The following is a 53,780-nucleotide window of genomic DNA, read 5'->3' on the forward strand; positions in this document are numbered from 1 at the left end:
CATCAGCCTCTGCCCCCACCGCATCGGCCCGATCGTCCAAGCAGCACTCGTCCTCACCCACCACGAACACCACGGACGCTACTGAGAAAACCTCAATGTGGCGTTGGGTGCGTTGGACGCACCCAATGTGGCTTTGGGTGCGTTGGACGCACCCAATGTGGCGTTCGGGCAAGGCCGGGCAGTTAGCTGCGGCAGCGAGCTGTCAAGCTGCCCGATTGGCCCGATTGGCCCGGTTTCAGGTGCTCGCCCACGGCCGTGAATGTCGCATTGAGGGACATAGAGTCCCTCAATGAGCCATTCACGGCTGTTCCGTTGACCGCTTTGCGCGGCAGAGGAATCCTCAACTACCCGGCCTTGGGCGTTCGGTGCATCCAACGCACCCAAACGCCACATTGGGGCGCATGCCGGGCGGGTGTCCACAGTGGAGGATCAGGTCGGCAAGCCCGCGTTGAGCCGCGCCAGGATGCCGTGCGGGAACGGCGACGGCACCGTGCTCACCTCCGTCAGCCGGTCCAGCTGGGTGTCGCTCAACTCCAGGGCGAGCGCGCCGAGGGTGTCGGCCAGCTGCGCCGGCGAACGCGCGCCGATCAGCGGCGCCGGCGTCGACGGCCAGCGCGTCACCCAGTGCAGCGCCACCTGCGCCGGGGTCGCGCCCACCTCGGCCGCGATCTCGCGGACCGCGTCCAGCACCGCCCAGCGGGCTTCGGGCAGCGCGCGGAAGGCGGCCGCGTCCGGGCCCGCGAGCCGGCCGGTGCCGGCGCCGTCGCGGGTGTACTTGCCGGTGAGGAACCCGCCGCCGAGCGCGCCCCACGGCTGGATCGCGATGCCGAATTCCCGCGCCAGGGGCACGTATTCGGCTTCGATCGCGCGCTCGACCAGGGAGTACTCCAGCTGCAGCGCCGTCACCGGCGGGCCGCCGAGCATCGCGGCCTTCGTCGCGTACCACGCGGGGACGTCGCTCAGCCCGGCGGCGCGGATCTTCCCGGCGCGCACCAGGTCGCCGAACGCCGCCATCACCTCTTCGGCCGGGGTGAAGCCGTCCCAGATGTGCAGCCAGTACAGATCGACGTGGTCGACGCGCAGCCGCCGCAGCGACGCCTCCAGGGACGCGATCATGTTCTTGCGCCCGTTGCTGCGGCGGCGGGGGTCGGACCGCGGTTCACCGCCACTGAAGTCGGGCCCGGAGTACTTGGTGGCGAGGACGACGTCGTCGCGGTCGACGTCGCGGAGGAATTCGCCGACCAGTTCTTCGCTGCGGCCCGCGCTGTAGTTGTCCGCGGTGTCCACGAAGTTGCCGCCGCGGTCGACGTAGGCGCGGAAGATTTCGCGGGCGGCGCCGTCGTCGGCGCAGAAGGATCCGGTGCCGAAGGTCATCGCGCCCAGCGTCAGCGGCGAGACGCGCAGCCCGGAGCGGCCCAGCGGCCGGTAGTCGTCCAGTTCGGTCATGACCCCGATCGTGCAACCCGGAGCGCGGTCCGGGTCAAACCCGGCCATGGCCGACCGGTCAGGCCCGTGGCTCCAGACCGGTCAGCGTGACGCTCTCCGCCCACAGCCGCGCGGCGGCCGCGTCGTCGGTCAGGTTCGCCCAGCGGGGTTCGAGCCGTGGCCTGCCGCGCAGGCCGAACACCCGCGGCCCCCACAGCTGCCCGCCGGCCACGTCCGGGCCGAGCACCGCGCGGACGGCGGGGCGCGCGCCGGCGTCCTTGCCGTGCAGCACCGCGCGGGCCGGCAGGCCACGCAGCCACTGCCCGGCGGTGCGGGCGTGCACCCGCGGCCGTGACGGCGTCAGCGAGTCGAGCGCGCCGCCCGGGTGGGCGAGCACGCTCAGGCGTTTCGAGCCCGCCGCCCGCAGCCGCCGGTCGAGTTCGAGCGCGAACAGCATCTGGGCCAGCTTGGACCGCCCGTAGGCGCGCTTGGGGTGGTAGCCGCGCTCGCTCTGGAGGTCGGCGAAGTCGAGCTTCGCGGTCTTCGCGGCGAAGCTGCCGATGGTGACGATGCGCGCGTCCGCCGTCAGCACCGGAATCAGCCGGGCGACCAGCGCGAAGTGGCCGAGGTGGTTGGTGCCGAACATCAGCTCGTGGCCGCCGGCGGTCTCGCGTCGTGGCGGCGCGTCGAGCGCCACCCCGGCGTTGCAGACGACGGCGTCGAGCTCGCCGGTGTCCACCGCTTCGAGGGAGCCAAGGTCGGCGAGGTCCATCCGGACGTGCTTGACCTTGGCCCCGGCGACCTGCGACCGGATCGACGCCGCCGCGGCTTCCGCCTTGGCCGGATCGCGACCGCCGATCACCACCTCCGCGCCCGCCGAAGCCAGCTGCTCGACGGCGAAGTACCCGATCCCGGCGTTGCCGCCGGTCACCAGCACCCGCATCGTCCTCCCCTCCCCGTGCCAAGCTGTCCGGTGTGGACAACGCTACCGACGAACCGGCCCGGGCGGGTTACCGGCGGTCGGCCGGATCACCCCGCGGCGAGGCCCGGCGCCGGGAACTGCTGGCGAAGATCACCGACGACGTCGCCGAGAACGGCCTGGTGGACTTCTCGCTGCGGCGCGCCGCGCGGGCGGCCGGGACGACGCACAAGGTGCTGCTCTACCACTTCGAAGGCGCCGAAGACCTGCTCCGGCAGGTGGTCGTCGAACTGCGCGAGCGGCGGATCGGCAACGCGCTGGCGGCCGTCGCCGCGGAGCCGTCGACGCTGACCGCCCGGGTCCGCGCCGCCTGGCACAGCCTGCGCGACGAGGAGTCGCAGCTGCGGCGCGTCCTCGACCAGGCGATGGGCCTGGCGATGTACGACCCCGGCCGGTACGCGGCGCTCGGCCGCGGCGCGTCGCAGCAGTACCTGCCGGCGCTGATCTCGTTCTGCCCGGCGCACTGGCCGGAGCGGCGGAAGCTCGAGGTGGCCGAGATGGTCCTCGCGACCCTGCGCGGTTTCCTCGTGGACCTGCTGACCAGCCCGAACGACGACGGCGCGGCAGCCGGGTTCGAGGCGCTGCTCCGCGCGGTCGAGCGGGAGGAAGCCGCGCCCTGACGGCTCTCCTCGACAGTTTGCGAACCACGTGGTTCACTTCTGGCCGGGGGACGCCACTGGGAGGCCGGGATGCAGGTCGAGTTGTCCGCGGGAACCGTCGAATACACCGACACGGGCGGGCCGGGCCCGGTCGTCGTCTTCGTCCACGGGCTGCTGATGGACGGCTCGCTGTGGGACGGCCCAGTCGCGGACCTGGCCGCCGACCACCGGTGCGTGGTCCCGACCCTGCCACTGGGCGCACACCGGCACCCGATGCGGGACGACGCCGACCTGTCGCTGCCCGGAATCGCCCGGCTGCTCGCGGAGTTCCTCGACCGCCTGAACCTGCGGGAGGTCACGCTCGCCGGCGTCGACACGGGCGGCGCGCTGGTGCAGTTGCTCATGGCGGACGGCGCTTCGCGCGTGAGCCGCGTGGTGCTCGCTTCGTGCGACGCGTTCGACAACTTCCCGCCCGGGCTCACCGGCAAGACGCTGGTCTTCTCGGGGAAGCTCTCGCCGGGCCTGTTCGGGGTGTTCATGCAGCAGATGCGGCTGCGGCCGGTCCGGCGCCTGCCGATCGCGTTCGGCTGGCTGACGAAGCGCGGCGACGCGGCAACGCGCCGCTGGGTCCAGCCGGTGCTGAGCCAGGCCGCCATCCGCCGTGACACGGTCCGCGTCCTCCGGGCGGCGGCCGCCGCTTCGCCGGGGTTCCTGCTGGCGGTCGCCGAGCGGCTGACCGGCTTCGACCGCCCGGCCCTCGTCGTCTGGGCGCGCGAAGACCGCGTGATGCCACCGGAGCACGGCAGGCGGCTGGCCGCGTTGCTGCCCAAGGGAAAGCTCGTCGAGGTGGCCGACAGCTACACCCTGCTGCCGCTGGACCAGCCGGCGGAGTTCGCCAGGCTGGTCCGGGAGTTCACAGCGTGCTGAGGCCGTGAAGAATGCGCTTCATCAGGTCGAGGCTGGGCCGGTTGCCCGCGCCGATCTTCGCGGTGTGCACGGCGACGAGCCCGCGGTCGGCCAGATCGGACAGCAGGACCCGCGCGACGCCGAGCGGAATCCGCCGCCGCGCGGCCACTTCCGCGACGGACTGCGAAGTGCGGCACAGCACGCAGATCTCCGACTCCTCCTGCGAGCTCCCCCGCACCACGGCCCGCCCCCGCGGCGTGGTCGAAACCAAGGTCTCGACGGGCAGATCCCGCGTCGGCCGGGTACGGCCATGGGTGCGGAAGTACGGGCGGACCATCCCCGCACCGCCTTCTTCGAGCACGGACCCCCAGTGCACAGCCAGCTCCTAACGGCGATTAATCCCTGTAGGCGATTATTCGACACGGTGATCGACTCAGCCGCAATCGACCGAACAGAGCAACGCCGGAGATGCCGCAGGTCAGGCCGTTGCTTCGGGATGTGTTAAAGCTGTTAAGACACCGACCCCACCCCCTACCCGGCAGGGTTCCGGCAAGTCTTTGACGAGGGGTGGCCACGAGGGGCTTCTTGGCCTCGAATGACCAAGGCCGGGCAGTTAGCTGCGGCAGCGAGCTACCAAGCTGCCCGAATGACCCGATTAGCCCGGTTTCAGGTGTTCGCCGAGACCGAACGGTGTGTCGTGGGGTCGGCGACTGAATACATGACCCACGGTAGCCTACTGGATACTGTATACACTACTCGTCCAGTGCTCGACACCCGCGCGGCGGTTACCCCGCGGCGCTTGATCGCCCTATCGTTTTCCCATGACGCTGGAGATCATCGGCGGATCCGACTTCTCCGCACTCGCAACGGAAAACTGCCGCTGGACCCGCCGGTACGCCGACGGCGCGGTCACCTTCGGCTGCTCCGCGCGCACGCCGGAACGCGCCCCGCGGGTCTGGAGCGGCCACGGCCTCGGCCTGCCGGAGGCCGACCTGCCGCGGTTCGCGCGACAGCTCGCTCGAGTCATGAAGCACGAGGCCTACTGGCTCGCGCGGGCCGAGGGATCGGGCGACGCGCGGCTCTGGTCACTGGGCCGCTATGACGACGAAGACGACTTCGTCTACTTCGCCGGGCCGTGCGCCCACGGCGATCCGTGGCCGGGATACCGGCCGGCCCGGACGTTCACCATCGCGCTCCCCCACGTCCGCGGGCTGCGGATCCGCGTCGCCGCCTACCTGGCGGCCGTCAGCCCGGACGAATGACGTCGGCGGGAGCGGCACGTGCAGGGGCCGTCGCCGCCGTGGTGAGCGGGATACCGTCGACCGTGCACGCCCTGCTCACCGGCCGGGACGTCCTGGCCGCGACCCGCGCGGCGGGCACCCTGCTCCCCGGACGGCGCGACCGGCCCGGCGTCGCCGCCGGGCTGATCGCGCACGTCGCCGTGAGCGCCGTCTGGACCGCCGTGCTCGCCGCGGCCGCGCGCCGCCACCGGCTCGGTGCCGGCGGCGGCGCGGTGGCCGGGCTGGCGATCGCGGCGCTGGATCTCGGGATCGCGGCCCGCGGCCACCCCGCTGTGCGGGCCTTGCCGCGCGGGCCGCAGATCCTGGATCACCTGGTGTTCGGCGCCGTCACCGGCGCGCTTCTCGACCGTCCACAACGGACGGATCAGCGCACGACCTCGACGACGTCACCCGGGCGCAGCGTGTTGTAGAACTTCACCGCTGCCGCGTGCGAAAGGTGCACGCACCCGTGGGACTTGACCTTCAGGCTGCCCTGGTGGAACGCGACCCCGGTGGTGGTGAAGAACACCGAGTAGGGCATCGGCCCATTGTACTGCTTGCTGTAGTGGTCGATGTCCCTGTACTGCACGTGGAACTTCCCGAGCGGGGTCGGGTACTTCGGCAGTCCGACGGTGATGGGGACGCCCCCATAGGTGACGTGTCCCGCGCCGTCCGTCAGCCACGCGGTATTGGCACCGCGCTGGACGCAGGCCTTCGCTTCGGCGCTGCACGGCGTGGATGCCGCTTCGGCCGTTCCCGCGAACGCCACGGTCCCCGCCATCGCGGCGACCCCGCCCAGTAGTGCGATCATCCTCCGGTTCATCGTGTGCCTCCCGTTGTCGTTCGGCTACACGATGTAGGGTGCCCAGTCCCCCGATCTTCGAATCGCGAGTCGGTATCGCGAGTCAGTCCTGAAGCCGGGAAAGCCCGAGGAACTCGTTCTGCTCGCGGTCGTAGCGCCGGGTCAGGCCGGTGCCGTAGCGGTCCCACCAGTTCTGCGTGTGGCCGCCCTGGGTGGTCGTCGTCCCGCCGTAGATCTGCCGGTCGTACTCGACGCGGGCGTCGCGGAACTCCTGCTGGAACTGCTCCGGGGTCAGCCCCTGGATGTGCTGGATCGTCGCGTCGCCGAGCGTGCGGGAGCTCCGCACGATGTCCTCGCCCGCCATGTGGTTGAGGATCGCGCGGACCCCGCCGGCGCCGCGCATGTGGGCGCCGGACATGATCGCGGCCTGGGTGCCGGGATCGGTGAAGTTGAGCGCGCCCGCCGTGCGCGCGTTGGCCGTCATCAGGTCGGCGACGACCGCGCGTTCTTCGGGGCTGCCGATCCCGTACTGCTCGCGCGCGGCGATGATCCGGTCGTAGCCGTTGTGCATGTTCCGCCGGAAGCCGTAGGCCTCGGGCACCCCGCCCTGTTCGCCGGTCGCGCCTTCGGACCGCATGATCGACTCGACGACGCGGGGATCGAGCTGCCGTGGCGCCGCCGCGGCAGCCGCGCCGCCGCCCTGAGTGGCTTCGTGTCCGCCGCCGTAGGCCTGGGCGACGTCGGCGTCGGCGGCCCGGTAGCCGTCCGCGGCCGTCTGGACGTTCTGGTTCACGGCGCCGATCAGCCGGAAGAGCCGCTGCAGCGCCGTCCCGAGCTGTGAGTGCAACGCCGAGTTCGCGGCGGCGACCCCGCTGCCGATCCCGGCGAACGACAACGCGTCCAGCACCAGGCTTTCCAGGTCGCGGGTCGCCGACAGGAAGGACGCCCCGACGTCTTCGACCGCCTTGACGACCGTCCCCATTTCCGCCGTTTCGGCGTGGTAGGCCCCGGCACTCATGGTCTGCTCCCTCCGGACACCGGCTGTGCGCGTCGAGGATTCCCCACCGCGCCGCGCCGCCCCACGGCCGAATTACCCACTGCCGCACCGCTCCGGCGCTAAAGTCGTAAAGATGAGCAACCCCGGAGACGACCCGAACGTCGTGGACGGCGAGATCGTCGACGACACCCCCACCGCCGCCTTGGCGATCCCCGCCCTGCCGCTGCCGGAGCCGGACTACAGCGAAGGCGGCGCGCCCAGTTTCGGCTTCATTCGGGACAAGATCGAGAACCGGTACACGACGTCGCTCGGCTCGGCGGAGCTGGCCGGGCTCGGCACGGAGAACACGGCCGAAGCACTCGACAAGAAGATCGCCGACCGCGACCAGGCGGCCCGTGACCGGCTGGCCGAGATCCGCCGCTCGATGCGCGGCGAATAGCCCCGCTCGGCGAAGACGCCACGGCGTGGGTGCGCGCGGTCAGTTCGGCAACCACCGCACTTCGGTGGGCTGAGACGCGGCGATCGCGGTCAGCCGGTTCGGGAACACCGGCACCACCTCGGCGAGACCGGTCGACCACACCACCCGGTCGACCACGCCGCCGGGCCTCGCGATCAGGCATGCGGCAATGCCGCGATGCCGGCACCGCTTCACGGCCTGAAGCAGCGCCTGGGTTCCGCGCGCCGACAGGTACGTCAGCATGGTGAGGTCGACGACCAGCAGGTGCGGCGCCGGCAGTTCGCAGATGGCGGCTTCGAGCACCGTCGGCCCCCGCAGCACGGCGGTGAGGCCCCGCTCGCCACGGGCTTCGACGACCAGCACGCCCCTGGTTCGTCCCGAAACGGTTCCGTCCTGGTCGGGCATCGCGCCTCCTCGTGGCCGGCCCGGACCATCGTCCCATTCCCGGCCCGGCCGTGGACCGTGCGTGACGAGGAAGAAACCACTTGTGACACAAGGGGCCGTTTGCCCCGGCAGACGGCCCAGCCCGGCGCGGCCGTCCGGCTCAGCGTCCACTGTGGATAGTGAGCCGCGCCAGCCACTCCTGCAGCAACGTCGCCTCGGCCGCACTCAACTCCGCCGGCGCCGTCTTGCGCAGCAGGGCGCCCAGCGTCGTCGCCGTCGTCGCCACGGCGTCGTCCGGGTCCGCGCGCTCCTCGGCGAGGATGCCGGCCAGCACGCTCTCCCGGACGCGGGCCGAGAACCCGGGATCGGGATAGTGCGCCGGCCGGGTGATCAGCGACAGCGCGACCCCGGCGTTGGCCGCCATGACCATCTGCGCGGCGAGCGACGGCGCCAGCTTGAGCCGCCCCGCCGCCGCACAGCGCTCCAGCACCGCGAGCAGCAGGTCGTGCGCCTCGGCCGCCGCGCCGGGCGGCGTCGGCAGGCCCGCGTACATCACGCGGTAGTAGTTCGGGTGGTCGAGCGCGAACGCGACGTGGTTGTCCCAGCCCTCGCGCAGGTCGCGCACCGGGTCGCCGGACGGCTTCGCGGCTCGCTTTCCCGCCAGGTACGCCTCGAACCCGTGGTCGACGACGGCGGCGAGCAGCCCTTCCTTGTCGCCGAAGTGCCGGTACAGCGCCGGCGCGCCCACTCCGGCGGCCTCGCAGACCGCCCGCGTGGAGAAGTCGGCCTCGGCCGACCGCGAAAGCAGGTCGGCGGCCGCCTCCAGGATCCGCGTTCTCAGGTCCACGGTAGCGACGCTAGCAGGCGTTATCGTCGATATCAAGGAAACGGTAGCGCTGATCCATAGATCGTGTTAGCGTCGATTACGTCAACACGACAACATCGATACCGAAGGATGTCCGCCATGCCGTTCGCCAACTTCAAGGTCCCCGCCGGCACGCTCACCCCGAAGCAGAAGGAGCTGCTCGTCACCCGCACCACCGACCTCTACGCCGAGATCTACGGCGACCGCGCCCGCGGGAACACGATGGTGCTGGTCGAGGAGGTCGCCGACGGCGGCTGGGGCATCGGCGGCGACGTGCTCACGCTCGCGAAGCTGCGGGCCGGGTGACGTCAGGCTTCCGTAACCCCCGCCTGGAATCATCGGTGGTCCGCGGAAGTTGTACAGGCGGTAGCACCGCACGAGGAGAAGGAGTGACGCCGTGACCACGTCAACCGAAAGGGCCGTCCTGGCCGGCGGCTGCTTCTGGGGGATGCAGGAGCTGTTCCGCCGCCAGCCCGGGGTCGTTTCGACCCGGGTCGGGTACAGCGGTGGCGACGTGCCCAACGCGACCTACCGCAACCACGGCACGCACGCCGAGGCCATCGAGGTGATCTACGACCCCGCGCGGACCACCTTCCGCGATCTGCTGGAGTTCTTCTTCCAGGTGCACGACCCGACCACGAAGAACCGCCAGGGCAACGACATCGGCCTGAGCTACCGCTCGGCGATCTACTTCGAGAACGACGAGCAGAAGCGGGTCGCCGAGGACACGATCGCCGACGTCGACGCGTCCGGGCTGTGGCCAGGCAAGGTCGTCACCGAGCTCAGCCCGGTGGGCGACTTCTGGGAGGCCGAGCCGGAGCACCAGGACTACCTGCAGCGCATCCCGAACGGGTACACCTGCCACTTCGTGCGCCCGGGGTGGAAGCTCCCGAAGCGCGAGACGACCGCCTGACCCCAGTACCACCGAAGGGCCCCTTCGCCGATCCGCGGCGAAGGGGCCCTTCGTCGTTCGGACGCAGCGAAGATCGGCCGAACGGCGGTGATGCCGGTCCGGTCCTGAGTGGACGGTCCGCCTCCCGATCCCAATAGCGGTGAATATCCTTTTTGTAACGTATTGCTACTTACCGATAAGACCGTACGTTCGTCGCTTGTTCACGAGCCTTCGGCACCGGATGCTGATTTCCGCTAAGCCGCACCATTTTCCCCGTCGTCCCCGTTCTCGGCCCGGCCTGACACCGGGCCGGTTCGCCCTGCCCGGAGGAGCTCCTTCGATGCATCTGAGACGTCCTGTCGTCCTGGCCGCGAGCGGCGTGCTCGTCGCCGCGCTGTGCACGGCCAACACCGCCCAAGCCCAGCCCGCCACCCCGAACGCCGTCCAGGACGCCCAGACCATGGCCGTGAACGCGGCCGCCGGTCTCGTGGCGAGCAAGCCCGCCGCGCTGCACGCCGGCGCGGACGACGTCTTCGTGGCCCAGAAAGCGATTTCCGCCACGAACGGGCTGAAGTACATCCCGTACGAGCGCACCTACAAGGGCCTGCCCGTGGTGGGCGGCGACTTCGTGGTGGCGACCGACTCGACGGGCCAGGTGCTGGGCACCTCCGTCGCGCAGGACCAGACCATCGACCTCGCCTCCACGACCGCGAGCGTGTCGAAGGCCGCGGCCGAGGCGACCGCGCGGCAGCAGCTGTCCACCGTGGACAGCGTGGGCGCCGCCCAGCAGGTCGTCTTCGCGCTCGGCACGCCGAAACTGGCGTGGAAGAGCACCGTCCTCGGCCGCGACGCCGAAGGGCCGAGCAAGCTCGACGTCATCGTCGACGCCGCCACCGGCAAGGTGCTCCACACCCAGGAGCACGTCGTGCACGGCACCGGCAACAGCGGGTGGAACGGCCCGGTGACCCTCGACACCACGCAGTCCGGCAGCACGTACTCGCTGAAGGACCCGACCCTCACGAACGTCAGCTGCCAGGACGCGGCCAACAACACCACGTTCAGCGGCCCTGACGACGCCTGGGGCACCGGCAACGCCACCAGCCGCGAGACCGGCTGCGTCGACGCCTTGTTCGCCGCGCAGACCGAGAAGAAGATGCTCACGCAGTGGCTGGGCCGCAACGGCTTCGACGGCAGCGGCGGCGGCTGGCCGATCCGCGTCGGCCTGAACGACCAGAACGCCTACTACGACGGCAGCCAGGTCCAGATCGGCAAGAACACCAACGGCCAGTGGATCAGCTCGCTCGACGTCGTCGCGCACGAACTCGGCCACGGCATCGACGACCACACCCCGGGCGGCATCTCGGGCAGCGGCACGCAGGAGTTCGTCGCGGACGTGTTCGGCGCCTCCACCGAATGGTTCGCGAACGAGTCGTCGCCGTACGACACGCCGGACTTCCTCGTCGGCGAGACGATCAACCTCGTCGGCAGCGGCCCGATCCGCAACATGTACAACCCGTCGGCGCTGGGTGACAAGAACTGCTACGACAGCTCGATCCCGAACACCGAGGTGCACGCCGCGGCCGGGCCGGGCAACCACTGGTTCTACCTGCTGGCCGAGGGCACGAACCCGACCAACGGGCAGCCGACCAGCGCCACGTGCAACAGCTCCACGGTCACCGGGCTGGGCGTGCAGAGCGCGATGAAGATCTTCTACAACGCGATGCTGCTCAAGACCTCGGGCGCCTCGTACCTGAAGTACCGCACCTGGACGCTGACCGCGGCGAAGAACCTGTTCCCGGGCAGCTGCGCCGAGTTCAACACCGTCAAGGCGGCCTGGGACGCGATCAGCGTGCCGGCGCAGTCGGCCGACCCGACCTGCTCGGCGACCGGCACGGTCACCGTGTCCAACCCGGGCAACCAGTCGACCACCACCGGCGGCTCGGTGAACCTGACGCTCTCGGCCAGCGGCGGCACCGCGCCGTACGCCTGGTCCGCCACCGGCCTGCCGGCCGGCCTGTCGATCAACGCCTCCACCGGCACGATCTCGGGCACCGCGACCACCGCGGGCACCTCGAACGTCACGGTGACGGCGAAGGACGCGGCGAACAAGACCGGGACGGCGTCGTTCACGTGGACCGTCGGCACCACCACGGGCTGCTCCGGCCAGAAGCTGGCCAACGCCGGCTTCGAATCGGGCAGCACCGGCTGGACCGCGAGCAGCGGCGTCATCGGGCAGAACGGCTCCGACCAGCCGGCGCACGGCGGCACCTACAACGCCTGGCTCGACGGCTACGGCTCGGCGCACACCGACTCGCTCGCGCAGTCGGTGAGCATCCCGGCGGGCTGCCACGCCACGCTGACGTTCTACCTGCACATCGACACGGCGGAGACGTCCACCTCGACCGCCTACGACAAGCTGACCGTGACCAACGGCAGCACCACGCTGGCCAGCTACTCCAACCTGAACAAGGCCTCCGGGTACGTCCTCAAGACGGTCGACGTCTCGTCGGCCGCCGGCGGCACCCTCTCGCTGAAGTTCACCGGCGTGGAGGACAGCTCCCTGCAGACGTCGTTCGTCATCGACGACGCCGCCGTCACGCTGAGCTGACGCTGAACCGCTGAACCGCTGAACCGCTGAGGCGGGGAGGCCGGGAAACCGGCTTCCCCGCTTCGGCGCGTTCAGGAGCAGAATCGGCGTATGGATGCCCAAGAGCTGCGCGCGGTCCAGACGCCGTTGAAGGAGCAGTACCGGGAACGGCCGGAGAGCGCGCTCGTCACCCTGCACGCCGACGCCGCGCTCGACGGCCTCGGCATCTCCTGCAAGGTCGAGACCGGCCGCGCGATCGTCGAGGCCGGGCTGCACCCGGCGACCGGAGGCGACGGCACCCTCGCCTGTTCAGGTGACATGTTGCTCGAGGCACTCGTCGCGTGCGCCGGGGTGACGCTGCGGGCGGTCGCGACGTCGCTCGGGCTGACCGTGCGCGGCGGGCGTGTCCGCGCCGAAGGCGACCTCGACTTCCGCGGCACCCTCGCCGTGGCGAAAGACGCGCCGGTGGGCTTCCGCGCGATCCGGCTGTCGTTCGCCTTGGACACCGACGCCGGCGAAGAAGAGCTCGCCACGCTGAAGAAGCTGACCGAGCGCTACTGCGTGGTCTTCCAGTCGCTGCGGACGCCGCCGGAGTTCGCCGTCACGCTTTCGGCGAATTGAGGGGACCCAGGGAGAAACCCGCAGGACAAACCGGACAGTGTGGTCTAGCTTGACGGCTGCCACAGAAGGAGCCGTCATGCCATCACCGGAGCCGGACAACGCCGTCCAGGTACGCGGGCTCGTCAAGACCTACGGTTCGACCCGGGCGCTCGACGGCGTCGACCTCGACATCCCGGCCGGGCGGGTGCTCGGCCTGCTCGGCCCGAACGGCGCGGGGAAGACCACCACCGTCCGCATCCTGACCACGCTGCTGCGGCCCGACTCGGGCGAGGTGCGCGTGGCCGGGTACGACGTGCTGGCCGAGCCGGACCAGGTGCGGCGCCGGATCGGGCTGTCCGGCCAGTACGCGGCCGTCGACGAGAACCTCACCGGCTTCGAGAACCTCTACATGGTCGGGCGGCTCTACGGCAGGCCGAAGGCGGCCGCCCGCTCGCGCGCCCGCGAGCTGCTCGCGCGGTTCCGGCTCGAGGAGGCCGCCGACCGGCCGGCGAAGGGGTACTCCGGCGGGATGCGCCGCCGCCTCGACCTGGCCGGCGCGCTGGTCGCCGAGCCGACCGTCGTCGTGCTGGACGAGCCCACCACCGGCCTCGACCCGGGCGGGCGGCTCGACACCTGGGAGGTCATCAAGGAGCTCGTCGCCGACGGCACGACCGTGCTGCTGACCACGCAGTACCTCGAAGAGGCCGACCAGCTGGCCGACTCCATCGTGGTGATCGACCACGGCCGGGTGATCGCGCACGGCACCGCCGACGAGCTCAAGGCCCAGATCGGCGGCGAACGCCTGGAGCTGGTCGTCGCCTCGGCCGCGGACCTGCCGGCCACCCTGGCCGTCCTGCGCGAGGTGGGCACCGGCGAACCGAGCGGCGACGACCACACGCGGCACGCGGAAATCCTGGTCGACACCGGCCCCAAGGCGCTCATCGAGGCCCTCCGCCGGCTCGACTCCCGCGGCATCACCGTCCAGGACGTCGCCCTGCACCGGCCGACACTCGACGACGTCTTCCTGTCCCTGACCGGCCACGGCGCCGAGTCCACCGAGTCCGCCGGGGAGGCGAAATGAACGCGTTCGCGAAGGGCATCTCGGACGGCGGCGTCATCACGTGGCGCAACCTGACGAACGTCCGCCGCAACCCGGACTGGCTGATGGCCGCGACGCTGCAGCCGATCATGTTCGTGCTGCTGTTCGCCTACGTCTTCGGCAACGCGATCGGCGGCGCGGCGGGCGGCGCGGCCTACCGCGAGTTCCTCATCGCCGGGATCTTCGCCCAGACGGTGGCGTTCAACTCGGCGTTCACCGTCATCGGCTTCGCCAACGACCTGCAGAAGGGCATCATCGACCGGTTCCGCTCGCTGCCGATGTCCCGGATCGCGGTGATCCTCGGCCGCACGACGTCGGACCTCGTGGTCAGCGTGGTCGCGCTGATCGTGATGTCGCTGTGCGGGCTGCTCGTCGGCTGGCGGATCCGCGGCAGCTTCTGGGACGCGCTGCTCGGCTACCTGGTGATACTGATGTTCGCCTGGGCGCTGACGTGGGTCGGCGCGCTGATCGGCCTCGCGGCGCGCAGCGTCGAGGTCGCGCAGAGCGCCGGGCTGATCTGGATGTTCCCGCTGAGCTTCATCTCGTCGGCGTTCGTCCCCACCGACACGCTGCCGGCGTTCCTCAAGGCGATCGCGGACTGGAACCCGTTCACGGCGGTGATCAACGCGACCAGGGACCTGTTCGGCAACCGGTTCGGCGTCCCGCCGTCGGGCTGGCCGGCGGAGCACGCGGCGCTGTACTCGATCCTGTGCTGCGTGGCGATCATCGCGATCTTCGCCCCGCTGGCCACGGCCCGCTACCGCCGGGTGGCGAGCAAGTAGCCGGCCGCGGTTCAAGTCCGTAGCGCGTCAGTCCTCTTCGGACAGTTCCACGATCGGGATCACCCGCTTGGCCTGCTTGGCCTTCGCGCGGTGGTCGGCGAAGAACGGGTACTCCTTCTCCAGCTCGGTCCACGTCCGCACATAGTCCGCGCCCAGCAGCGGCAGCGCCTCGGCCTCGAACTTCCGGTCGTCCACCTCCACCGTGACCCTCGGGTCGTCCACCAGGTTCAGGTACCAGTCCGGATGCCGCGCCGCCCCGACGTTCGAGGCCACCACCAGCAGCCGGGAGCCGTCACGGTGGACCATCATCGGGACCGTGCGGGGCTCCCCCGTGTGCCGGCCCGTCGTGGTGAGCAGCACCAGCCGCTCCCGGTGCATGCCGTCGACCTCGCCGCCCGCGCGGAACTGCCGGATCACGCGCCGGTTCGTCTCCTGGATGTCCATGGTCACCGGTCGTAGTAGCGGGTCGGCGGCGGCTCCTGCCGCGGGTTCGGCCACTGCTTGGTCGGCGGCGGTGCGGTGCTCTGGGTGCGGCGCCGGTGCAGCGTCCGGGCGCTGGCCGCCATGCTGTTCACCACCGCGGCGATGGCCAGGCCGATCACCAGGTTGATCACGGCCGTCGCGACCTTCGCGCTCGGCGCCACTGCCAGGGTCAGCGGCAGCACCACGGCGATCAGCGTGATCAGCACCATGATCCAGCCGAAGAACTGCGACGGCGCCGGGGTCGCGACGCTCAGCAGGTGCATCAGCCCGGTGGCGAGCAGGGCCACCGCGGCGGCGACCAGCGCGTACGTCGTGGTGCTCGCGTTGCCCCAGACGCCTTCGCCTTTTGGGGCGAGCACTTCGACCTCGAAGATCCCGCGGGCGATCAGCAGCCCGACCACCGCGAGCAGGGCCGCGACCACCGCCGTCGCCACGCCGCCCGCCCACAGCCGGCGCGCGTCGATCCCCGGGCGGACGTCCTGGGGCTGGTTCCCGTAGAAGTCGGACATCAGAGCCTTCCCTGGGTCGGCTGGGCCTCTCGTCCCGATTGTCCCCCGTTTCGGCCCGGCCCGCGATTTGCGCTGGAGTGCACTCCAGCTCGTAGGGTCGGAAAAATGATCACCGCACAGCACAAGATCGGCTCGGGTTTCGGCGCCACCACCACGGCCGCCGAAGCCATCGACGGCCTCGACCTCACCGGCAAGCTCGCCGTCGTCACCGGCGGGTACTCCGGGATCGGCCTCGAAACCACCCGCGCGCTCACCGGCGCCGGCGCCCACGTCGTCGTCCCGGCCCGTCGCCGCGCGACCGCCGAAGAAGCCCTCGCCGGCCTCGCGAACGTCGAGGTCGACGAGCTCGACCTCGGTGACCTCGACAGCGTCCGCGCCTTCAGCGAGCGTTTCCTGGCGACCGGCCGGCGGATCGACCTCCTCATCGCCAACGCGGGCATCATGGCCTGCCCCGAGACCCGCGTCGGCCCGGGCTGGGAAGCCCAGTTCGCGACCAACCACCTCGGCCACTTCGCGCTGGTCAACCGGCTGTGGCCGGCGATCGCCGACGGTGCGCGCGTGGTCTCGCTGTCCTCGCGGGGGCACCACTACTCGCCCATTCGGTGGGACGACGTCCAGTTCACCCGCGGGTACGAGAAGTGGGCGGCCTACGGGCAGGCCAAGACCGCCAACGTGCTCTTCGCGGTCCAGCTCGACGAGCTGGGCGCCGGGAAGGGCGTCCACGCGTTCGCGCTGCACCCCGGCGGCATCATGACGCCGCTGCAGCGCCACCTGCCGAAGGCGGAAATGATCGAACGCGGCTGGATCGACGAAGCCGGCAACATCCTGATGCAGTTCAAGACCCCGGAACAGGGCGCGGCGACCACGGTCTGGGCCGCGACCTCGCCGCGGCTGGCCGGGCTCGGCGGGCTGTACCTCGAGGACTGCGACGTCGCCGAGCCGGCGCCGGAGGACGTCGAAGGTCTCGCCGCTTCCGGGGTCCGCGGGTACGCCGTCGACCGCGAGCAGGCCGCGCGCCTGTGGGCGCTGTCGGCGCAGCTCACCGGTGTGGACGCGTTCGCGAAGCACTGAGCATGGCGGAAAGTGTCACGATCGCGGCACTTCTCGCGATACCCTCGGCGTGATCTTCGGAAGTTTGCCGGTCATCGGATCCGGGTACATCGGGCCCGTGGTCGACGAAGCAGGCAGAACGGAGTGCCCGCCGATGAGCGACGCGGACGACGACGTCACGTGCGCTCGTTTCGCTCTCGGCGAGTTCGCGGTCGCCCCGCGCCAGGCCCTCGACGACGAGCGGCCGCCCGCGCTGCTGGCCGGCCGCTACGAGGTCGGCAAGCTGATCGGCAGCGGCGGCACGGCCCGCGTCTACCGGGCCTACGACGTGCGGCTCGCGCGCGACGTCGCCGTCAAGATCTACGACCGGGACGCGGTGGCACTCGACCAGCGCCGCCGGCTGCGCGAGATGAGCATCCAGGGCAGCATCACCCACCCCGGTGTGGTGACACTGCTGGACAGCGGCACCGAAAACGGCCGGACCTACCTGGTGATGCAGCTCGTCGAGGGCGAAAACCTGGCGGAGCGGCTGCTTTCCGGGCCGATGCCGGTGGCCGAGGTGACCGCGCTGGCCGACGGGCTGGCCGAGGCGCTGGCCCACGTGCACTCGCGGCGGATCGTCCACCGGGACCTGAAGCCCGCCAACGTGTTCCTGTCCGCGGACGGCCCGCTGATCGGCGACTTCGGCATCGCGCACGCCCTCGACACGACGCACATCACCGGCACCGGCCTGGTCCCGGGCACCGCCGCCTACCTGGCGCCCGAGCAGGTCGGCGGCGAGCCCGCCGGACCGCCCGCGGACGTCTACGCGCTCGGGCTGATGCTCCTGGAGTCCCTGACCGGGCAACGGGAGTACCCGGGCACGATGGTCGAAGCGGCGATGGCGCGGCTGACCCGGCCGCCCCGGATTCCGGACGACCTGCCCGCGCCACTGGCGCACCTCCTCCGCCGGATGACGCAGCGCGAGCCCGCCGATCGGCCCACCGCGGCGGAGGTGCTGCGGCTGCTCCACGACCCGGCGCCGACGCTGCCCGCGGCATCCCCTGAGCACCATCCGCGGCGGCGTCGCGATCCGGTGGCCGCCGCTAGCCCGGCGCACCGCCGGATCGCCGTCGCTGCCGGGCTGACCGCCGCCGCGGTCGCCGCCGCGTCCGCGATGCTGCTGGCCGGGCAGGAAACCGGGACCAGCACCCCGGCGCAACCCCCGCCGGCGAACTCCCCGGCGGCCACTTCCGCGCCTTCGCCGTCCGCGCCCGGCGCCGCGTCCGGGAGCCCGGCCCCGCGGCCGCACACCACCGGATCCGCTTCGCCGCGACCCGCGGCCGTGACGCAAGAAAGCGCGGTCTCCCCCACTCGGCCGACGAAGCTCGTCAAACCCGAGAAGCCGGAGAAGACGAACACCAAGGGCAAAGGCAAGGGCCCCGGCAACGACTGAGCCGAACGGACCTGGTACCGGAAAGCTATTTCCGGCGATCAGGACCGCGTTTCGCAATCATTTCCCGAATTCAGCCTCGAACCAATAACGACCGTGTCCGGTTGAGTGTTCACGCCGCCCTCGCGCGGCCCGTTCTTCGCACACCGCGCGGGCGGTACGCCAAGCCTGGTACCGGATGGACACGCGTCCCGTCCGGACCGCCGCCGCGCCGGCACTGCTCGTCGCGAGCGTCGCGAAACCGCGGACCGCGGCCAGGAAGATCGACACCATCTTCGCCGAAGAACTTTCCGGAACCGCCACGCGGGAAACCGTTCCCGAAAACGTCGCCGCAGCCGAGATCTCTTGACGAAGATTTATTCTCGGCCGCTACAAAAATGCTCCTCGGCAAAGGGATGACGGCCCTGGTGACCATCGCCGCGGCAGGCGTACAACAGTCCGGCACGGCTGCTGCCGCGTGACCGCCAGAGAAGGGGAGTCATCATGGCCGATCCCGGTACCCCCGCACCACCGGTCGAGCTCGACCGGGTCCGCACCGAACTCGCCGCCCAAGGTCATCCCTGGGTAATGGGCGAGAACTCCATGACCATCCTGGAAGAAGACCAGCGCCGGCACCGCCTGGGAGTGCCGTTGCCGCCGGAAAGCGAACGGCGTGAGCTGGAGTCGCAGGCGAAGTCCCTCGCCGCCGGCGAAGCCGCCCGCACCACCGCCGTTTCGGGAGCCGGCGCGGCCGCGCAGTTCGACAGCCGCAACGCGGGCGGCGCCAACTACGTCACCCCGGTGAAGGACCAGGGCGACTGCGGCTCCTGCGTCGCCTTCGGCACGGTGGCCACGATGGAGACGGTCGCCGCGTTCACCCGCGGCCAGCCGGGTCTGCGGCTCGACCTGTCCGAGGCGCACCTGTTCTACACCCACGGCGCGAACGACAACGCGACCTGCGACACCGGCTGGATGCCCGACCGGGCCCTGAAGGCCTGCCACGACGTCGGCATCACCTACGAGGACTACTTCCCGTACAGCGCGCGCAACCGCTCCGGCGCCAAGCTGAACGCCGACTGGCCGAACCGGCTCGCGACCACGCCGTCGTACACCGCGCTGACCGGCAACCCGGCGGCGATGAAGGAGCAGCTCGCGGCGCGCGGCGCGCTCATCGCGTGCTTCCTGGTGTACCAGGACTTCTTCTCGTACAAGTCCGGCGTCTACCGGCACGTCACCGGCGCGCTCGCCGGCGGGCACTGCGTGACGCTGGTGGGCTACGACGACAGCCAGGGCTGCTGGATCGCGAAGAACAGCTGGAACACCAGCTGGGGTGACGCGGGCTTCTTCCGGATCGCCTACGGCGAATGCGGCATCGAGACCTGGCAGGTCGAGCAGATCGGCGCGGTCAACCTGCGCTCGTGGACCGGCTCGACGTCCGTGCTGGGCCTGTGGAGCAACGACCAGGACCGCAACACCTGGGCCTACCTGAAGGACCTGGGCTGGCTGCACCTCGCCGCGGACGACGAAGTGATCAACAAGGCGATGCTCACCGAGCTGGTCGCCGCGAAGCAGGGTGGCCGTCCGGTCAACGCGTTCAACAACAACGGCACGATCATCGAGACCTACGTCTTCTAGGAGCCCCGAGATGGCCGCAACGACCAGCCCGTCCCACGCGCCCGCGGCGGTGGCTCCCTCCACCAGCCCGGACAACGCGCCCCAGCCCCTCACCCCCGACCAGCTGAGCACCACGACGACCGCCGTCACGGTGGAGCCGGGCGCCGAACCGGTGCTGAGCCCGCCGGGGGCGCCGCAGACCGCCGCGGCCGCCACCGCCGCGGCCTGGCAGTCGAACAAGAAGGTCCTCGCCCTCTGGACGAACAACGCCGACCGCAACGGCTACGCCTACGTCGACGGCATCGGCTGGAAACGGCTCGCGACGAACAGCGACAGCGTGCACGAGGCGCTGCTGGCGCTGGCTTCGTCGGGCCGGCTGGCCGGATCGGTCACGTATCCGGAGGCCGCCGACGGCCTGATCCACGAGATCTACCTCTGGTGAGCTCGTGCGGGTGATCACGCTCGAAGCCGACGGCGCGGCGGCGGACGTCGCGCCCGGCGAGCGGCTGGAGCTGCGGTTGCCCGAGAACGCGGGCACGGGCTACCAGTGGGTGCTGGACGGTCCGGACCCGCCGCTGCGGGTGGTCGAGGAGACCCTCCACCCGGCGGCGGACCGGGCCGGCGGCACCGGCGAGCACCGGTTCGTCCTGCACGCGGACCAGCCGGGCGAGACGACGCTGGTGGCGCGGCACACGCGAGCTTGGGCGCCGGAGAGCGAACTGCGCCGGTTCCGGCTCACGGTGCGGGTCCGCTAGTGCGGTCACCGGACACGTCGGGCGGTGACCGGACACGTTGGCCGAGGGCCCGCGGGCCGCGGGCGTCCGGTCGGCGTCATGCGCCCCAATGTGGCGTTCGGTGCATCCAACGCACCCAAAGTGGCGTTCGGTGCATCCAACGCACCCAACGCCACATTGGGGCGTTTGAGACTCGGCTCTAACCCGCGTCCTGCCAGGGCTCGAAGCTGCGCAGGAGCAGCCTGACCTGCGCCGGGTCCCGGATCTCGGCTTCGACGCCCCCCGGCATGGCGATGATCAGGTGGGTGTCGCGGGCCGCGCAGCCGGCCGCCGTCGCGGCCAGGACCGCGACACCGCCGCCGTCGACCGCCGTGGTCATCGTGAGGTCCACGACCACGCGGCGGGCCCCGGCGGCGAAGGCGTCTTCGATCGCGCGGTGGTAAGTGGGCGCCAGCCCGCCGTCGAAGACGCCGTCGACGGAGAGGATGACCTCGTCTTCCAGGAGCACGCTGCGAAGGGTCATCCTGACCTCCTGCCGACCGGGTTTTTCCGACCGGGTCCGGGTTTCGTCATCAAAGGTTACGTCAGGTACCCCGGCGGACGCAGGCTGAGCGGGCCGCGACCGCACATCGGAAGTATCACGGCGGAGCCGCACATCCGGCCGAACAAGATCAGCTCCGGAGATCCAGCCACATGATGCGGAGCCCGACGTCCCCGAGCTCGGGGTGGCGGAACGCGCCCGGAGCCGTTCCGAGCGTCACGAACCCGAGACTTTCGTAGAGCCGGATCGCCGCTTCGTTCACGTCGACGACGGCGTTGAACTGGATCGCCGCGAAGCCGCTGCGCCGGGCCCAGGCGATCAGGTCGGTGGCGAGGGCGCGTCCCACGCCCGCGCCCCGCGCCGCCCGCGCGACCATCAGGCTGCCCGACGCGACGTGGCTGCCGGGCCCCGGCCGGTTGGCGTACATGTTCGCGGTCCCCGTGACCCGGTCGCCGTCGAGCGCGACGACCACCCGGCCCGGCGGGGCCGGCAGCCAGCTCCGCCGGGCTTCGGGCTCGGTCATGGCCGGGTCGTAGGCGAACGTCCGCTGCTCGGTGACGACGTCGTGGATGATCGGCCAGATCTGTGACCAGTCGTCTTCGCGGGCGTCGCGGATCACGGGTTTCCCACCCGCGTCACCGCCGCGCGGACTTCGGGGACGACGGTCTCGATGTCCTCACGCAGCACGAAAGCGGCGCCCGAGGACGGCACTTTCCAGCGTCTGTCCGAAAAGGACGAGGTCGATCTTGAGGACGCCGCCGCAGCCGGCACGAGATGCCCGCGGCGATCCGCCCGGGCGCCGCGGATCCGGTCGATGAGCTGCTCGTCCATGGTGCCTGAGCGTAGCGGCGGAGCGCGGGGGCGACGACCGGATTACGAGCGGCCGCCGAGCCCTGACCGGCCATTGTGGACAGTACCAAAGGAGGTTGACACCGGACGGCCGTTAACCCACTCTTCCTGTTGTCCGCCGGAGGTTTCCTGGTGTTCACGAGCCGGACCACAGCAGGGCACGAACCGGCCCGCTGCCGTGGGCATCATGAGGCGCCCCACCCACTCAGTGCTGGAGGACCCATGATCCGCAAGCGGATCTTCGCCGCGTTCGCCGCCGCCACTCTGGTCACGGCCGGTGTCGTCACCGCGGCCGTCGTCACCGGAACGGACGAACCCGCGGCTGTCCGGCCCACCGCGTCGACCGTGCCGGCGTTCGACCACATCGTCCTGGTGATGTTCGAAAACAAGAAGTACTCGTCGATCAACGGCAGTTCCAGCGCGCCCTACTTCAACACGCTCGCCGCCCAGAGCGCGAAGTTCACGAACTCCTTCGCGATCACGCACCCGAGCCAGCCCAACTACGTCGCCCTCTTCTCGGGTACGACGCAGGGCGTGGTCGGCGACATCTGCCCGGCCAACCTCGGCGCCAAGGCCAATCTCGCCCAGCAGCTGATCGGCGCGGGCAAGACGTTCAAGGGCTACTCCGAAGCGATGCCGTCGGACGGCTACACCGGCTGCTCCAGTGGCACCTACCGGCGCAAGCACAACAGCTGGGTGGACTTCTCGAACGTCCCGGCCGCGAGCAACGTCCGGTACTCGAGCTTCCCCACGGACTTCACCCAGCTGCCGACCGTCGCCTTCGTGACGCCGGACATGTGCAACGACATGCACGACTGCGGCGTCGGCACCGGCGACACCTGGCTGAAGAACAACCTCGACGCCTACGCCCAGTGGGCGAAGACGCACAACAGCCTGCTGATCGTCACCTTCGACGAGGACAGCGGCACGTCGGTCAACCAGATCTTCACGACGTTCACCGGCGCGAACGTCAAGGTCGGCAGCTACAGCGAGTCGATCAACCACTACACGGTGCTGCGCACGATCGAGGCGTCCTACGGCCTGCCGGGCATCGGCGGCGCCGCGAGCAAGTCGCCGATCCTCGACGTCTGGCAGTAGCCGCGTGTACCTGTCCACCATCGGTCGCCGGGAGCATCCTGGGGCCGTGTCCCGGCGCAAGTTCCCGGCGGTCGGCGCGAACGTCTTCGCGCTCGGCGCCGTCAGCATGGTCACCGACGTCTCCTCGGAGATGGTCACCGCGATCCTGCCGGTCTACCTGGTGCTCGGGTTGCACCTCAGCCCGGCCGTGTACGGCCTGGTCGACGGCCTCTACACCGGCGCGACGGCGCTGCTGCGGATCGTCGGCGGCTACGTCGCCGACCGGGTCCGGCGGCGCAAGGTCGTCGCGGGCGCCGGCTACGCGCTGTCCGCGGTGGCGAAGCTCGGCCTGCTCGCGGCCGGGGCGTCGGCGGGCGCGATCGCCGTGACGTTCGTGGTGCTCTCCCCGCGGAGGGCCGCGTGAAAGCGCGCGTCCTGATCGCCGTCGCCGGGGTGCTCGTGCTGGCCGGGACGGCCGTCGCGTACGTCGGGTTCGCCAGTGCGCGCGGGCACGACGTCACCCCGGCCGGCGCGGTGAGCCTGGCCCCCGGCCCGCGGCTGCTGTTCCGCAGCACGGCCGACGCCGACCGCGGGCACGTCGCCACGGTGGCGGCGACCGATCCCGGCGGGCCGCGGACGGTGTCGCCGCTGTCCTGCACCCGGGTGTACGCCGCCGGTGGCACCGGGCTCTGCCTGCGTCCGGACGGCGACCTGACCACCTACCAGCTGGCCGTGCTCGACGCGGGACTGGCGGTCAAGCGGGAGATCCCGCTGGTCGGGCTGCCGAACCGGGCACGGGTCTCGGCGAGCGGCCGGATGCTCGCGTGGACGGTGTTCGTCACGGGCGATTCCTACAACGGCGGCATGTTCTCGACCCGCGCCGGGATCCTCGACACGGTGAGCGGCGACCTCGCCGGAACGCTGGAGGACTACGCGGTGACCTTGGACGGGAAGCCGTACCAGGCGGCCGACCTCAACTTCTGGGGCGTCACGTTCACCGGCGACGACCGCCACTTCTACGCGACGATGTCGACGGTCGGGCACCGCTACCTGGTCGCGGGCGACTTCACCGCGCACACGGTCCGCGCGCTGCGGGAGAACGTCGAGTGCCCGTCGCTGTCCCCGGACGGGACGCGGGTGGCGTTCAAGTCCGCGGTGGACGGCGACCCGACCCACGGCTGGCGGCTGTCGGTGCTGGACCTGGCGGGCGCGAAGGTGACGCCGCTGGCTGAGACCCGCAGCGTCGACGACCAGCCGGCCTGGCTCGACGACCACACGATCGGCTACGGGGTGCCCCGCGGGCCAGGCCACGCGGACGTCTGGTCGGTCCCGGCCGACGGCTCGGGCGCGCCCCGCCTGCTGATCCCGGAGGCGGAGTCCCCCGCGGCGCTGGGGTCGTGAGGCTAGTCCAGCTTGCGGAGGCCGTCGAGGATGCGCCGCAGCAGCTCCCCGTCCGGGGCCGCGAACGCCAGCTGGGGCACCAGGACGCGGCCGGCCGGCGGGCGACGCGGTGGGACGGTGCGGGGCACCCGCCACGGCAGCTGGTCCGGCGCGGACTCGCGGCCGGGCTGTTCCGGGATCGGCTGGGTCGGCAGCGTGCTCATCCGCGCCTCGGCCGGCCCGCGTGCCGACTGTTCGAAGCGGAGGCGGGCTTGGATGCCGGCCACCGTCCAGTCCGCCTCCGGCTCCGGTTCGGGGGGAGCCGGTGCGTGGCGCGGTCGTCGTTCGAGCGTGATGGCCCAGGCCGCGGCGGCGAGGGCCGGGAGCAGCAGCCCCGCGACGATGGCGAGGCCGGGCAGGTCCGCGGCCATCAGGTGGCCCCGGCGGCGGGTAGCAGCATGGCGTTCACTTCCGGACTCGCGGTTGTTCCGAAGCATGGCCGACACCTGGATCTTCGACGTGAACGAATGTTCGCGGACCCCGGACTCATGATGAACGACGAGGCAACGCTGCCACAAGCGGCCGAACGCGGTGGCCGCCCGGCGGTGGAACTGCAGGTCAGAACCAGATTCGGGGTAGGAGGAAAGTGCCCCTCACCAGGTAGTACGGGCGCCGGCCCCGGCCGGTTCAAATTTTCTTTGTACGTCTTGTGTGCACCGCCGCGGCAAACTGCGGGAATGCGCATTTCGACCTGGCTCGTGGCCGCCGCGCTGGTGCTCGGCGGCCTCGCCCCCACTCCACTGGCCATCGCCGCGGACGGCAACCCGCTCGAGAAGACGACCGGCTTCTACGTCGACCCGGACTCCAACCCGGCGAAGTGGGTCCGCGACCACCCGAACGACAGCCTGGCGGGCCCGATCAGGACGTCGATCGCGACCAAGCCCGGCGCTCGCTGGTTCGGCAACTGGAGCGGCGACATCCGCGCGGCGGTCGACAAATACACTTACGCCGCCGACGTCGCCGACAAGCTGCCGGTCCTGGTCGCCTACAACATCCCCGGCCGCGACTGCGGCGGCGAGTCGACCGGCGGCGCGGGCGGCCCGCAGGCCTACCGCGACTGGATCTCCGCGTTCGCCGACGGTATCGGCGGCAAGCCGGCGATCGTGATCATCGAGCCGGACGCGCTCGCCCAGCTCGACTGCCTGCCCGGGGACGCCCGCCAGGTCCGGACCGACCTGCTGAAGTTCGCCGCGACGCAGTTCGCGCAGAAGGCGCCCAACACCTGGGCGTACATGGACGGCGGCAACGCCACCTGGATCCCGGCGGCGACGATGGCTTCGCGGCTGAAGTCGGTCGGCGTGCAGTCGATCCACGGGTTCGTCCTCAACGTCTCCAACTTCTACACGACGGCCGAGTCGACGACTTACGGCAAGGCGGTCGACGCGGCACTGGGCTACGCGGCGCCGTTCGTGGTCGACAGCAGCCGCAACGGCAACGGCCACGGCACGGACTCCGAGTGGTGCAACCCGCCGAAGCGCAAGCTCGGCGCGCCGTCCCAGCTCGACGGCGGTCCGGAGATGCGGCTGTGGATCAAGGTCCCCGGCGACTCCGACGGCAGCTGCGGCTACGGCGCCGGCGTCCCGGCGGGCACGTTCAGCCCGGTCCTGGCCAACCACCTCATCAAGGGCGACTGACCCCGGCAAGTCCGTGAATGTCGCATTGAGGGACTTCAAGTCTCTCAATGCGACATTCACGGCTTCAGCCCAGCGAGCAGGTGGTGGCCAGGTCGGCCGGGGTCGCGCCGGCGGGCCGGGCGATCGTCGTCGAGGCCGGGGGACGCACCCCGCGCAGCCAGCCCGCGAGCGCGTCGAACGCCGTCCGGAAGCAGGGGCCCAGCGGACGCAGCCGGTCCGGGTACTGGTCGACCAGCCCGTCGACGTGGTTGCCGCCCTCGACCCGGTAGTACCGGTGCAGCGCGCCCCGGCCCGCGGAAGTGATCATCCCGTCGTAGACGTCGGAGTCGCGGGTGATCGGCAACAGCGTGTCGAGCGTGCCGTGCAGCGTCAGCAGCGGCTTGCCGATCCGCCCGGTCAGCGAGATCCGCTCCACCGCCCGAGCCACCGACGCCGGCCGGGACGCATACGCGTAGTCGGTGTCACAGGACGGCGTTCCACTGGCACAGAACGGAACTCCCGCCGCAAGGGCACCGTCGAACGACGGGTCGACCTCCTCGCGGTAGATCCGCTGGGTCAGGTCCCAGTACACGCGGTAGTGGTAGTCCCACAGGAACTCCGACCCCGGCGCGAAGCCCGCGTCCAAAATGGACTGGTGCGCCGCTTCCGAACCAGCCGCATACGCCGGATAAGCGCGCAGCGCCGGCGGCAGGAACGTGAGCAAGTTCGGCCCGTCGGCACGCCACAGCGTCCCCTCCCAGTCGACGCCCCCGTCGTAGAGCCACGGCCGGTTCTCCAGCTGCCACCGCACCAGGTACCCGCCGTTGGACAGCCCGGCGGCCAGGGTCCGCGCCGGCGGACGGCCGTAGTGGCGCGCCACCGACGAACGAGCCGCCAGCGTCAGCTGGGTGACGCGGGAGTTCCACTCCGCCAGTGCGTCCCCGGGCCGGACGCCGTCGGTGAAGAACGCCGCGCCGGTGTTGCCCTTGTCGGTCGCGGCGAACGCGTAGCCCTCCGCCAGTGCCTGGTCGCCGATCGCGCGGTCGTTCGCGTACTGCCGCCGGACGCCGGGCGAGCCGGCGACGACGAGGCCGCCGTTCCACCGGTCCGGCAGGCGCAGCACGAACTGGGCGTCGTGGTTCCAGCCGTGGTTGGTGTTCGCCGTCGACGTGTCCGGGAAGTACCCGTCGACCTGCACGCCGGGGACGCCGCTCGGCGTGGGCAGGCCGGCTGAGTTCAATCCGGCCCAGTCGGCCTGGACGGTGTGGCCCGAGGCGAGGGTGCCGGTCGTCGTCAGGTCGTCGAGGCACACGGCGACGGACATCTCCGCGCCGGGCACGTCCACCTGGCAGCGCCCGGCCGAAGCCGACGCCGACGGCGCCGGCACCGCCGCGAGCGCACCCGCCACAACCAAAGCCAGCCAGCTTCGCACGGTCCACCTCCGAGTTGGGTTCGGGACAGAACTCAAGCGCGTGCGGCACGCGAGAGCCACCTCGCCGGCCACCATGAATCGCCACGGCGATGTGGTGGACGGCCACATGGTCAGCGCGCGGCGGCGGTTTTAGCGTCGCTGGGGACCCTCTCAACGACGAGAAGGAATTCACCATGCGCAAGCTCGCCTTCGCCGGACTCGCCGCGATCGCCGCCGCCGTGCTCACCACGACCGGACTGGCTTCGGCCACCGATCCGCCCGCGTCGTCCCTGGTCCAGATCTCCTCGTTCGGCGCCAATCCCGGCGCTCTCGCGATGTACACCTACACTCCCGCCGGGCTCGAGACCGGCCGTCCGGTGGTCGTCGCCCTGCACGGCTGCACGCAGAGCGCGGCCGACTACTACGCCCATTCCGGCTGGCCGGCGCTGGCCGACCGGTGGCGCTTCGAGGTCGTGTTCCCGCAGACGTCCACCGCGAACAACTCGCTCAAGTGCTTCAACTGGTTCCTCCCCGCCGACGACACCCGCGGCAACGGCGAGGCCGCGTCGATCAAGTCCATGGTGGACAAGGCGGTCGCCGACCACGGGTCGGACACCTCGCGGGTGTTCGTCACCGGTTTGTCGGCGGGCGGCGGGATGGCCGCCGACCTGCTGGCGGCGTACCCGGACGTCTTCGCCGGAGGCGGCATCAACGCCGGGCTGCCCGCGCAGTGCGCCACCAGCATCACCCAGACGTCGAGCTGCCAGCAGAACGACCAGCACCTGACCCCGGCGCAGTGGGCCTCCCGCGTCACGGCGCAGTACCCGGGCTACAGCGGGCCTTGGCCGCGCGTCGCGATCTGGCAGGGCACCGGCGACTACACGGTCTACCCGGTCAACGGCACCGAGCTGCGCGACCAGTGGACCGCGGTGCACGGCGTCTCCCAGACGCCGACGAGCACGCAGTCCCTGCCCGGCGGCACGACGTTGACGACCTACGCCGACAAGGTCCAGCTGTACTCGATCGCCGGGATGGGCCACGGCACCGCGGTCGACCCGGGCACCGGCGCGACGCAGTGCGGCAGCACCGGCGCCTACTTCCTCGCCGGGATCTGCTCCAGCTACTACACGGGCGTGTTCTTCGGGCTGGACAAGGGATCCGGGACCACGACGACGGCGACGCCGACCACGACCGCTCAGTCGGGAACCTGCGTCTCGGCGTCCAACTACGCCCACACGCAGGCGGGCCGCGCGCACGAGAGCGGCGGCCAGACCTACGCGAACGGTTCGAACCAGGCCATGGGGCTGTGGAACACGTTCACCACACACGCGCTGCGGGAGACGTCACCGGGCTACTGGATCCTCGCCGACGGCCAGTGCTAGCGGCGCCGGGTTGCCTTGCGGATCTCTTCCGAGGCTTCCCGGTACGCCGGCGCCGCGCGCGCGAAGTAGTCGAACAGCAGCTCCTGCTGCTCCGGTGAGTACTGCCCGATCACGGCGGCGATGCGGCCGCGGGCCGGGCCGACGATCCGCTCGACGCCGGCGAGCGCGTCGGGCACCGGTTCGACGAGCACCTTGCGCCGGTCGGCCGGGTCGGCCGCCCGGCGGACGTAGCCCGCGCGCTCGAGCCGGTCGATCAGCCTGGTCGTCGCGCCGGTGGTGAGGCCGGTGCGCGCCGACAGCTCGCCCGAGGTCAGCGGCCCTTCCAGATCGAGCAGGCTGAGCGCGTACCACTCCGTGGCGTGCAGGCCGGCGGCCTCCGCCCCGGCCAGGCCGTGCAGCCCCACCGCGTCCAGGTACCGCCGGAAGAGCACGTGCCGATCCTGGGGACTTGCCACCGTGTCGTCCTCCTGTCTAATATCTGCATGTGTGCAGATACTGCACATGAGAAGCCAAGTATAGCCGTCGAGGAGACCGACCATGATGACCACCGACCGGGCGACCGTCACCGCCGTTCTCGACTCTCTCGCCGACGCCTGGGGCCGAAGCGACGCCGACGCCTACGGCGCGCACTTCACGGAAGACGCCACTTACGTGACCTTCGTCGGTACGCGCTATCAGGGCCGCGACGACATCGCCGGCAGCCACCGCGTCCTGTTCGAGAAGTTCCTCAAGGGCAGCAAGCTCGCCCACGAGGTCCTGGACGTGCGCTTCCTGGGAGCCGGCGTCGCGGTCGTGACCAGCCGCGGCGACACCTACACCGGCGCGCACCCGAAGAAGCTGTCCAAGGTGCAGACCTACACGCTGGTCCGTGACGGTGGCCGCTGGCTCGTCGCCGCGTTCCACAACACCCAGCGCAAGCCGCTGATGGAGCGCGTCTCGTTCGCGTTCGCGCCGGACACGAAGCCGAAGAACGAGCAGTGAAGGCACTGGTGACAGGGGCGAGCGCGGGCATCGGCCGGGCGTTCGCCACGGCGCTGGCCGCGACGGGCTACTCCGTGACGGCCGTGGCCCGCCGCGAAGACCGGCTCGACGACCTCATGACGACACTCGGCCCCGGGCACGACCGGCTGACCGCGGACCTCGCCACCCCTGAGGGCCTGCGCGTCACCGCCGCCCGGCTGGCCGGCGAGCCCTACACGCTGTTGGTCAACAACGCCGGCGCGGCGGTGCACGGCGACTTCGCGGCGACCTCCCTCCAGGACGCCCTCGCCGTGGTCGACCTCAACTGCCGCGCGATCGTGACGCTGGCCCATGCCTTCCTCGCCCGGGCTCAGCCGGGTTCGGCGCTGGTCAACGTGTCGTCGACGCTGGGGTTCACGCCGAAGCCCGGGTTGGGTGTCTACAGCGCCACCAAGGCGTTCGTGACGTCGTTCTCCGAAACCCTGTGGCACGAACAGAAAGCCCGCGGGGTCCACGTGCTGGCGCTGTGCCCCGGCGTGACAGCGACGGAGTCGCAGCACGCGGAAGACGTCCCGTCGTGGCTGGTGCAGACGCCGGAGGAAGTCGCCGACCGCGCCCTCCGAGCAGTGAACGGCCGTCAGGGACCCATCGTCGTGTCCGGCCGGCGGAACGCCGTGCTCGCCACGATCACCGGGCTGCTGCCGCGGCGGACCGCGGTGTCCCTGCTCGGCGGGGGATGATCAGTCGTGGAGACGGTGCAGGCGCAGCGCCAGCTGGATCTCCAAAGCCCGGTCCGGCGTCTGCCAGTCCTCCCCCAGCAGCGACGCCACCCGCTCCAGCCGCTGCACCACCGTGTTCACGTGGACGTGCAGGACGTCCTTCGTGCGCGCCAGCTGCGAACCGTTCGCGAAGTACGCCCGCAGCGTCGCGACCAGCTCGGTGCCACGGCGCTCGTCGTAGTCGAGGACCGGGCCGAGCGTCTGCCGGACGAACGCGTCGAGGTCCGCGCGGTCGCCGAGCAGTTGGCCGAGGAAACCCAGCCCCGCCATCGCCGCGCCTTCGCCGGTCCGGCCGAGCGCGAGCAGCGCGCGGACGCAGCGCGCCGCTTCCGCGTGGGCGGCCGCGATCGCCGACGGCCCGCCCGCCGGGCCGGCGGCGCCCACCGTGACCGGGCGGCCGGTCGCCGCGCCGAGGTCGGCCGCGACACGGCGGGCCAGCTCGTCCGGGTCGCCCGCGCCGAGCAGCACGACCTCCTCCGCGTGCACCCCGACCAGCGTCGCGTGCCGGGCGGCGGCGCTCGCCAGGCGCCGCCGTGAGCCGCCGTCCGCGTGCGCGACCAGCACCGCGTGCGGCGCCGACAGGTCGATCCCCAGCCGCCGGCCGCGGGCCAGCAACGCGCGGGGGTTGCGGTCCGGGGCCGTGAGCAGGTCGGTCAGCAGCTCGCCGCGGACCTCGTCCTCCGCGCGCACCACCGACCGCCGCAGCATCAGCAGCAACGCCGTCACGACGCCGGCGCGTTCGAACAGCCGCCGGTCGGGGTCGGTCAGCCCGGCGCGCCCGGCCAGCACGAGGCTGCCGAGCAGCTCGGGACCGGCCTGCACCGCGCACACCCAGCTGTCCCTTGTGGACACCGCCCGCCCGGCGGCGCGGGCCGCGGCGAGCACGTCCGGGTCGAGGGCCGCGGGAACGGCCGAACTCGCCAGCAGCGTGCCATCGGCGTCGTAGACCGTGAGGTCGCCGTGCAGCACCCCGGCGACCGCGGCGGCGACGTCCGGCAGGTCGCCACCGCGCAGCACGAGATCGGTCAGCCGGTCGTGCGCGTCCTCGGCGCGTTCCATCGCCGCGTTCTGCGCCCGGATCGTCGCGTTGGCCTCGTTGAGCTCCGCGACGGCCCGGCGGGTCTGGTCGAGAAGGTTCGCGCTGTCCAAGGCGATCGCCGCGTGGTCGGCGAGCGACGACAGCAGCGCGACCTCGTCCGCGGAGAACTCCCGCGTGGCGCGGTCGGACGCGAAGAGCACCCCCAGCACCTTCGGCCCGATCGCCAGGGGGACGCCGAGGATCGCGGTCAGGCCTTCGTCGCGGACGCCGGAGTCGATGTGGCGGGTGTGCTTGAACCGGTCGTCGTTGAAGTAGTCCGACGTCGCGTACGGCCGCGCCGTCTGCGCCACCAGCCCGCCGAGGCCCTCCCCCATGCCCAGCACGATCTGCTGGAACTCCGCCGACACCGACCCGTCGCTGACCCGGACGTAGGTCTTGTTCTCGGCCTCGTTGTTGAGCGACAGGTAAGAGACGTCGACGCCCAGCAGCGCCCGCGCGCGCCGGACGATCGACCGCAGCACGGTGTCCGGATCGGACAGTGCGGCGAGCTCGCTCGCGGTGTCGAACAGCGCGCCGAGCTGGGCTTCACGCCGCCGGTGCTCGGCGAGGGTCTCGCGGATCCGCAGTGCCACCTCGCCCGCGCCGGCCAGGGTGGCCAGGTCGGCCGCGCCGAGGGTGCCCTCGGCGCGGGCGGCCACGACGACGTGCGCCAGCTGCTCGCTGCTCGCCCCGGAGGCGAGCAGATCGAGCAGCCGGCGCAGCGCCGTGACGTTCTCGGAAGGTGCGGTCACGGCCGTCATGCTAGGGCGAAACGGTCGCTGTCTCCGCCTCGACGCTGTCGTCGTGCAGCGACTCGCCGCGCGTCTCGCGGGCGGCGAGCAGCGCGACCACCGTGATCAGGCACATCGCCGCGACGTACAGCGACACCGGCACAGTGCTGCCCCAGGCGGAGAACAACGCCACGGCGATCAGCGGAGCGACGGCCCCGGCGGCGATCGAGGACAGCTGGCCGCCGACCGAAAGCCCGGTGTAGCGCACCCGGGTCGGGAACTGCTCGGCGAAGAACGCGGCCTGCGGGCCGTACATCGCGCCGTGCAGCACCAGCCCGACCGTCGTGGCCAGGACGATCACCGCCGACGACTTCGTGTCCAGCAGCGCGAAGAACGCGAAGCCCCACAAGGCCATCCCGATCGCGCCGAACAGGTAGACCGGGCGGCGGCCGACGCGGTCGGACAGCGCGCCCCAGATCGGGATCGTCACGAAGTGCACGGCCGAGCCGATGAGCACCGCGGTCAGGCCCAGGCCCTTCGGCAGGTGCAGCCCGGTCGTGACGTACACCAGGATGAACGCGGTGATCACGTAGTACGAGACGTTCTCGGCCATCCGGGCGCCGATCGTGATCAGCACCTGACGCCAGCTGTTGCGGAAGACGTCGATGACCGGCACGTGCTTCTCGGTGCGAGCCTCGGCCTGACGCTGGGCGGCCAGGAACACCGGCGACTCGGCGACGGCCAGCCGGATCCACAGCCCGATCAGCAGCAGCACGCCCGAGAGCAGGAACGGGACGCGCCAGCCCCAGGACATGAACGTCGCGTCGGACTGCGTCGCGGACAGGAACGCCAGCACCGCGGTGGCCAGGAGGTTGCCGCCGGGCGCGCCGCACTGCGGCCAGGACGCCCAGAACCCGCGACGGCGGTCGTCGCCGTGCTCGGAGACGATCAGGACGGCGCCACCCCACTCGCCGCCGAGCGCGAAGCCCTGCACCAGGCGAAGCAGGGTGAGCAGGATCGGCGCCGCGACGCCCGCCGTGGCGTACGTCGGCAGCACGCCCATCAGGCAGGTCGAGCCGCCCATCAGGACCAGGCTGACGACCAGGAGTTTCTTGCGGCCGAGCCGGTCGCCGAAGTGCCCGAACACGAGCCCGCCGATCGGCCGGGCGAGGAACCCGACGGCGTAGGTCAGGAACGCCAGCAGCGTGCCGGTGAGCGGGTTCGCCGTCGGGAAGAACAGCTTGTTGAACACCAGCGCGGCGGCCGAGGTGTAGAGGAAGAAGTCGTACCACTCGATGGTGGTGCCGATCAGGCTCGCACCGACGATCTTGGCGATCGCCGACCGGTTCGGTTGACTCGTCGGTTGACTCACTGCGGGCTCCACTTCGTCGTGGTGACGGGACTTAAGCGGCGGTCCAGCCGCCGTCGAGCGGGATGGAGGCGCCGGTGAGGTGGCCGGCGTGCTCGCCGCACAGCCACACCACCAGGGAAGCGACGTCGTCCGGTTCGATGAGCTTCTTGATCGCGGCGCGCCTGAGGAGCACCTCGGCGACGACGTCCTCGCGCGGGATGTCGTGCTCGGCGGCCTGGGCGTCGATCTGGCCGTCGACCAGGGGCGTGCGGACGTAACCGGGGCTCACGCAGTTGCTGGTGACGCCGTGTTCGGCGCCTTCGAGGGCGGCGACCTTGGAGAGGCCTTCGAGGCCGTGTTTGGCGGCGACGTACGCGGCCTTGTAGGCGGAGGCGCGCAGCCCGTGGACGCTCGACATGTTGACGATCCGCCCCCAGCCCCGGGCGTACATCGCCGGCAGGGTGTGGCGGATGAGGAGGAACGGCGCGGTGACCATCAGCGCCTGGATGTGGGCGAACATCCCGGGCGGGAAGTCCTGGATCGGCGCGACGTGCTGGATCCCGGCGTTGTTGACGAGGATGTCGACTTCGGTGGGGAGCTGGTCGACGGCCGACGGGTCGGTGAGGTCGGCCGCGTGCGCCCAGCCCCCGACCTCGGTGGCGGCGGCTTCGGCTTTGTCGTGGTCCAAGTCGACGACGTGCACCTTCGCCCCGGCCGCGGCGAGGGCGCGGACGCAGGCCAGGCCGATACCGCCGGCCCCGCCGGTGACGAGGGCGGTGCGCCCGTCCAGATCGCTGGTCATGGACGGGAACGGTAAGCGTGACGCCGGTCGCGGGCTATGTGCGCGCGGGCTACACCTCGGGAAGATCCTGTGGGGACGGCCGCCATAGGACGGCGAGGAAGGCATCCCACGATCGGGTGGAGATTTCGAGGGTCCCGCCGGCGCGGTCCTTGGTGTCGCGGATTTTTGCCACAGGTCCGAGCGCCACTTCGACGCAGTTGTCTTCGCCTGAATAGCGGGAAGTCCGCCACTCACCCATCGGAGCCTCCGAGTTCGGCGATCACCTCCCCGATGAACGCGCAACTGTCCTGCTCGCTCATGGCAAGCGCCGCCAAGGTTCCGGCGGCCGACCGGTAGTCGGCCACCTGATCGTCAGCGTAGAGGTAAGCGCTCGACCGGTATTGCTCGATGAACACGATCGGCGGCAGCTGCGGGAAGCCCAGGATCACGAACGGCCCGCACAGCCCCGGATGGAGAGTCGGGCCGTCGCGGAGGACCTGCAGCGAAACGTTGCTCCGCCCGGACAAGTCGCGCAGGAACCGGAGCTGCTCGACCATGACCGGCGGCTCGATGAACTCGGGGCGCAACGCCCCCTCACCGACGATCGCGCGGTAAGGGGTCGGCCGCGGTCCGGTCAGCAGCCTCCGCCGGGTCTGCCGAGCCTCGGCCAGCCTCTCGTTGTGCTCGCCGACCACACCGAAGGCGGCGAGCGCGACCCGGGCATAGGCGGGAGTCTGGAACAGGCCGGGAATCAGCACCGGCTCCCACCCGAACAACTCGCTCGCCTCGCGCTCGTACTGCACATAGGTACCGGGCTTCAGGGAGAAGCCGGGCATCACCTTCTCGAGCCAGCTCACCTCTGCAGCGGTGCGGGCGAGCTCCAGCAGCCGTTTCCGCTCCTCCGGCTCCACCACCAGAGCTCCCAGCAACAGAGCCACCTGCTCCACCTTGGGAATCCGCTTCCCGTACTCCCAGTTGGACAGCTCCTGCGGGTAGACCCCGATCAGCCTCGCCAGTTCCCGCACGCCGAGGTCCCGCGCCTTCCGGCAGTCGCGTAGCCCGAAGCCGAGCGCTCTCGCCCGTGGTGTCGCGAAGGGTGTCGCCATGAGCGCATTCTGTCACCGGGGTCCGACATTCCCGTCGTCCGCGCGTCGGCTGGTGTCGCGAATTCGCGTCAGGTTCGCTGCAGGTCATGGACCCGGACCACGCCCTGCTCTCCCGTCTCCGCGACATGGCCGAAACGCTCCCCGGCGACGTCTCCTGGCTCGCCGGCCCGCCCCTGCGCGCCGACGGCATGCGCGACCTCGGCGAGCGCCTCTCCTGCCTCGGCGCGGACCTGATCACCCGCGCGGGCGCGCTCGACGAGATCGCGGCCGCCCGCGTGCCCGCCCACGGCTGGCTCCCCGAATGCGGGCCGGATCCGCGCCACCGGCTCGTCCACTACGTCGGCCGCGGCGAGGTCCGGCTCGGCTTGATCTACTACGCGAGCTGCGGCGCGGGCTGCTTTCCCTTCTACGGCACCGACCCGGCGGGGAAGACCGTCCGGCACAAGCGGTGCGAGAAGTGCGTCAAGGAGGCCTACCGCCTCAAGAGCGTTCCTTCAGCACCGCGAGATAGTGCACGTTCGTCATGACCCCGAGGACGTTGCCGAACGGGTCGACGACCGACGCCGTCACGAAGCCCGGCCCGCGCTCGATGATCGGCTCGTACTCCTTCGCGCCCAGTTCGAGCAGGCGCGCGACCGTCGCTTCGAGGTTGTCGACGTGCCAGCGCACGATCTCGCCGCCCGGCTCGGTGTGCGTGAAGGGGGCGTACTTCCGGTCGATGATGCCGAGTTCGTGCTGGTAGTCGCCGATCCGGAACTCCGAGTACCCGGGGACGTTGAAGTACGGCTCGATCCCCAGGAACTCCGTGTACCAGGCCTTCGCCGCTTCGTGGTCCTCGGCGTAGTACGTGACGGTAGCCATTCCTCGCAGCATTCCCTGCTCCTCTCAAGCGGTCTGGAGCCATCATGCGCGGTGAAAGTGCTCACCGAGTGAGCACTTTGTTTGCCACACTTCTCCCATGCGCGCCGACCGCCTCGTGGCCACCCTCCTGCTGATGCAGACCCGCGGCCGCGTCACCGCGGGCGAGCTGGCCGAGGAGCTGGAAATCTCCGTCGCGACCGCCCGCCGTGACCTCGAAGCCCTGTCGGCCGCGGGAGTGCCCGTCTACCCGCAGCCCGGCCGCGGCGGCGGCTGGCAGCTCGTCGGCGGTGCCCGGACGGACCTGTCCGGGCTGAGCGCGCGCGAGGCGCGGGCGCTCTTCCTCCTGGCGGGCCCGGCCGCGGCCGCCGCGCCGGAGGTCAAGTCCGCGCTGCGGAAGCTCATGGGCGCGCTGCCGGGCACGTTCCGGGCCGACGCCGAGGCCGCGGCGGACGCCGTCGTCGTCGACCAGACGGGCTGGGGCGAGCGCGCGAAGGTCCGGCCGCCGATGGTGGAACTGCTGCGGGACGCGGTCATCGCCCGGCGGCAGGTCCGGCTGACCTACGCCGGCCGCGGGCGCGAGACGTCGGACCGGGTGGTGGACCCGTGGGGCCTGGTCGACAAGGACGACGTCTGGTACCTCGTCGCGGGCACGGCGAAGGGCCGCCGGACCTTCCGCGTCGACCGGATCGTCGCGGCCGCCGCGACCGAAGACGCCGCGGAACGTCCGTCGGACCTGGAGCTGGCCAAGGTGTGGGAGGAGGTCGTCGAGGAGGTCGAGAAGCGCCGATCGCCGCTCACCGCGGACGTGGTCCTCGAACGACGGCACCTCGGTGTGCTGCGGGACCGGTTCGGCCGGCACTGCGAACTCGTCGCCGAACTGCCCGGCGACCGTGTCCGGGTGCGGGTCGCCGCGCCCGCCCCGATCATGATCGCGCAGGAGCTGGCGGGCTGGGGCGCGCTCGTCGAAGTCGAAGGTCCGGAGTCCGTGAAAGCCGAGCTCGCGCGGCTCGGTTCCGAGCTGGTGACCCGGTATGCTCGGTGAACGCCGTTAATCTATCTACAATGGACACTATGAGGACCCACCAGGAGTGTCCGTTACCCACCGGTAGCTGGCCGTTCGGAGTATCCCTGATCACCCGTTTGCTGCTAATGTGACGCCTCCGTGACCTGAACGTGTGTTCGGTGACACTGCGGCGAGGGCAGACGATGCGTGACGATGTAACCGAGGCGAGTGCCGTGGTCGGGCACACGCCCGACCTGGTTTGGCAGATCGTCGGATCGCCGGAGTGGTACTCGCGCTTCGTGCCGGAGATCAGCTGGTGCGAGATCCAGGAACCCGCCTCGCGCGGCCGCGGGCCGAAAGGCCTGATCCGGATCGTGCCCGAGCGCGGGCCGATGCTGGAGACCCAGGTCCAGGCCGTGGTGTACCGGCCGGGCGAGCACGTCGTGTGGTGCGGCGTCCCCGACGAGGGCACGTGGGTTTCGCTGGAGCTGAGACCCCTCGCGGGCGGCCGGACCGAGCTGTTCGTCCGGATGATGCTGCCGCCGTCGCACCTCGATCTGGTGTCGTCGGTGAAGAAGGACCTCCGTACCGTGGCCCGGCGCCTCGACCTGCATCTGGCCGGGCAGGCCGATCCCGACGCCGACCGCGACGTCCACAAGGCCACCAAGCTGCGCACCACGAGCGTCCTGCTGCGCGCGGGCGTGCTCAGCGCCGCCCGGCCGGACCGGCTGGCCCGCCAGCTGAACTCCCTCGCGCAGTGGGGCGCCACCGTCGCGGGCGGCTACCAGGCTTCCGCGGCCCGCGTCCCCGACGAGCCCGCCCTGCACGACGAGCGCAGCCTCCGCACCTTCCGCCAGGTCCAGGAACGCACCGACCGGCTCGCCAACGCCCTGAGCGAACTCGGCGTGGCCGAACGCGACCGGATCGCGCTGATGTGCCGCAACCACGCCGCGATGGTCGAGTCGTTCGTCGCCGCCAGCAAGGTCGGCGCCGACGTCGTCCTGCTGAACACCGGCCTGTCCACGGCCTCGGTCCGGGACGTGATCGCCGAGCACCGGCCGTCCGCGGTGCTGGCCGACGACGAGTTCGCCCAGACCATCGCGAACGTCCCGGGCGACTTCGCCCGGATCAGCACGTGGCCGGACGCCGACGCCGGCTACCCGACTGTCGACGAACTGATCCACGCCGCGCCGGCCGACCCGCCGAAGCCGGTCGACCGGCCGGGCCGCCTCGTCGTGCTGACCTCCGGCACCACCGGGACGCCGAAGGGCGCGCGCCGTCCCACGCCGAAGGGCCTGGGCTCCGCGGCGGCGATCCTCGACCGCATCCCGCTGCGCGCCGGCGACCGGATCCTCGTCGCGGCGCCGCTGTTCCACACCTGGGGCCTGGCGGCGATGCAGATCGGCATGGCGCTGCGCGCGTCGCTCGCGCTGATCCGCAAGTTCGACGCCGAGGAGACGTTGCGGACGATCGCCGAGCAGAAGTGCGACGCGCTGTTCGCCGTGCCGATCATGCTGCAGCGGATCATGGACCTGCCCGAGCGGGTCCGCGCGCGGTACGACCTGTCGTCGCTGCGGATCGTGGCGAGCAGCGGCTCGGCGATGTCCGGGTCGTTCGTGACGTCGTTCATGGACACCTTCGGCGACGTCCTCTACAACTTCTACGGTTCGACCGAGGTCTCGTGGGCGAGCATCGCCGACCCGGGCGACCTGCGCGCCGCGCCGACCACGGCGGGCCGCTGCCCGTTCGGCACCCGCATCGCGATCCTCGACGAGGACCGCAAGCCGGTGCCACCGGGCGGCGAGGGCGAGATCTTCGTCGGCAACGACATGCTGTTCGACGGCTACACGAACGGCACGGACCCGGCGCGCGCGGCGGACCTGATGTCGACGGGCGACGTCGGCTACCTCGACGCGGCGGGCCGGCTGTTCGTCACCGGCCGCGCCGACGAGATGATCGTCTCCGGCGGCGAGAACGTGTTCCCCCGTCCGGTGGAGGAGGCCCTGGTGGCCCTGCCGGGCGTCCACGACGCGGCGGTGGTCGGGGTGGCGGACGCGGAGTGGGGCCAGCGCCTGGCGGCGTACGTCGTCCCGCGGCGCGGGGCTTCACTGCACGCGGAGGACATCCGGCAGTACATCCACCAGCGCCTGGCCCGGTTCGCGGTGCCGCGGGACGTGTACTTCGTCCCGGACCTACCCCGCAACGCGACGGGCAAGATCCTCAAGCGCCTCCTGCACGAGGACACCTGGCCGGCCACGACGGAGTACTGAGGGCAAGTCCGTGAATGTCGCATTGAGAGACTTGGAGTCCCTCAATGCGACATTCACGGACTTTCGCGAGGTTCAGCCGACCGGCTGCCGCAGCACCGTCCTGAGCTTCGCGGGTTCCACGCGCCGCGGGTCGCCGAGGTACACCTCGTGGTGCAGCCCGGTCGGCGCGAGCCCGTGCGCGGCAAGGAATTCGCCGTGCAGCCGGGCCAGCAGCGGCCCTTCGTCGTCGTACGAGCCGACGTGCAGCACCTGCGCGCAGCGGCCCTCGTGCAGCTTCTCGTACCTGACGGGCGCCTCGATCTTCTTCTTGCGCCGCACCGTTTCCCGGGCTTCCTCGACGGCGTCCTCACCGATCCACGCCGGCAAGGAAACCAGCATCGTCCACTGCCAGGAGTCCTTGGCGCGCACGGTGAACGCGGCGTAGTCCTCAGCCCACCACAGGCCTTCCAGCGGGCCCACGACGAAATCCTCGCCACGTCGCTTCGCCGCCATCTTGATCGTGTACGCGACGGAATAGAGCGCTTCCACAGCCCGCGCGTAACTCTCGGCGGTGTTCGGGTTTCCGCGACCGTCGATCGCGAGGAACTGCTGCTCGGGCACCTCGAGCAGAGCCCAGTCGGTGTTCTTCGGCGCGTAAAGCCGCTTCAGGTCCTTCTTGACGTCGTACGGCATCAAATCGTCCTTCCCGCCAGCCACTGGGCTTCGGCTTCGAGTTGCATGAGGGAGTAGTCGAAGATCGCCCGGACGAACGGCGGCGCGCCGGCCTGCGCCGCGGCGGCCCGGCGGACTTCGGCCAAGCGCTCTTCGACCGCTTCGGCGCGCCGGGCCAGCGCCGCGGCGAGCCGGTCAGGCGGGACGACGGGGCTGCTGGCCAGCCCGACCAGCACCGGCGGGTGCACCGGGCGCAGTTCCGCGATGGCCGCCTCCGCCGCGTCCGCGCACGCCTTCCGGCCCGCTTCGGTGGCCGTGAACGTCTTCTTGGCTTTGGGGTGCGCGCGTTCACCCTCGACTTCGGCGACCAGACCGCGGTCGCGGAGCTTGCCCAGCACGTAGTAGATCGAGCTGAAGCCGAGCGCGGTCCAGTCGCGCATGCCGCGTTCCGAAATGACTTCGTCCAGCTCGTAGCCGTGCCTCGGCCGCTCGACCACCAGGCCGAGCACCGTCAGCTCCGCGTCCGTCAGCACCTCCGTACTCTAGCACTAGAATACTCGCCCGCCGGAAAATGTCGGTGGGTGCTGGCATGCTGCATGCAGTAGCCGAAACGAGGGAGAACAGTGGGGGGACAGGTGGTGACGGCGGTGCCGTGGACCGCGGAACGCGTGGCCGGGCTCGCGCCGGATCCCGCTTCGAGCAAGGCGGGCCGCGCGCTCGCCGTGCCGGCGAAGTGGTCTGGCGCGGGTGCGTCCGACGACGCCGTGTGGGGCTTCTGCCAGGGCAGCGGCAAGAAGCCGTACCAGACGTGCGTCGAGTTCGCCGAGCCCGCGTTCCGGTGTTCCTGTCCCAGCCGGAAGTTCCCGTGCAAGCACGCGCTCGGCCTGCTGCTGCTGTGGGCGGCCGGGCGGATCGACGCGGCGGAGCCACCGGACTGGGTGCACGCCTGGCTGGCCGAACGCGCCGATCGTGCCCAGCGGGCGGAAAAACGCGCGGAGGCGGCCGGCCCGAAGGACGAGGAAGCCGCCGCGCGACGCGCCGGCGAACGCGCGGCCCGCGTCGAAGGCGGTGTCGCCGAGCTGAAGATCTGGCTCACCGACCGGATCGGCGCCGGGTTCGCGGGCTTCGACCGCAACGGCGGCGAAGAGCTGCGCACGGTCGCCGCGCGGATGGTCGACGCGCAGGCGTCCGGCCTCGCGGGCGGGCTGCGGCGGGCGGCCGGGATCGTCGGCCGCCGAGACTGGCCCGAAGCGCTGCTCGCCGAACTGTCGCTGCTGTACCTGCTCGCGGACGCGGCGAGCCGGCTGGCCGAACTGCCTCCTCCGTTGGCGGAGACCGTCCGCACCCGGCTCGGGTTCTCCGTGGAGACGGCGCGGGTGCTCGACCAGGGCGAACGCGTGGCGGACGAATGGCTGATCACCGGCGCGGCCGACGAGGAGAACGACCGGCTGCTGACCCGGCGCACCTGGCTGCGCGGCCGCCGGACGGGGCGGGACGCGCTGGTGCTGTCGTTCGCGCCGCCGGGCCGTCCCCTCGACGCGTCGCTGCCGGCCGGGCACCTGCTCACCGCGGAGCTGGCGTTCTACCCGGGCGCGGCGCCGTTGCGCGCCCTGGTCGCGGAGCGCGGCATCCCTTCCACCGCACCGTCGGCCGAGGGCGGCTCGATCTCGGACGCGCTGGCGGCGTACGCGCGGGCGATGGCCGCGGACCCGTGGCTGGAACGCTGGCCGGTCCTGCTTTCGGACGTCACCCCGGCCGAACACGTCGGCGGCTGGTGCCTGTCCGAAAAGGACGGTACGGCGCTGCCGCTGGTGCCGTACGCCTTCCCGTGGTCGCTGCTGGCGATGTCCGCGGGCCACCCGGTGACGGTCGCCGGCGAGTGGAGCCCGGCGGGCCTGCGGCCGCTGACCTGCTGGCACGAAGGCCGGGCGGTGCGGCTGTGAGTCTCGACGCGACAGTCACCAGTGCTGTAACCGCACCGGTTCACCGGGCTAGGGCCGCCGCATGGCCGACTCATGCGCCCCAATGTGGCATTGGGTGCGCTCAACGCACCGAACGCCACATTGGGTGCACCCAACGCACCCAACGCCACATTGGGGCGCATGAAGCCCACCCAGACCGGCGGGCTGTGCACCAGGAACCCCTGAACCCGAAACCGAACCGAGCACAGGACGTGCGACCGTGAAAGCCTGGGAAGACCTTGTCGGCACCGCCCTCCTCGGCACGCGCCGGCGCACCCTCGACACGTCGGCGCAGCCGCCGGCCGTCCAGGCACTCGCCGCGTCCCACACCGAGCCGGCGGACCAGCTCCTCACCGCCGCGGTCGTCCTGACCACCTACCGCCGAGCCGGGAAACGCCCGCTCGCCGACGTCAAACCCCTGCCGGTGGCCGCGCCCGACGAGCGGCCCTTCGTGCCGCCGCTCGCCCGGGAACGGCTGGCCCGGCTGCTGGCCGCGAGCCATCCGGACCTGCTGCTGGAGTGGCTCGGGATCGTCGCCGGCACCGACTACCGGATCCCGCCGGAAACCCTGCCGCTGCTGGCCGAGGCGGCCCGCACCAAGGCCGCCCTGCGCGGCCCGCTCGTCGCGGTCGCCGGTCCGGTCGGGGCGTGGCTCGGGCAGCGGAACCCGGACTGGGCCTTCCTCTCCGCGCCCGCCGAAGCAGACGGGGCACAAGACGTCTGGCAGTACGGCAGCCTCGCTCAGCGCCGCCGCTGGCTCGCCACCCGGCTGGCCGAAGCCCCGGACACCGCCCGGGAAGCCCTCACCACGTCGTGGAAGAGCGAACCCGCCGACGTCCGGGCGGACTTCCTCGGCGTGCTCGCCGGGCACGTCCGCGCCGAGGACGAAGGCTTCCTCGAAGCCGCGCTGACCGACCGCGCGGCCGCCGTCCGGGAACGGGCCGCCGACCTGCTCGGCCGGCTGCCGGGCACGCGCTACGGGCAGGGGATGGCCGAACGGCTGCGACCCCTGGTCCGGCGCCGGGGCCGGGTGCTGGAGGTTTCCCTGCCGCAGGGCGGCCGCGACGAAGGCACCGTCCGGCTGCGGACGCTCGTCGCGGCCGCTCCCCTGTCCTTCTGGTCCGAATTCGGCCCACCCGCCGAGGTGGTGCGGATGACCGTCGAGGGCTGCCCGGCCGGGGTGCTGCGCGACTCCTGGGCCACCGCGGCCCTGCGCCAGCGCGACGAAACCTGGGCGCACGCGCTGATCGGCGCCGACCCGGGCGGGCGCACCACCCCGCCGCTGCTCGGCGTGCTGAGCCCGGCGAGCCAGGCCGCGACCATCGGGCACCTGGTGGGCCGGCTGCCCACCGAGTCGTTCGCGCGGCTGGTGCACGAGCTGCCCCGGCCGTGGACCAGGGAACTCGGCACCGCGCTGCTCGACTGGATCGTCCGCCAGGACGACCACCGCCTGGTTTCGCACGCCGCCGTCGTGATCGCCCGTGCGGTCCCACCCGGCTGCCTCGGCCATCCGCTGGCCACCACCCGCCTGACCATGGACGCCGGGCCGTGGCGCCGGGCGCTCACCGAGACGTTGAACTTCCGCCGCGAAATGTACGAGGAGCTCGCATGACCACCCCCGCCACCGTCCTCCGGCCGCACGCCGAGCAGGACCACGCCGCCGAGCTGGCCGCGCTGGCCGCCGCCGACGAGCGGGCCAAGCCGCCGAACTGGAACCTCTCGCCGTGGGCGGTGGTCGAGTACCTGCTCGGCGGCACGCTCCCGGACGGCACCGTGATCACGCCGAAGTACGTCGGCCCGCGGCGGCTGATCGAGGTCGCCGTCGCGACGCTGGCCACCGACCGCGCGCTGCTGCTGCTCGGCGTGCCCGGCACGGCGAAGACGTGGGTGTCGGAGCACCTGTGCGCCGCGATCAGCGGGGACTCGACGCTGCTGGTGCAGGGCACGGCGGGCACGTCCGAGGAGTCGATCCGCTACGGCTGGAACTACGCCCGGCTGATCGCCGAGGGCCCGAGCGCCGCCGCGCTCGTCGAGAGCCCGGTGCTGCGCGCGATGCGGGACGGGAAGCTGGCCCGGCTCGAGGAGCTGACCCGCATCCCGGCCGACGTCCAGGACTCGCTGATCACGATCCTGTCCGAGAAGACGCTGCCGGTCCCGGAGCTGGGCACCGAGGTGCAGGCGCGGCCGGGCTTCAACCTGATCGCGACGGCGAACAACCGCGACAAGGGCGTCAACGAGCTGTCCAGCGCGCTGCGGCGGCGGTTCAACACGGTGGTGCTGCCGCTGCCGGACAGCGCCGAGGCGGAGGTCGAGATCGTCAGCAGGCGGGTCGCCGAGCTGGGCACGTCGCTGCAGCTGCCCGTCGAGGCGGCCGAGCTGGCCGAGATCCGCCGCGTGGTCACGGTGTTCCGCGAGCTGCGCTCGGGCCGCACCGAAGACGGCCGCACAGCGGTGAAATCCCCGTCCGGCACGCTCTCGACCGCCGAGGCGATCAGCGTGCTCACCGGCGGCCTCGCCCTGGCGACGCACTTCGGCGACGGCGTCCTGCGCCCGCACGACATCGCGGCCGGCATCCACGGCGCGGTGGTGAAGGACCCGGTGGCCGACCGCGCGATCTGGATCGAGTACCTGGAGACGGTCATCCGCGAGCGCGACGGCTGGGCCGACTTCTACCGGGCGGGTCAGGAGATCTCGTGAGCCGCCGCGGCCCGGCGGGAGCGAGGGCGCTCCCGTGACCACCCACCTGCTCGGCATCCGCCACCACGGCCCGGGGTCCGCCCGGGCCGTGGCGGCGCGGCTCGCCGAACTCGAACCCGACGTCGTGCTGATCGAGGGCCCGCCCGAAGCCGACGCCCTGGTCGAGCTGGCCGAAGACCCGGCCATGCGACCGCCGGTCGCGCTGCTGGCCTACGCGACCGACGACGTCTCGCGGGCCGCGTTCTGGCCGTTCGCCGTCTTCAGCCCGGAGTGGCAGGCGCTGACCTATGCGCGCGAGGCCGGCATCCCGGTGCGGTTCTGCGACCTCCCGGCCGCCAACACCTTCGCCGTGGGTCCGGACGAGCTCGGCGAGCCGCACGGCGATCCCCTGGCCGCGCTGGCCTCGGCCGGGGGTTACGACGATCCGGAACGCTGGTGGGACGACGTCGTCGAGTCCCGGCGGGACGACGAAAACCCGTTCGAGGTGATCGCCGAGGCGATGACCGCGTTGCGGGAGGACGAGAAACCGCCGCAGGGCAACGAAGCGCGGCGCGAGGCCTACATGCGCTCGGTGCTGCGCCGCACCCGCAAGGACGGCTTCGAGAACATCGCCGTCGTCTGCGGGGCCTGGCACGTGCCCGCGCTGGCCGACCCGCTGCCGGCGGCATCGCACGACAACGCCGTCCTCAAAGGACTCCCGAAGCGGAAGGTCGCGTGCACCTGGGTGCCGTGGACCCACGGCCGGCTCGCCACGGCCAGCGGCTACGGCGCGGGCGTGCGGTCGCCCGGCTGGTACCACCACCTCTTCACGACGCCCGAGGACGTCACCACGCGCTGGCTGACCGGCGTCGCCGCGGTGCTGCGGGAAGAGGACCTGCCCGTCTCGACCGCGCACGTCATCGAGGCGGTCCGGCTGGCCGAAACGCTGGGCACGCTGCGCGGGCGGTCGTCGGCCGGGCTCGCCGAGGTCACCGAAGCCACCCGCTCCGTGCTCTGCGGCGGGGACGAGGTGCAGGTCGAACTGGTCACGCGGCGCCTGGTGGTCGGCGAACGGCTCGGCGAGGTCCCCGACCGGGTTCCGCAGCCGCCGCTGGCCGCGGACCTCACCGCGACGGCGAAACGCCTGCGGCTCAAGAAGGACCCGGTGGTCAAGGAGCTCGACCTGGACCTGCGGACGCCCGGCGGGCTCGACCGCTCGAAGCTGCTGCACCGGCTGCGGATCCTCGGCATCGAATGGGGCAGCCGGGAGGCGTCGGCGCGGCGGAACCGCGGCACGTTCCGGGAGACCTGGGCGCTGTGCTGGGAACCGTCGTTCGAGGTCGACCTGGTCGCCGCCGCCGTGCACGGCACCACCGTGCCATCGGCGGCCTCCGCCGCGGTCCGCGGCACGATCGAGGGCACGCCGCCGCTGGACGAGGTCACCACGGCCGTCGAGAACTGCCTGCTCGCCGACCTGCCGGAGGCGCTGCCCGACGCGCTGGCGGCGCTCGACGCGCGGGCGGCGGCGGACGCGGACGTCGCGCGGCTGATGTCGGCGCTGCCCGCGCTGGCCAGGGCGACGCGCTACGGCGACGTCCGCGGCACCGACACCGGCGCGCTGCGGGCGGTCGCCCACCGGATGCTCGACCGGATCTGCGCCGGGCTGCCACCGGCGACCCACGGGATCGACGAGGACGCCGCGGCCCGGATGGCCAAGCTGGTCGACGGGGTGCACGACGCGACGTCCCTGCTGGGTGACGACGCGAAGGAACGCTGGCTGGCGGCGCTGACCCGGCTGGCGGAACGACCGTCGCTGCCACCGCTGCTGGCGGGCCGGCTCACCCGGATCCTGCACGACGCCGGGCTGCTCGACGCCCTCGACATCGAACTGCGGCTGGGCCGGGCGCTCACGCCGGGTATCGCGCCGTCGGCGGGCGCGGCGTACGTCGAAGGCTTCTTCGACGGCGGCGCGCTGCTGCTGGTGCACGACGAAGGCCTGCTGCGGGTGATCGACGCGTGGCTGACGGCGATCCCGGACGACGTCTTCACCGAGGTGCTTCCGTTGCTACGCCGTACTTTCGGTGCTTTCAGCGGCCCCGAGAAGCGGGCGATCGGGCACCGCGCGGCCGGGCTCACCGGCGCGGTGCGCGTCGTCCCGGTCGCCGACGAACTGGACGAGGACCGGGCGGAGCAGGTCCTGCCCGTCCTGGCGACACTGCTGGGGGTGGGGGCATGAACACCGCGGACACCGACCGGGTGCGGCGCTGGCGGCTGGTGCTGGGCGGGGACGGCGCGGGCCCGGGCTCGGGGCTGGCCGACGCGCAACTGTCCGATGAGGACAGTGGGGTCGACGCGGTGCTGGCCGCCCTCTACGACAAGCCGGACGAAGAGGCGGCGGGCGGGCCGCGCAGCGCCAACCTGGGCGCGTCGGCGCCGCGGGTCGCGCGCTGGCTGGGTGACATCCGGCGCTACTTCCCCAGCACCGTGGTGCAGGTGATGCAGCGCGACGCGGTCGACCGGCTCGGGCTCACCCGGATGCTGCTGGAGAAAGAACTCCTCTCGGCGGTCGAGCCGGACGTCCACCTGGTCGGGACGCTGCTCTCGCTGAACGGCGTGCTGCCCGAGGAAACCAAGGAGACGGCGCGCGAGGTCGTCCGCAAGGTGGTCGAGGAGCTGGAGGAACGGCTCGCCGAACGGACCCGTTCGGCGGTCCAGGGCGCGCTGGACAAGGCGTCCCGCACGCACCGGCCGCGGCCTGGCGACGTCGACTGGGCGCGCACGATCCACGCGAACCTCAAGCACTACTCCCCCGAGCTGCGCACGATCGTGCCGGAGAAGCTGATCGGGTTCGGGCGGCGACGGCAGGCGGTGCAGCGTGACGTGATCCTGGCCGTCGACCAGTCGGGCTCGATGGCGGAGTCGGTGGTCTACTCCGGGCTGTTCGGCGCGGTCCTGGCCTCGATGCGGGCGTTGAAGACCAGCTTCGTCGCGTTCGACACCGAGGTCGCGGACCTCACCGAGCACCTGACCGACCCGGTCGACGTCCTGTTCGGCACCCAGCTGGGCGGCGGCACCGACATCAACCGGGCGATCGCCTACTGCCAGGGCCTGGTCGGCCGGCCCGAGCAGACCCTGCTGGTGCTGATCAGCGACCTCTACGAGGGCGGCGACGAAGAGGAGCTGCGGCACCGGATCGGCGAGCTGGTCGGCGCCGGCGTCCAGGTGGTCACGCTGCTCGCGCTGTCCGACTCGGGCGCGCCGTCGTACGACCACGAGAACGCGGCGGCGCTGGCCGAGCTGGGCGTCCCGGCATTCGCGTGCACCCCGGACCAGTTCCCGGAGCTGATGGCCGCCGCCGTCCGCGGGGACGACCTTCAGGCCTGGGCGGCGAGCGCGACGTCGTGAGCGCGACGCCAGACGTCGAGGGCGGCCAGGCCGCGCCCGGCGACATATCCGTCCGGGCGCACGAGGACCAGCTCGTCGTCCGTGACGTCGTACGCGCGGCGCACTTCGCCGCCGGGGTCGTCCACCGGGTGGACGTGGAGCGACCCGGTGGACCGGATCCCGGTGGCGCCGAAGGCCAGCAGCGTCCACTGTGGACCGCGGAACACGTCGAACAGCCGCACCGGCCGGCCGGCGGAGTCGACGTACCGGGTGTCGGGCGCGCGGTCTCCGGCGTCCACGCGGCGCGAAGGCCCGGAACCGCGGTGCGACAAGGCACTTCCGAGGTAGGCGATGGTCAGGCCGGTGGTGAAGTCGTCGGTGAGGTGGCGCTGGGCGCGGGCCCCGTCGCCTTCCTCGGCTGCGCGCATCACCATGTGCGGGCGAGCTGTGCTGTCGTCGAGCACCGCGCGCGCCATGCAGACGCTGATCCGGTACAGCGCCGCCCAGCCCGCGTCGTGTAGTGCTACCCCGGGCACGCCCGCGCGGTCGGCGAAGATCCTGCGGTACAGCTCGAGCGACGGTTCCGCCGGATGCTCGTCCTCAGCCGGGATCGAGGCCTGGAACTGGAAGATGTCCGTGCCGGGCAACGGGAACAGCGAGAGGATGCCGTCTTCGGGGCTCATCCAGACGTGCTGGCAATGCCGGTCGAGCCCGTCGGCGCGCACGTCGCCGAGGTACCAGCGGTGCCGGCCGTAGCGGGTGCCGCGCAGGGTGAGGCCGGCTTCCCGCCGCACCGCGCCGCGGCCGCCGTCGCAGCCGGCAGCGTACCGGGCGCGGATCGTCTCGATGCCGGCGCCGGTGCGGACGGTCGCCCTGACCGCGGACGGCCAGGCCGTGACCGACCGCTACCTGAGCGCGATCTCGGACTGGTTCGCCGACGCGCTGGCCGGCTGGACGGCGAAGGACCGGGGCGACCTGACCCGGCTACTCGGCCGCATGGTCGACGACCTCACTGGCCATCTGGCAGCTGAGTTGCGGGATTAAACCGACCCGTCGGGCGGTTGACGAGGGTGTGGGGCAGCCCCCGCAGGAAGGACGGCTCACCATGAAGGTCCGCAGCTCGATCCGTTCGCTCGCCCGCCAGTCCGGCACCCAGGTGATCCGGCGCGGCAACCGCGTCTTCGTGATCAACAAGGACAACCCGCGCGCCAAGGCCCGTCAGGGCTGAGCCGCGCTCACCGCGTCGAAGCGCATCACCCCGTCGTCGACGCGGTTGAAGCGCATGTCGGCGAGGTCCAGCAGGTAGTTCTGGCGCATCATCCAGGGCCGCTTCCCACCCTGCTTCGGCAGGCCGGGAGCGGCCCGCTTGATGTACCCGGACGCCAGGTCCACGATCGGCCGCGGGGTGCCCGCCTCGGAAGCCGAAGCCGCGTCCGGGGTGCAGGACGCGAACCCGCGCCGGTCCAGGTACTCCACGAGCCGGCACACGTACCGGGACGTCAGATCCGCCCGCAGCGTCCACGAATTGTTCGTGTAGCCGACGCACCAGGCGAGGTTCGGGACGCCGCCGAACATCATGCCCTTGTAGGCCCGCTGCTCCCCCGGCTCGATCGCCCGGCCGTCCACCCTCAGCGAGATCCCGCCGAACGCCAGCAGCCGCAGCCCGGTCGCCGTCACGATGACGTCCGCCGGGAGCGAGCGGCCCGACGCCAGCAGGATCCCGTCCGGCGTGAACCGCGCGATCCGGTCGGTCACGACGTCGGCCTTGCCGGACCGCAGCGCGCGGAACAGGTCCGCGTCCGGCACCAGGCACAGCCGCTGGTCCCATGGGTCGTAGTCCGGCACGAAGTGCGGGTCGACCGGGATCGACGCCGGCAGCTGCGCCGCGACGCGCTTGCGCAGGGCCAGCGACGCCCGGCCCGGCAGCCGTCGCATCAGCTGGAAGAAGATCGTGCCCAGCACGACGTTCTTGCCGCGCACCACCCGGTGCGCGAGCTTCTCCGGCAGCAGGGCGCGGATCCGGTCGGCGAGCGCGTCCCGCCCCGGCCGCGCCACGACGTACGACGGCGAACGCTGCAGCATCGTCACCCGCGCGGCGCTCGAAGCCATCGCCGGCACGAGCGTCACCGCCGTCGCGCCGCTGCCGATGACGACCACCTGCTTGCCGTCGTAGTCCAGCGAGTCCGGCCAGTGCTGCGGGTGCACGATCTCGCCCCGGAAGTCGTCACGGCCGGGGAAGTCGACGACGTGCCCGGCCGCGTAGTCGTAGTAACCGCTGCACAGGTACAGGAACCGGCACGTGAACGTGGCTCCGTGCGCCGTTTCGACCGTCCACAGTGCCTCGCCCGACGACCACGAAGCCCGCACGACCCGGTGCCCGAACCGGACCTGCCGGTCGATGCCGAACGCGGCGGCGGTCTCCCGGATGTAGGCGAGGATCGACGACCCGTCGGCGATCGCCTTCGCGTCCTTCCACGGCCGGAACGGGTAGCCGAGGGTGAACATGTCCGAATCGGACCGGATGCCCGGATAGCGGAACAGGTCCCAGGTGCCCCCGATGGCCTCCCGGGCCTCCAGCACGGCGTAAGTCTTGCCCGGCAACCGCTCCCGCAGCCGGCAGGCCGCGCCGATGCCGGACAGGCCGGCGCCCACGATGAGGACGTCCACGTGCTCGGCGGTGGTCATGAATTCCAGCCTAACCGAGGCGGGAATCCCGCCGGACCGGGTCGGGGCACCGGCCCGGCGGGAGGCCTCCGCTTACTGTGCCGACCGTTACTGATCCGACCACAGTCACGGCCGAATGACTTCGTAGCAACGGTTACGTGCCGCGTCGGGGTCGGCCTACTTTTGGCCGGATCAGTACAACGGGACCACCTTCGTCGCGCCGAACGTGCCCTTCAGCGGCACCGTCACGGACCTGCCGCGCACCGTCACCGTGACGCTGTCCTGCAGCTGCGTCGGGTCCGACACGGCCAGCTGGCGCAGCCCGATCGCGACCGACGCGGGGCCGGACACGCTGACGCCGTCGACCGAGCCGGCCGCGAAGAAGTTCGCCAGCAGGGTGCCGTCGGCCAGGCGGACCGCCTGCACGCCCGGGGTGTTCGCCCGCACCCGCCACGCCAAGGACGCCGTCAGGGTCCCGACCACCGAAGCGCCCGGCAGCACCGCGTAGGCGTACGTCGCGTTCGAAGGCCGCACGCCGTGTTCGAGGACCAGCTTCTGGTACCGGCGGGTGTTCGGCGTCGTCGTGCCCTTCGTGTTGGCGCCGGTGTCGATGTCGCGCCACGCCCCGGTCCGGTCCTCGCGCAGGGCGGTCACCGAAGCGTCGTCGAGCAGCACGTAGCCGCCGACGTTCTCCAGGTGCACCCAACGCGGCTTGCGCAGTGCGGAGACCTTGCCGAGGTCCGTCGGCACGCGGCGGCCGTCCGCGAGCAGCGCGCCCCGGCCGCCTTCGCCGAGGTTGCGGTTCTCGATCGTCGTGCGCACCGCCTGCCCGGAAGTGCCGGTGATCCCGGCGCCGAGGCAGACGATCCCGGCCGGGGTGAAGAACCACGACTTCTTGGCGACCAGCGACCCGTCCCAGGACGTGAAGCCGAACGCGTACGCGCCGTGCCGCGCGTCCCAGCGGACACCGCCGGTGTGGGCGTTCGGGCCGACCGGCACCCCGCCGAACTTCGGGTCGGCCGGGCCGTCGTTCTCCGTCGTGCCCGGCAGCAGCAGCGGGTCGACCGTCGGCCAGTAGGCGTCGGTGTAGTGCCCTTTGGCGTTCGGCAGGAACGTGTAAAGCACGCCGTCGCCGACGTGGTAGCCCTTCAGGTTCTGCCCGTTGATGGCTTCGTAGCGCGAGATCCGCGTCGAGCTGACGCCCAGCGACGCCGACCAGTCGTCCGTGACGTGGACGAGCCGGTCCTGCTGACCGAAGATCCGGTGCGTCGCGACGACACGCGCCGGGCGCGCCCCCGACGCCAGCATGTCCTGCGCGAACTCGATGCCGGGCGTCGCCACGAGGTCCGGGCCGGGCGCGAACCGTTCCGGGTCGGGGATCTTCAGGATCGGCGCGTACGCGCCTTCCTTGATCCACTTCGCGGCGAGCGCGTTGAGGTCGGTCTTCGTCCGGCCGGTCGCGGTCCGGGCCAGCACGAGCGTGGCGACGGTGAGCTGGTGGCCGATGTCGTGGCCGGTTTCGCCCTGGCGCGAAAGCATCCGCCCGCGCACCGGCTCCATCAGCGCGCCCGCGTACACGAACGGCGCGAAGCTGTCCGCGACCAGCGCGTAGATCTTGTCCTTCAACGCCTGCGGGAGCGCGTACTCGGTGCCCTGCGTGACGTGGATGGCGCCGGCGAGCGCGGTGAGCAGCACGATGCCGTAGTGCCCCGGGTACGGGATCGTGTCGTGCTGGATGAACGAGCCGTCGACGTGGAAGCCGTCCCCTGCCGCGCGGTCCAGTTTCGCGACGACGCTGGCGGCGCCACCGCCCGCGACGTCGGTCAGCGCGTCGAGGCCGGTTTTGATCCACGCCGTGTCGCCGAGCATCGCGCCGGACACGATGGAGATGAGTGCCTTGTCCGCGCGGTTGGCGCCGGTTTCGATCACCGCCGCGTTGTTCGCGCGCCGGTTCGGGTCACCGACGAACCGCTTGACCGGTGCCAGGTAGCGGGCCAGCTGGTCCGCGGTGAGCTGGCCGGCGACCACCGAGAGCGTGTGCAGCAGGTAGTACGGGATGCCGATCTCGTAGGTGTACCAGTTGCCGATCTCGCCGACGTTCTCGTTGTATTGACTGGCGTGGATCAGCTCGAGCGCGGACTTGATCCGGTCGAGCACCACCGGGTCGCCGGAGAGCGCGCCACCCGGCGTCCCCCAGTCGACGGCGATCGCGCGCAGCCGGGCGTACATCGACGTCGTGTAGTCGCTGCCCGGGCCGAGCGGCAGGTCCGTCCACAGTGGAGCACCGCCGCCGGCCACGGACATGCTCGCGTTGTAGGCCTTGGCGACGCGGCCGAGGTTGGCCAGAGCCTCGGCGCGTTCCGGCGACGGCCGGTTGATGCCGGTCTGCAGCTGCCGGTAGGCGGCGACGATCGGCGCGGTCGCCGCGGGCACCGGGCTCACGGCGCGGGCCGCGGCCGAGGGTGCCGCTCCGGCGGCGAAGGCCGGGCGGGTCAGGAGCACGGTGGAAGCGGCCGCCAGGGCGCCGCCGCGCAGGGCGTTTCTCCGGTTCACGGGCATGGCAATGCCTCCCAGGATCAAGACATCCTTGGCTTGTGGGGGAACGGATTCAGTTGTGCGGCGGCGGAAGCAGGGGGCTTGGCTGTCCGTGAATGTCGCATTGCCTCCGCGCGGGAGATCCTGGGCACCGGCCCGCAGCTGGCGGTCCTGATGAATGTCGTCGCGGCGACCGACGTGGCCGCGATGCGGGACGTCGC

Annotated in this window: 59 protein-coding genes and 1 pseudogene; 34 read left to right on the top strand and 26 right to left on the bottom strand. The window is 71.6% G+C overall.

Annotated features, from left to right (window positions below):
* Positions 1-429: 429 nt before the first annotated feature.
* Positions 430-1,446: an aldo/keto reductase gene (locus AB0M82_RS40435; protein ID WP_364734068.1), complete on the bottom strand. Its 1,017-nt coding sequence runs from the start codon at positions 1,444-1,446 to the stop codon at positions 430-432.
* 58 nt (positions 1,447-1,504) lie between these two features.
* Positions 1,505-2,368 carry an SDR family NAD(P)-dependent oxidoreductase gene (locus AB0M82_RS40440; RefSeq protein WP_364734071.1) on the bottom strand — a complete coding sequence of 288 codons (864 nt, stop codon included), beginning with the start codon at positions 2,366-2,368 and terminating at the stop codon, positions 1,505-1,507.
* 32 nt (positions 2,369-2,400) lie between these two features.
* Here AB0M82_RS40440 and AB0M82_RS40445 point away from each other — a divergent pair, with 32 nt between their 5' ends.
* Both AB0M82_RS40445 and AB0M82_RS40450 read left to right on the top strand, forming a co-directional pair.
* A complete protein-coding gene (locus AB0M82_RS40445) occupies positions 2,401-3,024 on the top strand; it encodes a TetR/AcrR family transcriptional regulator (protein ID WP_364734074.1) in 624 nt (207 codons plus the stop codon).
* A gap of 69 nt (positions 3,025-3,093) precedes the next feature.
* Positions 3,094-3,930, top strand: a complete 837-nt coding sequence (locus tag AB0M82_RS40450; protein ID WP_364734076.1) for an alpha/beta hydrolase — start codon at positions 3,094-3,096, stop codon at positions 3,928-3,930.
* Here AB0M82_RS40450 and AB0M82_RS40455 read toward each other — a convergent pair.
* Positions 3,917-4,285, bottom strand: coding sequence for a DUF742 domain-containing protein (locus AB0M82_RS40455; protein WP_364734077.1), 369 nt, complete (start codon positions 4,283-4,285; stop codon positions 3,917-3,919). The genes AB0M82_RS40450 and AB0M82_RS40455 overlap by 14 nt on opposite strands.
* A gap of 445 nt (positions 4,286-4,730) precedes the next feature.
* Here AB0M82_RS40455 and AB0M82_RS40460 point away from each other — a divergent pair, with 445 nt between their 5' ends.
* Positions 4,731-5,171, top strand: a complete 441-nt coding sequence (locus AB0M82_RS40460) for a hypothetical protein (RefSeq protein ID WP_364734079.1) — start codon at positions 4,731-4,733, stop codon at positions 5,169-5,171.
* On the top strand, positions 5,168-5,620 hold the full coding sequence (locus tag AB0M82_RS40465; RefSeq protein ID WP_364734081.1) for a hypothetical protein: 453 nt from the start codon (positions 5,168-5,170) through the stop codon (positions 5,618-5,620). The genes AB0M82_RS40460 and AB0M82_RS40465 overlap by 4 nt, the downstream gene beginning before the upstream one ends.
* Here the strand turns inward: AB0M82_RS40465 and AB0M82_RS40470 are convergent.
* Together AB0M82_RS40470 and AB0M82_RS40475 are read right to left on the bottom strand one after the other, a co-directional pair.
* Positions 5,575-6,012, bottom strand: coding sequence for a L,D-transpeptidase (locus tag AB0M82_RS40470; RefSeq protein WP_364734083.1), 438 nt, complete (start codon positions 6,010-6,012; stop codon positions 5,575-5,577). The genes AB0M82_RS40465 and AB0M82_RS40470 overlap by 46 nt on opposite strands.
* An 82-nt stretch (positions 6,013-6,094) precedes the next feature.
* Positions 6,095-7,009: a hypothetical protein gene (locus AB0M82_RS40475; RefSeq protein ID WP_364734085.1), complete on the bottom strand. Its 915-nt coding sequence runs from the start codon at positions 7,007-7,009 to the stop codon at positions 6,095-6,097.
* A gap of 112 nt (positions 7,010-7,121) precedes the next feature.
* Here AB0M82_RS40475 and AB0M82_RS40480 point away from each other — a divergent pair, with 112 nt between their 5' ends.
* On the top strand, positions 7,122-7,427 hold the full coding sequence (locus AB0M82_RS40480) for a hypothetical protein (RefSeq protein WP_364734087.1): 306 nt from the start codon (positions 7,122-7,124) through the stop codon (positions 7,425-7,427).
* Positions 7,428-7,466: 39 nt separating this feature from the next.
* Here the strand turns inward: AB0M82_RS40480 and AB0M82_RS40485 are convergent, their stop codons facing one another.
* A complete protein-coding gene (locus tag AB0M82_RS40485) occupies positions 7,467-7,808 on the bottom strand; it encodes an STAS domain-containing protein (RefSeq protein ID WP_364734089.1) in 342 nt (113 codons plus the stop codon).
* A 181-nt stretch (positions 7,809-7,989) separates the two neighbouring features.
* On the bottom strand, positions 7,990-8,676 hold the full coding sequence (locus AB0M82_RS40490) for a TetR/AcrR family transcriptional regulator (protein WP_364734091.1): 687 nt from the start codon (positions 8,674-8,676) through the stop codon (positions 7,990-7,992).
* Positions 8,677-8,793: 117 nt separating this feature from the next.
* Between AB0M82_RS40490 and AB0M82_RS40495 the strand changes: the two genes are divergently transcribed.
* The 6 genes from AB0M82_RS40495 to AB0M82_RS40520 all read left to right on the top strand — a co-directional run bounded on the left by AB0M82_RS40495 (position 8,794) and on the right by AB0M82_RS40520 (position 14,654).
* On the top strand, positions 8,794-9,000 hold the full coding sequence (locus tag AB0M82_RS40495) for a 4-oxalocrotonate tautomerase family protein (RefSeq protein WP_364734093.1): 207 nt from the start codon (positions 8,794-8,796) through the stop codon (positions 8,998-9,000).
* A 91-nt stretch (positions 9,001-9,091) separates the two neighbouring features.
* Positions 9,092-9,607 (top strand): peptide-methionine (S)-S-oxide reductase MsrA, encoded by a 516-nt coding sequence (msrA, locus tag AB0M82_RS40500; RefSeq protein ID WP_364734095.1) that lies wholly within the window; start codon positions 9,092-9,094, stop codon positions 9,605-9,607.
* A gap of 319 nt (positions 9,608-9,926) precedes the next feature.
* Positions 9,927-12,194 carry a M4 family metallopeptidase gene (locus AB0M82_RS40505; protein ID WP_364734097.1) on the top strand — a complete coding sequence of 756 codons (2,268 nt, stop codon included), beginning with the start codon at positions 9,927-9,929 and terminating at the stop codon, positions 12,192-12,194.
* Positions 12,195-12,284: 90 nt separating this feature from the next.
* Entirely contained in the window at positions 12,285-12,794 is a 510-nt protein-coding gene (locus AB0M82_RS40510; protein WP_364734099.1) for an OsmC family protein, read from the top strand.
* A gap of 76 nt (positions 12,795-12,870) precedes the next feature.
* Positions 12,871-13,854 (top strand): ATP-binding cassette domain-containing protein, encoded by a 984-nt coding sequence (locus tag AB0M82_RS40515; protein ID WP_364734101.1) that lies wholly within the window; start codon positions 12,871-12,873, stop codon positions 13,852-13,854.
* Positions 13,851-14,654, top strand: coding sequence for an ABC transporter permease (locus AB0M82_RS40520; protein ID WP_364734103.1), 804 nt, complete (start codon positions 13,851-13,853; stop codon positions 14,652-14,654). Before AB0M82_RS40515 ends, AB0M82_RS40520 begins: the two co-directional genes overlap by 4 nt.
* Before the next feature lie 27 nt (positions 14,655-14,681).
* On the opposite strand, the gene AB0M82_RS40525 is transcribed toward AB0M82_RS40520, so the two are convergent.
* Both AB0M82_RS40525 and AB0M82_RS40530 read right to left on the bottom strand, forming a co-directional pair.
* Complete coding sequence (locus tag AB0M82_RS40525) at positions 14,682-15,098, bottom strand: nitroreductase/quinone reductase family protein (protein WP_364734197.1); 417 nt, start codon at positions 15,096-15,098, stop codon at positions 14,682-14,684.
* Positions 15,099-15,100: 2 nt separating this feature from the next.
* Positions 15,101-15,646: a DUF6069 family protein gene (locus AB0M82_RS40530; RefSeq protein WP_364734105.1), complete on the bottom strand. Its 546-nt coding sequence runs from the start codon at positions 15,644-15,646 to the stop codon at positions 15,101-15,103.
* A gap of 105 nt (positions 15,647-15,751) precedes the next feature.
* On the opposite strand from AB0M82_RS40530, the gene AB0M82_RS40535 reads away from it, so the two are divergent.
* From AB0M82_RS40535 to AB0M82_RS40560, 6 genes are all read left to right on the top strand, one after another.
* Positions 15,752-16,717 carry an SDR family NAD(P)-dependent oxidoreductase gene (locus tag AB0M82_RS40535; RefSeq protein WP_364734107.1) on the top strand — a complete coding sequence of 322 codons (966 nt, stop codon included), beginning with the start codon at positions 15,752-15,754 and terminating at the stop codon, positions 16,715-16,717.
* Positions 16,718-16,850: 133 nt separating this feature from the next.
* Positions 16,851-18,131 (top strand): protein kinase, encoded by a 1,281-nt coding sequence (locus tag AB0M82_RS40540; protein ID WP_364734108.1) that lies wholly within the window; start codon positions 16,851-16,853, stop codon positions 18,129-18,131.
* Positions 18,132-18,306: 175 nt separating this feature from the next.
* The gene (locus AB0M82_RS40545; RefSeq protein WP_364734110.1) at positions 18,307-18,477 is read left to right on the top strand and encodes a hypothetical protein; all 171 of its coding nucleotides are present in this window, start codon (positions 18,307-18,309) and stop codon (positions 18,475-18,477) included.
* 134 nt (positions 18,478-18,611) lie between these two features.
* Complete coding sequence (locus tag AB0M82_RS40550; RefSeq protein ID WP_364734112.1) at positions 18,612-19,742, top strand: C1 family peptidase; 1,131 nt, start codon at positions 18,612-18,614, stop codon at positions 19,740-19,742.
* A gap of 10 nt (positions 19,743-19,752) precedes the next feature.
* On the top strand, positions 19,753-20,163 hold the full coding sequence (locus tag AB0M82_RS40555) for a hypothetical protein (RefSeq protein ID WP_364734115.1): 411 nt from the start codon (positions 19,753-19,755) through the stop codon (positions 20,161-20,163).
* 4 nt (positions 20,164-20,167) lie between these two features.
* A complete protein-coding gene (locus AB0M82_RS40560) occupies positions 20,168-20,476 on the top strand; it encodes a protease inhibitor I42 family protein (protein WP_364734117.1) in 309 nt (102 codons plus the stop codon).
* Between the two features lie 178 nt (positions 20,477-20,654).
* Here AB0M82_RS40560 and AB0M82_RS40565 read toward each other — a convergent pair whose 3' ends face one another.
* From AB0M82_RS40565 to AB0M82_RS40575, 3 genes are all read right to left on the bottom strand, one after another.
* The gene (locus AB0M82_RS40565; protein ID WP_364734119.1) at positions 20,655-20,978 is read right to left on the bottom strand and encodes an STAS domain-containing protein; all 324 of its coding nucleotides are present in this window, start codon (positions 20,976-20,978) and stop codon (positions 20,655-20,657) included.
* A 148-nt stretch (positions 20,979-21,126) separates the two neighbouring features.
* Positions 21,127-21,615: a GNAT family N-acetyltransferase gene (locus AB0M82_RS40570; protein WP_364734121.1), complete on the bottom strand. Its 489-nt coding sequence runs from the start codon at positions 21,613-21,615 to the stop codon at positions 21,127-21,129.
* A complete protein-coding gene (locus AB0M82_RS40575; protein ID WP_364734123.1) occupies positions 21,612-21,827 on the bottom strand; it encodes a hypothetical protein in 216 nt (71 codons plus the stop codon). Before AB0M82_RS40575 ends, AB0M82_RS40570 begins: the two co-directional genes overlap by 4 nt.
* A 240-nt stretch (positions 21,828-22,067) precedes the next feature.
* Here AB0M82_RS40575 and AB0M82_RS40580 point away from each other — a divergent pair, with 240 nt between their 5' ends.
* The 3 genes and pseudogenes from AB0M82_RS40580 (at position 22,068) to AB0M82_RS40590 (ending at position 24,323) form a co-directional block, all read left to right on the top strand.
* Positions 22,068-22,943, top strand: coding sequence for an alkaline phosphatase family protein (locus AB0M82_RS40580; protein ID WP_364734125.1), 876 nt, complete (start codon positions 22,068-22,070; stop codon positions 22,941-22,943).
* A 46-nt stretch (positions 22,944-22,989) separates the two neighbouring features.
* Positions 22,990-23,310 (top strand): annotated as a pseudogene (locus AB0M82_RS40585) (MFS transporter); the annotation flags it as partial.
* Positions 23,311-23,342: 32 nt separating this feature from the next.
* A complete protein-coding gene (locus AB0M82_RS40590; protein WP_364734127.1) occupies positions 23,343-24,323 on the top strand; it encodes a hypothetical protein in 981 nt (326 codons plus the stop codon).
* A 2-nt stretch (positions 24,324-24,325) separates the two neighbouring features.
* Here AB0M82_RS40590 and AB0M82_RS40595 read toward each other — a convergent pair whose 3' ends face one another.
* Positions 24,326-24,799, bottom strand: coding sequence for a hypothetical protein (locus tag AB0M82_RS40595; protein ID WP_364734129.1), 474 nt, complete (start codon positions 24,797-24,799; stop codon positions 24,326-24,328).
* A gap of 240 nt (positions 24,800-25,039) precedes the next feature.
* On the opposite strand from AB0M82_RS40595, the gene AB0M82_RS40600 reads away from it, so the two are divergent.
* Positions 25,040-25,996: a glycoside hydrolase family 6 protein gene (locus tag AB0M82_RS40600; protein ID WP_364734131.1), complete on the top strand. Its 957-nt coding sequence runs from the start codon at positions 25,040-25,042 to the stop codon at positions 25,994-25,996.
* Positions 25,997-26,060: 64 nt separating this feature from the next.
* Here AB0M82_RS40600 and AB0M82_RS40605 read toward each other — a convergent pair whose 3' ends face one another.
* Positions 26,061-27,389 (bottom strand): tannase/feruloyl esterase family alpha/beta hydrolase, encoded by a 1,329-nt coding sequence (locus tag AB0M82_RS40605; protein ID WP_364734200.1) that lies wholly within the window; start codon positions 27,387-27,389, stop codon positions 26,061-26,063.
* A 191-nt stretch (positions 27,390-27,580) separates the two neighbouring features.
* Between AB0M82_RS40605 and AB0M82_RS40610 the strand changes: the two genes are divergently transcribed.
* Complete coding sequence (locus AB0M82_RS40610) at positions 27,581-28,768, top strand: PHB depolymerase family esterase (protein WP_364734134.1); 1,188 nt, start codon at positions 27,581-27,583, stop codon at positions 28,766-28,768.
* Here the strand turns inward: AB0M82_RS40610 and AB0M82_RS40615 are convergent.
* A complete protein-coding gene (locus AB0M82_RS40615) occupies positions 28,765-29,223 on the bottom strand; it encodes a MarR family transcriptional regulator (RefSeq protein WP_364734137.1) in 459 nt (152 codons plus the stop codon). The genes AB0M82_RS40610 and AB0M82_RS40615 overlap by 4 nt on opposite strands.
* A gap of 82 nt (positions 29,224-29,305) precedes the next feature.
* Here AB0M82_RS40615 and AB0M82_RS40620 point away from each other — a divergent pair, with 82 nt between their 5' ends.
* Together AB0M82_RS40620 and AB0M82_RS40625 are read left to right on the top strand one after the other, a co-directional pair.
* A complete protein-coding gene (locus AB0M82_RS40620) occupies positions 29,306-29,749 on the top strand; it encodes an SgcJ/EcaC family oxidoreductase (RefSeq protein WP_364734140.1) in 444 nt (147 codons plus the stop codon).
* Positions 29,746-30,468, top strand: coding sequence for an SDR family NAD(P)-dependent oxidoreductase (locus AB0M82_RS40625; RefSeq protein WP_364734143.1), 723 nt, complete (start codon positions 29,746-29,748; stop codon positions 30,466-30,468). The genes AB0M82_RS40620 and AB0M82_RS40625 overlap by 4 nt, the downstream gene beginning before the upstream one ends.
* Here the strand turns inward: AB0M82_RS40625 and AB0M82_RS40630 are convergent, their stop codons facing one another.
* The 5 genes from AB0M82_RS40630 to AB0M82_RS40650 are packed head-to-tail and all read right to left on the bottom strand — an operon-like array spanning position 30,469 to position 35,554.
* Positions 30,469-32,346, bottom strand: a complete 1,878-nt coding sequence (locus AB0M82_RS40630; RefSeq protein WP_364734146.1) for a GAF domain-containing protein — start codon at positions 32,344-32,346, stop codon at positions 30,469-30,471.
* A gap of 1 nt (position 32,347) precedes the next feature.
* Complete coding sequence (locus AB0M82_RS40635; RefSeq protein WP_364734148.1) at positions 32,348-33,688, bottom strand: MFS transporter; 1,341 nt, start codon at positions 33,686-33,688, stop codon at positions 32,348-32,350.
* A 31-nt stretch (positions 33,689-33,719) separates the two neighbouring features.
* On the bottom strand, positions 33,720-34,469 hold the full coding sequence (locus AB0M82_RS40640; protein ID WP_364734150.1) for a 3-hydroxybutyrate dehydrogenase: 750 nt from the start codon (positions 34,467-34,469) through the stop codon (positions 33,720-33,722).
* A 49-nt stretch (positions 34,470-34,518) separates the two neighbouring features.
* The gene (locus tag AB0M82_RS40645) at positions 34,519-34,707 is read right to left on the bottom strand and encodes a DUF397 domain-containing protein (protein WP_364734152.1); all 189 of its coding nucleotides are present in this window, start codon (positions 34,705-34,707) and stop codon (positions 34,519-34,521) included.
* Positions 34,700-35,554, bottom strand: coding sequence for a helix-turn-helix transcriptional regulator (locus tag AB0M82_RS40650; RefSeq protein WP_364734154.1), 855 nt, complete (start codon positions 35,552-35,554; stop codon positions 34,700-34,702). The genes AB0M82_RS40645 and AB0M82_RS40650 overlap by 8 nt, the downstream gene beginning before the upstream one ends.
* Before the next feature lie 86 nt (positions 35,555-35,640).
* Here AB0M82_RS40650 and AB0M82_RS40655 point away from each other — a divergent pair, with 86 nt between their 5' ends.
* Positions 35,641-36,081 (top strand): hypothetical protein, encoded by a 441-nt coding sequence (locus AB0M82_RS40655; protein WP_364734157.1) that lies wholly within the window; start codon positions 35,641-35,643, stop codon positions 36,079-36,081.
* Here AB0M82_RS40655 and AB0M82_RS40660 read toward each other — a convergent pair.
* Complete coding sequence (locus AB0M82_RS40660) at positions 36,035-36,427, bottom strand: VOC family protein (protein ID WP_364734160.1); 393 nt, start codon at positions 36,425-36,427, stop codon at positions 36,035-36,037. The genes AB0M82_RS40655 and AB0M82_RS40660 overlap by 47 nt on opposite strands.
* 85 nt (positions 36,428-36,512) lie before the next feature.
* Between AB0M82_RS40660 and AB0M82_RS40665 the strand changes: the two genes are divergently transcribed.
* Positions 36,513-37,457, top strand: a complete 945-nt coding sequence (locus tag AB0M82_RS40665) for a WYL domain-containing protein (protein WP_364734163.1) — start codon at positions 36,513-36,515, stop codon at positions 37,455-37,457.
* A 164-nt stretch (positions 37,458-37,621) separates the two neighbouring features.
* Positions 37,622-39,688, top strand: coding sequence for an AMP-binding protein (locus AB0M82_RS40670; protein WP_364734166.1), 2,067 nt, complete (start codon positions 37,622-37,624; stop codon positions 39,686-39,688).
* Positions 39,689-39,760: 72 nt separating this feature from the next.
* On the opposite strand, the gene AB0M82_RS40675 is transcribed toward AB0M82_RS40670, so the two are convergent.
* Both AB0M82_RS40675 and AB0M82_RS40680 read right to left on the bottom strand, forming a co-directional pair.
* Positions 39,761-40,360, bottom strand: a complete 600-nt coding sequence (locus AB0M82_RS40675; RefSeq protein WP_364734169.1) for a GyrI-like domain-containing protein — start codon at positions 40,358-40,360, stop codon at positions 39,761-39,763.
* Positions 40,360-40,872, bottom strand: a complete 513-nt coding sequence (locus tag AB0M82_RS40680; RefSeq protein ID WP_364734172.1) for a PadR family transcriptional regulator — start codon at positions 40,870-40,872, stop codon at positions 40,360-40,362. The genes AB0M82_RS40675 and AB0M82_RS40680 overlap by 1 nt, the downstream gene beginning before the upstream one ends.
* 102 nt (positions 40,873-40,974) lie before the next feature.
* On the opposite strand from AB0M82_RS40680, the gene AB0M82_RS40685 reads away from it, so the two are divergent.
* The 5 genes from AB0M82_RS40685 (at position 40,975) to AB0M82_RS40705 (ending at position 48,381) form a co-directional block, all read left to right on the top strand.
* Complete coding sequence (locus tag AB0M82_RS40685; protein ID WP_364734203.1) at positions 40,975-42,282, top strand: SWIM zinc finger family protein; 1,308 nt, start codon at positions 40,975-40,977, stop codon at positions 42,280-42,282.
* A 238-nt stretch (positions 42,283-42,520) separates the two neighbouring features.
* The gene (locus tag AB0M82_RS40690; protein ID WP_364734175.1) at positions 42,521-43,912 is read left to right on the top strand and encodes a DUF5691 domain-containing protein; all 1,392 of its coding nucleotides are present in this window, start codon (positions 42,521-42,523) and stop codon (positions 43,910-43,912) included.
* A complete protein-coding gene (locus AB0M82_RS40695) occupies positions 43,909-44,997 on the top strand; it encodes an AAA family ATPase (protein WP_364734178.1) in 1,089 nt (362 codons plus the stop codon). The genes AB0M82_RS40690 and AB0M82_RS40695 overlap by 4 nt, the downstream gene beginning before the upstream one ends.
* Before the next feature lie 34 nt (positions 44,998-45,031).
* Positions 45,032-47,212 carry a DUF5682 family protein gene (locus tag AB0M82_RS40700; protein ID WP_364734181.1) on the top strand — a complete coding sequence of 727 codons (2,181 nt, stop codon included), beginning with the start codon at positions 45,032-45,034 and terminating at the stop codon, positions 47,210-47,212.
* Positions 47,209-48,381, top strand: a complete 1,173-nt coding sequence (locus AB0M82_RS40705) for a VWA domain-containing protein (RefSeq protein WP_364734184.1) — start codon at positions 47,209-47,211, stop codon at positions 48,379-48,381. Before AB0M82_RS40700 ends, AB0M82_RS40705 begins: the two co-directional genes overlap by 4 nt.
* Here AB0M82_RS40705 and AB0M82_RS40710 read toward each other — a convergent pair.
* Positions 48,351-49,208 (bottom strand): FAD-dependent monooxygenase, encoded by an 858-nt coding sequence (locus AB0M82_RS40710; RefSeq protein WP_364734206.1) that lies wholly within the window; start codon positions 49,206-49,208, stop codon positions 48,351-48,353. The two genes, AB0M82_RS40705 and AB0M82_RS40710, sit on opposite strands and share 31 nt — an antisense overlap.
* On the opposite strand from AB0M82_RS40710, the gene AB0M82_RS40715 reads away from it, so the two are divergent.
* On the top strand, positions 49,207-49,404 hold the full coding sequence (locus tag AB0M82_RS40715; protein WP_364734187.1) for a hypothetical protein: 198 nt from the start codon (positions 49,207-49,209) through the stop codon (positions 49,402-49,404). The two genes, AB0M82_RS40710 and AB0M82_RS40715, sit on opposite strands and share 2 nt — an antisense overlap.
* Before the next feature lie 61 nt (positions 49,405-49,465).
* Complete coding sequence (rpmJ, locus tag AB0M82_RS40720; RefSeq protein ID WP_364734189.1) at positions 49,466-49,588, top strand: 50S ribosomal protein L36; 123 nt, start codon at positions 49,466-49,468, stop codon at positions 49,586-49,588.
* Here rpmJ and AB0M82_RS40725 read toward each other — a convergent pair.
* Both AB0M82_RS40725 and AB0M82_RS40730 read right to left on the bottom strand, forming a co-directional pair.
* Complete coding sequence (locus AB0M82_RS40725) at positions 49,579-51,045, bottom strand: NAD(P)/FAD-dependent oxidoreductase (RefSeq protein WP_364734192.1); 1,467 nt, start codon at positions 51,043-51,045, stop codon at positions 49,579-49,581. The two genes, rpmJ and AB0M82_RS40725, sit on opposite strands and share 10 nt — an antisense overlap.
* A 171-nt stretch (positions 51,046-51,216) precedes the next feature.
* Positions 51,217-53,583: a polysaccharide lyase 8 family protein gene (locus AB0M82_RS40730; RefSeq protein ID WP_364734195.1), complete on the bottom strand. Its 2,367-nt coding sequence runs from the start codon at positions 53,581-53,583 to the stop codon at positions 51,217-51,219.
* Between the last annotated feature and the right edge of the window lie 197 nt (positions 53,584-53,780).

Origin of the sequence: Amycolatopsis sp. NPDC051128, assembly GCF_040682715.1 — a bacterium.
Taxonomy (GTDB): Bacteria; Actinomycetota; Actinomycetes; order Mycobacteriales; family Pseudonocardiaceae; genus Amycolatopsis.

What these genes read in the sequence shown, in the direction of transcription:
- AB0M82_RS40650 (WP_364734154.1), bottom strand. Translation starts at nt 35,554, where the DNA reads ATGGCGACACCCTTCGCGACACCACGGGCGAGAGCGCTCGGCTTCGGG.
- AB0M82_RS40660 (WP_364734160.1), bottom strand. Translation starts at nt 36,427, where the DNA reads ATGCTGCGAGGAATGGCTACCGTCACGTACTACGCCGAGGACCACGAA.
- AB0M82_RS40555 (WP_364734115.1), top strand. Translation starts at nt 19,753, where the DNA reads ATGGCCGCAACGACCAGCCCGTCCCACGCGCCCGCGGCGGTGGCTCCC.
- AB0M82_RS40595 (WP_364734129.1), bottom strand. Translation starts at nt 24,799, where the DNA reads ATGCTTCGGAACAACCGCGAGTCCGGAAGTGAACGCCATGCTGCTACC.
- AB0M82_RS40510 (WP_364734099.1), top strand. Translation starts at nt 12,285, where the DNA reads ATGGATGCCCAAGAGCTGCGCGCGGTCCAGACGCCGTTGAAGGAGCAG.
- AB0M82_RS40480 (WP_364734087.1), top strand. Translation starts at nt 7,122, where the DNA reads ATGAGCAACCCCGGAGACGACCCGAACGTCGTGGACGGCGAGATCGTC.
- AB0M82_RS40450 (WP_364734076.1), top strand. Translation starts at nt 3,094, where the DNA reads ATGCAGGTCGAGTTGTCCGCGGGAACCGTCGAATACACCGACACGGGC.
- AB0M82_RS40515 (WP_364734101.1), top strand. Translation starts at nt 12,871, where the DNA reads ATGCCATCACCGGAGCCGGACAACGCCGTCCAGGTACGCGGGCTCGTC.
- AB0M82_RS40470 (WP_364734083.1), bottom strand. Translation starts at nt 6,012, where the DNA reads ATGAACCGGAGGATGATCGCACTACTGGGCGGGGTCGCCGCGATGGCG.
- AB0M82_RS40435 (WP_364734068.1), bottom strand. Translation starts at nt 1,446, where the DNA reads ATGACCGAACTGGACGACTACCGGCCGCTGGGCCGCTCCGGGCTGCGC.
- AB0M82_RS40730 (WP_364734195.1), bottom strand. Translation starts at nt 53,583, where the DNA reads ATGCCCGTGAACCGGAGAAACGCCCTGCGCGGCGGCGCCCTGGCGGCC.
- AB0M82_RS40670 (WP_364734166.1), top strand. Translation starts at nt 37,622, where the DNA reads ATGCGTGACGATGTAACCGAGGCGAGTGCCGTGGTCGGGCACACGCCC.
- AB0M82_RS40460 (WP_364734079.1), top strand. Translation starts at nt 4,731, where the DNA reads ATGACGCTGGAGATCATCGGCGGATCCGACTTCTCCGCACTCGCAACG.
- AB0M82_RS40705 (WP_364734184.1), top strand. Translation starts at nt 47,209, where the DNA reads ATGAACACCGCGGACACCGACCGGGTGCGGCGCTGGCGGCTGGTGCTG.
- AB0M82_RS40725 (WP_364734192.1), bottom strand. Translation starts at nt 51,045, where the DNA reads ATGACCACCGCCGAGCACGTGGACGTCCTCATCGTGGGCGCCGGCCTG.
- AB0M82_RS40525 (WP_364734197.1), bottom strand. Translation starts at nt 15,098, where the DNA reads ATGGACATCCAGGAGACGAACCGGCGCGTGATCCGGCAGTTCCGCGCG.
- AB0M82_RS40535 (WP_364734107.1), top strand. Translation starts at nt 15,752, where the DNA reads ATGATCACCGCACAGCACAAGATCGGCTCGGGTTTCGGCGCCACCACC.
- AB0M82_RS40545 (WP_364734110.1), top strand. Translation starts at nt 18,307, where the DNA reads ATGGACACGCGTCCCGTCCGGACCGCCGCCGCGCCGGCACTGCTCGTC.
- AB0M82_RS40665 (WP_364734163.1), top strand. Translation starts at nt 36,513, where the DNA reads ATGCGCGCCGACCGCCTCGTGGCCACCCTCCTGCTGATGCAGACCCGC.
- AB0M82_RS40465 (WP_364734081.1), top strand. Translation starts at nt 5,168, where the DNA reads ATGACGTCGGCGGGAGCGGCACGTGCAGGGGCCGTCGCCGCCGTGGTG.
- AB0M82_RS40540 (WP_364734108.1), top strand. Translation starts at nt 16,851, where the DNA reads ATGAGCGACGCGGACGACGACGTCACGTGCGCTCGTTTCGCTCTCGGC.
- AB0M82_RS40530 (WP_364734105.1), bottom strand. Translation starts at nt 15,646, where the DNA reads ATGTCCGACTTCTACGGGAACCAGCCCCAGGACGTCCGCCCGGGGATC.
- AB0M82_RS40550 (WP_364734112.1), top strand. Translation starts at nt 18,612, where the DNA reads ATGGCCGATCCCGGTACCCCCGCACCACCGGTCGAGCTCGACCGGGTC.
- AB0M82_RS40620 (WP_364734140.1), top strand. Translation starts at nt 29,306, where the DNA reads ATGATGACCACCGACCGGGCGACCGTCACCGCCGTTCTCGACTCTCTC.
- AB0M82_RS40580 (WP_364734125.1), top strand. Translation starts at nt 22,068, where the DNA reads ATGATCCGCAAGCGGATCTTCGCCGCGTTCGCCGCCGCCACTCTGGTC.
- AB0M82_RS40715 (WP_364734187.1), top strand. Translation starts at nt 49,207, where the DNA reads ATGCCGGCGCCGGTGCGGACGGTCGCCCTGACCGCGGACGGCCAGGCC.
- AB0M82_RS40475 (WP_364734085.1), bottom strand. Translation starts at nt 7,009, where the DNA reads ATGAGTGCCGGGGCCTACCACGCCGAAACGGCGGAAATGGGGACGGTC.
- AB0M82_RS40640 (WP_364734150.1), bottom strand. Translation starts at nt 34,469, where the DNA reads ATGACCAGCGATCTGGACGGGCGCACCGCCCTCGTCACCGGCGGGGCC.
- AB0M82_RS40610 (WP_364734134.1), top strand. Translation starts at nt 27,581, where the DNA reads ATGCGCAAGCTCGCCTTCGCCGGACTCGCCGCGATCGCCGCCGCCGTG.
- AB0M82_RS40600 (WP_364734131.1), top strand. Translation starts at nt 25,040, where the DNA reads ATGCGCATTTCGACCTGGCTCGTGGCCGCCGCGCTGGTGCTCGGCGGC.
- AB0M82_RS40440 (WP_364734071.1), bottom strand. Translation starts at nt 2,368, where the DNA reads ATGCGGGTGCTGGTGACCGGCGGCAACGCCGGGATCGGGTACTTCGCC.
- AB0M82_RS40575 (WP_364734123.1), bottom strand. Translation starts at nt 21,827, where the DNA reads ATGGACGAGCAGCTCATCGACCGGATCCGCGGCGCCCGGGCGGATCGC.
- AB0M82_RS40565 (WP_364734119.1), bottom strand. Translation starts at nt 20,978, where the DNA reads ATGACCCTTCGCAGCGTGCTCCTGGAAGACGAGGTCATCCTCTCCGTC.
- AB0M82_RS40505 (WP_364734097.1), top strand. Translation starts at nt 9,927, where the DNA reads ATGCATCTGAGACGTCCTGTCGTCCTGGCCGCGAGCGGCGTGCTCGTC.
- AB0M82_RS40495 (WP_364734093.1), top strand. Translation starts at nt 8,794, where the DNA reads ATGCCGTTCGCCAACTTCAAGGTCCCCGCCGGCACGCTCACCCCGAAG.
- AB0M82_RS40520 (WP_364734103.1), top strand. Translation starts at nt 13,851, where the DNA reads ATGAACGCGTTCGCGAAGGGCATCTCGGACGGCGGCGTCATCACGTGG.
- AB0M82_RS40630 (WP_364734146.1), bottom strand. Translation starts at nt 32,346, where the DNA reads ATGACGGCCGTGACCGCACCTTCCGAGAACGTCACGGCGCTGCGCCGG.
- AB0M82_RS40675 (WP_364734169.1), bottom strand. Translation starts at nt 40,360, where the DNA reads ATGCCGTACGACGTCAAGAAGGACCTGAAGCGGCTTTACGCGCCGAAG.
- AB0M82_RS40695 (WP_364734178.1), top strand. Translation starts at nt 43,909, where the DNA reads ATGACCACCCCCGCCACCGTCCTCCGGCCGCACGCCGAGCAGGACCAC.
- AB0M82_RS40645 (WP_364734152.1), bottom strand. Translation starts at nt 34,707, where the DNA reads ATGGGTGAGTGGCGGACTTCCCGCTATTCAGGCGAAGACAACTGCGTC.
- rpmJ (WP_364734189.1), top strand. Translation starts at nt 49,466, where the DNA reads ATGAAGGTCCGCAGCTCGATCCGTTCGCTCGCCCGCCAGTCCGGCACC.
- AB0M82_RS40655 (WP_364734157.1), top strand. Translation starts at nt 35,641, where the DNA reads ATGGACCCGGACCACGCCCTGCTCTCCCGTCTCCGCGACATGGCCGAA.